This is a genomic window from Olleya aquimaris (assembly GCF_003259525.1).
In the GTDB taxonomy this organism is placed as follows: Bacteria; Bacteroidota; Bacteroidia; order Flavobacteriales; family Flavobacteriaceae; genus Olleya; species Olleya aquimaris.
Window position 1 is genome coordinate 230,686 of sequence record NZ_QLLO01000004.1, and the last position, 57,671, is coordinate 288,356.

Consider the following 57,671-nt stretch of genomic DNA (forward strand, 5'->3'; position numbering starts at 1 on the left):
GAAAAAACACCAGTTTTATTAGTTAATTCTAGTAAAGACGCTATTGCACATGCTAAACGTAATGGTCTAATTAAGTAGGCCTGCGTTAAGGATGGAAGTGGCATCCTTTTTTTGCTGCCATATATGGCAAAAAAAGATATAACGGACAGCCTGACCACGCCTTAAAGCGTGGTAACGCCAAAAAAAATTAAAATAAACCGTTTATTTCGGCATCAATCTTATTAATTATGGTCCCTAAGTCTTCTGGATTAGACACAAAGTCCATATTGTCTACGTCAATTATTAGTAGATTTCCTTTGTCGTAACCATGTATCCAAGCTTCGTAACGCTCGTTAAGTCGGCTTAAATAGTCAATGCTTATAGAGTTTTCGTAATCACGACCACGTTTATGGATTTGTGATACCAAGTTTGGGATAGAACTGCGTAGGTAAATAAGCAAGTCTGGTCCAGCAACAAATCCTTCCATTAAATCAAAAAGTGACTTGTAGTTTTCAAAATCACGATTAGTCATTAATCCCATTGCATGTAAGTTAGGTGCAAAAATATGTGCATCTTCATAAATGGTTCTGTCTTGGATAATATCTTTTCCGCTTTCGCGAATTTGAGCCACTTGTCTAAAACGACTATTTAAAAAGTACACTTGAAGGTTAAAGCTCCAACGCTCCATTTGGTTGTAAAAATCGTCTAAATACGGATTGTCCACAACATCTTCTAATTGTGCTTCCCATTTAAAATGTTTTGCTAATAATTTGGTAAGCGTTGTTTTTCCTGCGCCTATGTTTCCTGCTATGGCAACGTGCATAGTTAGTCTGTTTTAAGTTGGTATTGATAAAGCATTTTACGAGTGTAAATATAAAGGATTTGATTGGTTACAAAAAACTGACTTATTAACATATTTGGTAAATTAATGGGCAGAAATTGTTTGGTTTTACTATTATAAAAAATTAAACTCTTATCCTTTTTAATTACTAAGTTTTCATTAGCTGCTTTAATGCTTGAGTAACCTAAGTTTGGTAATTTATACACCACACTGCCAAAGTAATTATAGCAATACAAAAAGTTTTCTGTTAAAAGCCAACAATAGTTATAGTTACTGGTTAAATCTAATACCTTAGAAGCTACTGGAATGGTTTTGTAACGTGTGGTTTGTGTTTTGTAATCATATAATTCTAGGTACTGAAAGTCTTGATTAAATAACCACAGTGTACTATCAAATCCTGTGGTGATATGCGATATGTTTTTATAAGGTTGCGAAGTGTTAAAGTCTAGTTTTGTTATTTCGGCTAGTCGATTATCTAATATAATTACTGTATTTAAATTAGCATAAAACACATTGATTTTTAATGGGTTAAAAGTGTTTACAGATGTTATTTGTCCTAATTGGATGTTGCTGTAACTAAACGTTTCCTTGTCTTTAATTTTTATTAAAGCATTGTTTTTTAAGTAGTAGGTGTTTTCAAAATTGTTTTTAGCAACAAAAACATCTGCATTTAAGCTGTCTTGTTGTTGTAAAACTGGTGTAATTTCTACTTGAGCTACTAGCGTAAAGGATAAAAAATATAAGATGTAAACTATGGATTTCATACAGCAACAATGTACAAAAACTAAACCAAATGTGTAACAAATTAGACATTGAGTGGACTAATATTTTTATTAGTAAACATTTAACAACTATAAATTAAACTATTAGGTAATTTAGAGGTCTAATACAAGTACTTAAGCATTAATTAAATAACAACAATAATGAAATTAAAATCTATTTTAAAAAATGTAGCTATTGTATTAGTTGCAATTACTGCAACTAACACCTTAGCTCAAGATGGTTTTCAAGGTCAAGCTGTCTATATGTCCAAAACTACTGTAGATATGGATAATTTTGGCGGTCGTGAAATGAGCCCAGAACGTAAAAAAATGATCATGGAGCGTATGAAAAGCATGCTTGAAAAAACATACATTTTAGATTTTAATAAAACAGAATCCATCTACAAAGAGGACGAAGCATTAGAAGCTCCAGGAGGACGAGGAGGTTTTAGTATGGGAGGTATGTCTGCTGGACCAATTTATAAAAATGTAAAAGACAACAAATTAGTACAAGACCAAGAGTTTTTTGGAAAGCAATTTTTAATTAAAGATAGTCTACCAAAGTTGGAATGGAAAATGTCAGGCGAGTCTAAGCAAATAGGAAAATATACCTGTTTTAAGGCAACTGCAACTAAAAAAGTAGATGCTGCAGATTGGACTAATATGCGAAGAAGAGATAGAGACAGAGATAAAAAAGATGAAGATAAAGAAACTACAGAAGTAGAGAAAGATAGCACAAAAACTGATGCACCAAAAGATCCTTTTGAAGAGATAGAAATCCCAGAAGAAATTGAAGTAACCGCTTGGTATACTATGGACATTCCTGTAAATAATGGTCCTGGAGAATATTGGGGACTTCCTGGTTTAATATTAGAAGTTAATTCTGGTAGAACAACCATTTTATGTAGCAAGATTGTTATGAATCCTTCCGATAAAAATGATATTAAAGAACCTACAAAAGGTAAAGAAGTGTCTATGGAAGAATACCAAGACATTGTAAAAAAGAAAATGGAAGAAATGCGTGAAATGTTTAGATCTCGTGGAGGACGAGGTGGAGGACGTCGTAATTAATCTATTCTAAAAAAAACCAACCAAACACATCAGATGAAACACATTATTTCAGCACTACTCTTGTTAGTAGTAAGCACTTCTATTGCTCAAGTAAAATTTGAAGGCGTTGTAAAAGATAGCACAGGCGTAGGTTTAGAACTAGCCAATATTGTTGCTATAAACCAAGCAACTAAAACATTAGAGGCCTATGCAATTACTAATGATAAAGGTCGCTATAAATTGGATTTAGATGTTAACTCTACCTATACTATTCAAGTGAGTTATATTGGGATGAAACAAATTTCTGAAACCGTAGAAACCAAAGAAACTAACATCAGTAAAGACTATATTATGTCTTATGATAATAGTTTAGACGAAGTAGAAATAACCTATGAAATGCCAGTTACTATTAGTGGTGACACCATTACATACAATGCAGATTCCTTTAAAAACGGAACTGAACGAAAACTTGGTGATGTACTAGAAAAACTCCCAGGAGTTGAAGTAAATGACGAAGGAGAAGTTGAGGTTGAAGGTAAAAAGGTTGGAAAAGTCATGGTGGATGGTAAAGAGTTTTTTGATGGCGACACAAAACTAGCTACCAAAAACATACCTGCAAATGCTATTGATAAAGTACAAGTTTTAAAAAATTATTCTGAAGTTGGACAGCTTAGTGGTGTTACTAATAATCAGGATAATATTGCCATAAATATTAAGTTAAAAGAAGGAAAGAAAAACTTCTGGTTTGGTACTGTTACTGCTGGTGCAGGAGCTTCTAGTAACGGAGAACTGTATTTGGCGCAACCCAAATTGTTTTATTATAGTCCTAAAAAAAGCATCAATTTTATAGGTGATTTAAATAATATTGGAGAGTTAGCTTTGTCTCGTCGAGATATTTTTAACTTTTCTGGTGGTTTCCAAATGCCTAGTCAGCAAAGTGGTACTAATATTAGTTTAGGTAGCAATGATTTAGGTTTTAGACAACTTCAAAATAATCAAGCAAAAGACATTAATACTAAATTTGGAGCAGCAAATTTTAGCTACTCACCAAAAAGCACTTTAGATGTTAGTGGTTTTGCTATTTTTGCAAGCAGTAGGATAGAACTTCAAGAAAATAGTTCTGTATTTTATACCGATCAAACCTTAGGTATTCCTGACGAAAACACACAAAGTAATACCAAGCAAAAAAGTGATTTAGGGTTGTTTAAGTTTAGCACAAAATACAAGCCAAACCCTAATAACCAATTAGATTATGATATCCTTGGACGTACCTCTAAAGACGAGCAATTTAATGGTACTTTCTCTAATGTGGTTGGGTCAATTAATCAATTTGAAGATACCAATCCGTATAAAATAAATCAAAATTTGAATTATTATTACACGTTAGACGAGGATAATATTTTTGCGTTATCTGTTCAGCATTTATTACAAGATGAAGATCCTTTTTACAATGCTATTTTAGAAAACGATCCTAATTCTACAACAGATCCATTTGATGATACTGCAGAGGGTTTAGGATTAGATGGTACACAAGTTAATTATAATGTTAACCAAGAAAAACGTGTTAAGACAAATCAGATAGACGCTAAGCTTGATTATTGGAATATTCTAAACAAAAAGAGTGATATCAATTTTACTTTAGGTACTATTTTTAGTAACCAACAATTTGATTCTAATATATTTCAAGTGTTGGATGATGGATCTGAGTTGGATACCAACACTGTAATTCCAGATGTATCTGATGTTAATGATATAAAGTACACGTTTAGCGATGTGTATTTAGGTATGCATTACCGTTTTAAGACTGGTAAATTTACAATTAGCCCAGGATTGTCTGGTCATGCGTATAGTGTGGTAAATAACCAATTTGGCACAAAAACCACAGATAACTTTTTTAGATTATTACCAGATTTAAATGTGCGTGTGCAATTAAAAGGGACTGAAAATTTAAATTTATCCTACGGAATGCAAACACAATTTACAGATGTTAATCAGTTTGCAAAAGGGTTAGTTTTAAATAATTATAACTCTACGTTTATTGGAAATCCTAATTTAGAAAACTCGTTATCACATAACGTTAATTTAAGTTACTTTAGTTTTAATATGTTTAATTACACCAATGTGTTTGCATTTGTAAATTATTCTAAAAACATAGATAATATCAGAACACGTTCTATATTTCAACCAGGTTCTGTAATTAGAAGTAGTACACCGTTTAATTCAGATTTAGAAGATGAAAGTTTAAATGCAAGTGGACGTTTTCAAAGACGTTTTGGAAAGTTGCAAGCTAGTGTTAGAGGGGCTTTTGGGTATACTAAATTTAATCAGTTTATTAATAATCAAATTTCGGTTAACGAAAACTATAACCAAAGTTACACGACAGAATTACGTTCTAACTTTAGAGAAGCTCCTAATTTTGAACTGCGTTATACTTATGGTATAAATAATAGCGATCAAGGTAGTAGAAGAACAAAAATCTATACCAATGCTCCAGCAGTAGAGTTTGATGCTTTAATATTTAAAGCCTTTACCTTTAAAACAGATTATACGTATAGCAGACAAACCATTGATGGAAATAGTAATAGTTTTGGATTGTGGAATGCTAATTTAGCGTACAGAAAAAGTACCGACAGCAAATGGGAGTATGAGTTAAAAGCGACTAACTTATTGGATACATCCTCTAGATTGCAAAACAGTAATAGTGCCTTTTCAGTAAGTACTAGTGAGTATTTTATTCAACCTAGATTTGTAACATTCAGGTTTATATATAATTTATAATACTTTCAACATCAAAGAATTTAAATCCCTTTTAACTTAAGTTTGAAGGGATTTTTTTTTACCACTCATTAATACGGTTAGAGTCTAATTTTATAAAGATGAAGACCAAAATAGTAAATCCCCAAAGTCCAGAACCACCATAACTAAAAAAGGGTAGAGGTATACCAATGGTAGGAATTAAGCCCATAACCATACCAATATTTATCATAAAATGAAGAAACAAAATAGAGCCTACAGCATAACCATACATTCTACTAAACTGAGTCTTTTGTCGCTCTGCTAAAATTAGAATTCGAATTATTAAAAGTAAAAAAACAAGTACAGTAAAAAAACTTCCAACAAATCCCCATTCTTCTCCTACAGTACTAAAAATATAATCTGTTTCTTGTTCTGGCACAAAGTTTCCTGTGGTTCTGGTACCTTCTAAAAACCCTTTACCTTTAAATCCACCACTACTAATGGCTTTTTCAGATTCGTTAAGGTTGTAGGCTACTGTTTTTTTCATTTTTTCCAACTTAGCTGGATCATTTTCTAAACTTAGCCAAACCGTAATTCTGTCTTTTTGATGTTCTGGTAAAATCTTAGAATAAAAAAAACGCACACCAAATGCTAAAACCGTACTAAGTATTAAAACTGTAATAGGTTGTAGAATAGAAGGTCTTTTTTTTCTGGTAAAATAATATAAAGCGACTAGTGTTGCAGTGATTAATAAGGTGCTTGTTATTCCAAATTTTAATGAAAAAATGGATAAAGCTATTAGTAAAGCACCAACAATTAAATAAATATGTGGCAAGCCTTCTCTGTATAAAACAAAGAAAAAAGCACCATAAACCAATGCACTTCCTGCATCTGGTTGTAATAAAACCAACAAAGCTGGTATGGCTATTATTGCAAATGTTTTTAACTGATCGTTAAACTTTTTAATATCTGTATTTAAATCACTAACGTATTTAGCAACAGCCAATGCAGTAGCGACTTTAGCAAACTCACCTGGCTGAAGGGTAAAAGAGCCTATTGGATACCAAGAAGTAGCACCATTAATGTTTTTACCAAACACAAATAAACCAGCAAGTAAGAGTAGGGAAGCAAGGTATATAATACTGGAAAACCGTTCGTAAAACTTTCCGTTAATGGATAATATAAAGACTATCAATACAAACGAAAAAGCTATAAAAATTAACTGTTTACTATATAAGTTAGACAGGTTAAAGTATTCTATAGTTTCTCCGCCATAAGTGGCAGACAAAATATTTAACCATCCAAATCCAACTAAAATAAAAAATAGGATAATAGTTAACCAATCAAATTTATAATGTCTATCAGTTTGCCTCATTGGTTGGTATTGGTACAACTTGCAGTTGTGTTTCTCCGTTTATTTTAAATGGTTGACCAGAATAGGGTTTAGCATATTCGTTTTCTAAGCTATGCGTTAAAATCCATGTTTCTAAATCGGTTCTGGTAATGTGTCCTCTTAAATATTTTTCAATCATTAAACTAGCCATTTTACCAGCAAATCGACTTCCCCAATATCCATTTTCTACAAAAACAGCAATTGCAATTTTAGGATTATCTTTTGGTGCAAAAGCAACAAAAATAGAATGGTCAGTTAATTGGGTTTTAACACCATCAATTTTAACAAAATTTTCTGCAGTACCAGTTTTACCACAAATATCAATGCCTTCAACTTGTAAATTTTTAGCAGTTCCTTTATTATACACATCAAACATACCTTGTATAACTGGTTCAAAATGTTGTTTGTCTATGCTTGTATATCTTGGAGTTGTATATTTTTCATCTATAGGTTCTCCTTCTATTTCTTTTATAATATGTGGTGTGTAAAAATAACCTCTGTTTGCAATAGCTGCAACCATATTAGCCAACTGTATAGGTGTGGCTTCAACTTCTCCTTGACCAATAGCATTAGAAGTCATAAAAGTAGAACTCCATCGATTTTTACCATACCATTTGTCATAAAATTTACTGTCAGGTATACGTCCTTTTCTTCCAACCACAAGATCGTAGCCTAAATAATTTCCTAAACCAAAACTTTTTGCATGATTACTCCACGTGTCCATACCTTCTGTTGCAGTTGGATATTTTTCAATTATACGTCTGTAAACGTTTACAAAGTAAGCGTTACAGGATTCGTATATACCAATATTCATATTTACAGGACTTTTATGACTATGACAGCCATGAAGCTTTCGTCCATTGTAATAGTAACCTAATTTGCAAGAAAATTGTTCTGTGGTGTTAACTATACCTTCTTGAAGGCCAATTAAAGCATTGATTACTTTAAAAGGTGATCCAGGAGCATATTGTGCTTGTAGGCTTCTGTCAAAAGTAGGATTAGCAATAGAGTCGTTAAATAGTTTAGTAAAATTTTTAGAACGATCTCTTCCTACCAAAATATTAGGGTCGTAACTAGGACCTGAGACTAATGCCAGAATTTCGCCAGTATTTGGGTCTAAAGCAATAATTCCGCCTCGTTTATTAGTCATTAATAATTCACCATAAGCTTGCAATGTAGCGTCAATAGTTATTTTAATATCTTTTCCAGCTTCTGGTAACGTATCAAACTTTCCATCTTTATAAGGTCCAATATCTCTGTTATGTATATCCTTTTGTATAAACTTGATTCCTTTTTGTCCACGTAAAGTTTTTTCATAAGATGCTTCAACACCTTGTTTACCAATAAGGTCACCAGAAATATAATAATTATCGTTTTTAATGTTTCTATCATTAACTTCTCCAATATCGCCTAAGACATTAGCACCAATGGTGGTTTCGTATTTTCTTAAGCTACGTTTTTGTATGTAAAACCCTTTGTATTTACGCATTTTTTCTTGTAAAACAGCATAGTCTTCTTTAGATAAATGCGATACAAATACAAATGGTAATCTAGGAGAATAGTTGTAAGCTTTCTCGTATTTTTTTAAAAACGTTGGCTTGTCAATTTTTAATAAGTTGCAAAATTCTAAGGTGTCTAATGGTTCAACTTCATTTGGAATAATCATAACATCATAAGAAGGTTGGTTGGATACCAACAACTTTCCGTTTCTATCATATACAAATCCACGTTTTGGATAATCAAAGACTTTTCTAATGGCATTGTCTTCATAAAGATTTGTTGAAGCACCTTTATAAACCTGAAGGTACAGTAATCGTCCTGTAAAAACAATTCCTACGCTAACTACCAATAAAAGAAGTAAAAGTTTTCTCATTTAGATTTTGTACTAAAAATAGTTGTTATTAAGATACAGAGTATTATAGTGAATATACCTGAAAACAACGTGTTTTGTAACACAAAAAGTATCTTTGAAATGTTAAAAATTTCAAACAGAAAATATATAAAATGATGTATAAAGGTTAGTATTGAAATATAAGTTAGTTTTTGACCAAAATCGATATTACTAAACTTAAGTGCTTGATGCTCGTACACAGCACCAAAACTAAATTTTAATACTGCTGGTCTTACAAATGCTGCAACTAATGCTGCAGTAGCGTTTATACCACCAGAATCCATAAAAACATCAATGATTAAACCTAGTGAAAAACTAAGAAACAAAAATAAGATTCGGTTGTTTTTTACTGGATACAATACAATAAATAACAAATACACATAAGGGTTGATATAGCCCAAAAAATTAATGTTGCTAAACAATAATACCTGAAGTAAAATGAGTAAAATAAACCTTATGGTATGTATGGATAGTAGGTTATTCATTGCTGTTTAATAAAGCATCAATTTTGGGTTTGTCTTTATTTTCAATAATACTAACATGTTCTAAGTTAGTCATGTCATTAAATAGTTTGACATTAATTTCAAAGTAATTTTTAGTAACATCTAGTTTAAAATCTTCGACTTGTCCTACTAAAATTCCCTTTGGAAAAATAGCAGAACGACCAGAAGTAATTATGGTATCTCCTTTAACAAGTTTTGCGTTTTTTTGAATATCTGTTAATTGTACATATTGAGGTGATTTTCCATTCCAACTCAATGTTCCAAAATGATTCGTCTTTTTTAATTGCGCGCTTATTTTATTAGTGGTATTTAAAATAGAGATTACTGTAGCATAATTACTGTTTGTATTATCGATAATACCAATAATTCCTTTTGAAGAAATGACACCTAAATCGGTTTTAATACTATCCTTTTCACCTTTATTTATCGTTAAAAAGTTATTCTGAAGCGAATAGCTGTTTTTTATTACTAATGCTGGAGTAAATTTATATTGCACTTCAAAAGTAGTAGAGTCAATATAAGTTGTAGATGTGTCTGGCAAATTATGTAATAAAGCTCTTAACCTAGTGTTTTCTTCCTGTAGTTTTTTGTTTTCTTCTTTTAAATGAAAATAACTACTAACAGAGTTACTTAAATTGTAAATACCTCCTGTAATAGAATTGGCAGAATTAATAAATTTACTTTTGTGATACGAGTGTGATTGAATAGTAAAACTAATAGATATTACTAATAGCAACAAGAAAAACAAAGACGTTTTGTTTCTAAGTATAAAATTTACAATCTGTTGCATTTAGTTGTTGTTACTACTTTATCAATACACTTTTGTATTTAGGAATGTTTTTAAGTGTAATTCCTGTTCCTCTTACTACAGCACGTAATGGATCTTCTGCAATATAAACAGGTAAGTCTGTTTTTTGTGATAAACGTTTATCTAAACCACGTAACATGGATCCACCACCTGCAAGATAAATCCCAGTATTGTATATGTCTGCAGCTAATTCTGGAGGCGTTTGAGATAGAGTTTCCATAACAGCATCTTCAATACGTAGTATAGATTTATCTAATGCTTTGGCAATCTCTCTATAACTAATTTGAACCTGTTTAGGCTTACCAGTTAATAAATCTCTACCTTGTACACTCATGTCCTCTGGTGGAAGGTCTAAATCTTCGGTAGCAGCACCAATTTGTATTTTAATTTTCTCTGCAGTACGCTCTCCAACATATAAGTTGTGTTGTGTACGCATGTAATAAATAATATCGTTAGTAAAAACGTCACCTGCAATTTTTACAGACTTGTCACATACAATACCACCTAATGCTATAACTGCTATTTCAGTGGTACCACCACCTATATCTACAATCATGTTTCCTTTTGGTTGCATGATATCTACACCAATACCAATTGCAGCAGCCATAGGCTCATGGATTAAGTATACTTCTTTACCATTAACACGTTCTGCACTTTCTTTTACCGCTCGCATCTCTACTTCTGTAATCCCAGACGGAATACAAATTACCATACGTAAAGCAGGTGTAAATAATTTCTTTTTTAACGCTGGAATATTTTTGATAAACAGACTTATCATTTGCTCAGAAGCATCAAAATCTGCAATTACACCATCCTTTAACGGTCTAATGGTCTTAATGTTTTCATGGGTTTTACCTTGCATCATATTGGCTTCTTGTCCAACTGCAATTATTTTTCCGCTAATACGGTCGCGAGCAACTATAGAGGGCGCATCGACAACTACTTTGTCGTTATGTATTATTAATGTGTTGGCAGTACCTAAATCTATTGCGATTTCTTCTGTCAGGAAATCAAAAAATCCCATGTGTTATCTGTAATTATAAGGCGTTATTAAAAAGATGTTGTAAAAGTAATAAAAGTATGGTAATATAAGGATTTAATGCTTTATAAATTTTATTATCCTCACATAAATAATAGTTACGTTAAAAATTGAATTTTAGATGTTTTAGTAATTTAGGAAGCTGAGCTATTTAAAATAAAAAAAGCTTCAGATATTACACCGAAGCTTATTGCAAATATTTAGTAAATCCCTTTGAAAAAAGGGATTTGTTTAATGCTTAAAATGACGTGTTCCTGTCATAACCATTGAGATATTGTTATCATTACAATAATCTATACTTAATTGATCTTTAATAGAGCCTCCTGGTTGGATAACACTAGTGATACCTGCATTACCAGCAATCTCTACACAATCTGGAAACGGAAAAAACGCATCACTAGCCATTACACTTCCTTTTAAATCAAATTTAAAGGATTGCGCTTTATGTATAGCTTGGTTTAACGCATCAACACGACTAGTCTGTCCTGTGCCACTAGCACATAATTGTTTGTTTTTAACTAGAACTATGGTGTTAGATTTAGTGTGTTTGCAAATTTTTGAAGCAAAAATTAAATCTTCTAATTCTTGTGTTGAAGGCTTTGTAAGGGTTGCATACGTTAAATCTTCAATAGCATCTGTTTTATTATCTCTGTCTTGTACTAAAACTCCGTTTAAACAAGTTCTAACCGTAGTTTGTGCTAAAGCAGCATCTTTTAAAACTAAAAGTATTCTGTTTTTCTTTCCTTTTAAAATGGTTTCAGCTTCAGCTGAAAACGAAGGAGCTATTACCACCTCACAAAATAAATTATGAATATCTGTAGCACAAGCTGCATCAATTTCAACATTACTAATTAAAATTCCACCAAAAGCAGACACTGGATCACCTGCTAACGCATCTGTATAAGCTTGATGTACTGTATCGCGTTGTGCAAAACCACATGCATTATTATGTTTTAAAATAGCAAAGGTTGGTTTTTCGCCTTTAAATTCAGAAATTAAATTAACAGCAGCATCAACATCCAGAAGGTTGTTGTAGCTTAGGGCTTTACCATGTAATTTGGTAAACATCTCGTCAAAATCTCCAAAGAAAAATCCACGTTGATGCGGATTCTCTCCATAACGTAGTACTTGTCCTTTTGTTTCAGAAATTTTTAATGAAGCTATCTCATGATTGGCATTAAAATAATTGAAGATTGCCGAGTCGTAATGTGATGACACATTAAATGCTTTGGCAGCAAAACGTTTTCTGTCGTCTTCAGATAAGTTTCCTTTTTTGTCTGTAATTAGCTCTAAAAATTCAGCATAATCATCAACAGAAGACACACAAATAACATCTGCATAATTTTTAGCAGCAGCACGAATTAATGAAATACCACCTATGTCAATTTTTTCAATAATATCTTGGTTGGATGCTCCAGAAGCTACTGTTTTTTCAAACGGATATAAATCTACTATAACAACATCTATTTGAGGGATGTCAAAATCTTCCATTTCTTTAATATCTCCTTCATGATTTTGACGGTTTAAAATACCACCAAATACTTTTGGGTGTAATGTTTTGACACGACCACCTAATATTGAAGGGTAAGACGTTACGTCCTCTACAGGAACAACATTTATACCTAAGTTTTTAATAAAAGTTTCTGTGCCACCAGTAGAATAGATTGTAACACCTTGTTTGTTTAGCTCTTTAACAATAGGCTCTAAGCCATCTTTGCTAAATACCGAAATTAATGCAGATTTAATTGTTTTGTTGCTCATTATAGTTGTGTTAATAAGCAAGCAAATTTAAATAAAATGAATTTGTTTTAGTTGAAATTTGACTGTGTCTTTTCAACTAAAACAGGTAGTTATTAACATCTAAAGTAGTTTTGCAACTTTAGCGCAAACAAATTCTAAAAAGCGTTCATCAGCTTCTGTAAATGGATCAGGAGTGTTAGAGTCGATGTCTATTTGTCCTATGTTTTCACCATTTACAAAAATAGGAATGACTATTTCTGCTTTTACAGTAATGCTACAAGCAATATAATTGTCCTGTGCTGCAACATCTGGTACTACAAAATTTTGATTACTTACAGCTACTTGACCACAAATGCCTTTTCCAAATGGGATAATAGTATGATCTGTAGGTTCGCCAACATAGGGTCCCAGTTTTAATTCGTTTTTATCACCGTTTTTAAAATAAAAACCTACCCAGTTGTAATGTTCTATATTAGCTTCAAGTAATTGGCAAATCTGAAGTAATTTGTCGTCTGTGGACGATGCAGTATTAGAAACTATGGTTTCTATTTGAGGTTTTAAAGTTTCAAAAGTCATTTCTGTAAAAATTTTGGTAAAAGTATTTAAAAAGGCGTAATTTCAACCATTAAATAATCATAAAATATTGCTTAATTTTTGAAAGAATTAATTGTAAAATATAAGCCAGTTATTAAGTTTATACTAGTTTTTCTGTTAGTATATGGTGTTTTATCTTTTGCTTATAATTATTATTTAGATGTGTCTAAAGGCGGGACATATTATCCGGATTATGTTACCAATTTAGTCGCCAATCAATCTAAAGAATTACTTAATACTGTTGGATATAATACTAATATAGTTCCACATCCTAATGAACCTTCAATGAAATTGATTGTTAAAGGAAAATATTTAGCGCGTGTTATTGAGGGTTGTAACGGAACTAGTATTATTATTTTATTTATTTCTTTTATTATAGCATTTGCTGGTCGTTTTAAAATTACTTTCTTGTATATTTTATCCGGAAGTGTATTAATATATGCGGTCAATTTAATTAGAATTGTCATTTTATCTATTGGATTATATCATTACCCATGGCGAAAAGAAGAGTTGCATACCGTGATTTTCCCAGGTATTATCTACGGAATGGTATTTTTGTTATGGATGATTTGGGTGAATCGTTTTTCAAAACTGAATCAAAAAAATGAGTAAGTATTATAAATATATATGGATTGCTTTTCTATTTATTTTACTAGCATTAGTAAGGTGGTTTGAAAACGAATTGTTTTATGATCCCTATTTAGTGTTTTTTCAAAACGACTACCTGTATATTGATTCTCCAAGACAAGAAGTGTTTAAATTGGTAGTCTTTACAAGCTTAAGGTTTTTAATAAACACTATACTGTCACTTTTAATTTTATATCTTTTTTTTAAAGACAGAAGTGTGGTCAAGTTTGCAACGTTAATTTATATTATTTCGTTTGTAATTCTAATACTGCTGTATTTGTATTTTGTTTTAGACCCTAAACAAGAAAACTATTATTTGTTCTTTAATATTAGAAGGTTTTTGATACAGCCACTTCTTTTGTTATTATTACTTCCAGCGTTTTATTACCATAGGTTAACAAAACAAAATATTTAGTTTAAACTATTGATAATCAGATTTTAGTGTTTTTTATCGATAATTTTAACATTTTTTTGTTTTTAATCGATATTAACAACCATTTGTCTATTTAATTATTAGCTACTTCTTATTTGAAGTTACATTCGTATTGAAATTCAACCCTTTGCCCAAGGATAGAATTTGGCCCTCAAAATTAAATCTTAACCTATGAAGAAAAATACGCTATTTTTCAATGCGCTTTTTAGTGTCATGTTATGTTTGTCCTTTTCAGCTCACGCTCAAGAATCAGATTTTGATAACGATGGTATTATTGACAGATTAGATGTCGATGATGACAATGATGGAATAAGAGATGCAGTAGAATGTCCTCCTATTAGTGGAGCTGCAATAGCAAAGTCTGATAAAATTTCTTGGGAATTAAATCAATTTAAGGTCTTTACAATTGGTGGTAATACTAACGGTTTAGGTTATCAAGAATCAGGATTTCAAAAAGAGGTGTATGACAGAGGTCAACCTTTAACTGTTCTTAATGGTGCTTTAGATTACACTTTTACACAGACAACACCAGGAACAGCAACAACTACAGTAGGGACTTTTGCAAATGGAACCTTAGATTTTGAACACAATTACCTTTACAGAGCATACCAGATTCATCAATTTAGAACAACTACTGCTGGTGCATTTACTTCAGGAAACGGACCTTCAAATGGTTTATACGTATATCCAGAAGTAGGAAATCAAACGGGTGATTATTACACTGTAAATATCAACTTTACCCAACCAGTAGCATCTTTTAGTTTTGATTTTGTTGATATTTATGATACAAATACAGATCCTGCAGTAATGAATTATGAAGTTTATGCAGATGGTAACTTAGTAGCTTACTTTAGTAACACTTACATTGGTAACGATGCTATTGGAAATATAAATTTATACGATGCAAACGGTACATTAAGAGGTTCTCTGCAAGCAGGTCAAAATATTGAAAGTACAATAGGTTTTGTAACAAGTGACGCTGTTAGTCAAGTTTCAATCAGACATATTGCAGTATCTGGTGGTTTAGCAGCATCTACACATGATCCGCATGGTTTAGATAGTTTAGCGTATAGTTTTTTGTGTGAACTACAATTAGATATAGATGTTGATGATGATGGTATACCAGATAATGTTGAAGCACAGACTACTGCAGGATATTTAGCACCTAGTAATGTTGTAAATACATCTGGAGCAAATATTGGTTTATATACAAATTATGGTAGTGGATTTATACCTGTAAATACAGATGGTACTGATTTGCCAGATTATCTTGATACAGATACAGACAATGATGGTGTTTTAGATATTGAAGAAAACGGACATGCATCAAGTATCGTTAATGGTAGCGATACTGATGGTGATGGTTTAGATAATAATTTTGATGACAACTCTTCTTCTTACGATGTTAATGATGAAGTTACCACAGGTAATATTATAGATTTAGTAAACTCCTTTGGAGACATGGATAATGATGCAACAACAGGTGGTGATGTAGACTATAGGGATAATGCTACAGAAATTACAGCTTCAAGTACTATAGATTTTGATGGTGTTGATGACTACTTAATTGTTGAAAATTTAGAATTAGGAGGTCAACAAGAATTAACTTTAAGTGCTTGGATAAAATTAGATAATGGATTTAGTACCTCTGGAGATGTAGCAGGTCAAAATATGTTTAGAATATGGGTTGATAGTTCTAAAAAAGTTCATGGATATTTTATAGGAAGTTTAAGTAATACCTCTTATCAAATGACATCAAATTATACTTTACCAAATAATGAATGGCACCAAGTAACAATGACCTATTCTGGTTCTGCTGGTACACTTAAATTATATATTGATGGGAAATTGGATACACAAAGATCAGTGCCAATAGGTACTACTTCAATACACCCAACATTTACTAACCCAGATTTTACAATTGGAAGATTTGAAAGGTTTGGAAATAGTTACTTTTTTGGGTCAATTGACGAGGTTAGAGTTTTTAATAAAGCATTAACCGAAGACCAATTGCAAAGAATGGTATATCAAGAGATTGAAGAAAAATCTAATAAAGTCTCAGGGTCTGTTATTAATGACAAAGACATTATAGATATTAATACCAACGTAAAAATTGATTGGAGTAGTTTGATAGGATATTATCCAATGTCTCATGTTATGAATGGTATTGCTTCAGATTATTCATCTTACGGTAGGGATGCTAAATTAAAAAACATTAGAACCATTCAAGATCAAACAGCTCCTTTACCATATCAAACCTCTTCAAACGGTTCTTGGACCTCAGAAAGTACTTGGTTATATGGTGATGTTTGGGATATAGAAAACTTGCCTAATAACAATTGGTCTATTGTAAAAATCAATAATAATGTAACAACAACTAACTCACATACCAATTTAGGATTAATCATTAGTGCAAATAAAAAATTAACTGTAAATGGTAGTAATGCTATTGTTAATACCTGGTATTTAGAATTAGACGGTACTTTAGATTTACAAAACGAATCTCAATTAATACAAACTGAACATAGTGAACTAGAAGTTACTAGTGCTGGTAAAATTTTAAGACGCCAAGAAGGCTTAAATAATGTGTATAGATATAATTATTGGTCTTCTCCTGTTGGTGGTCAAAGTATAACATCAAATAACACTAGTTTTTCGTTAAATATGTTAAAAGAAGCTAATGGAAACATTCAGTTTACAAATGCTTATACACCACCTGCAACAACACCAGCGACAATTAGTACTTATTGGTTATATACTTTTAAAAATGGTGTGACCTACTATGATTGGGCATCAATCGATCAAAATTCTAGTATAGAACCAGGTGTTGGTTATACGCAAAAAGGAACTGGTGTTGGAACAACAGACTTTCAATATATTTTTGAAGGAAAACCTAATAACGGAGAGATTTTAATAAATGTCAATGATGCTGGAGGTACAGGCTCTGTTGGTGGTGTGTCTAAAACCGAATACTTAGTGGGTAATCCTTATCCTTCTGCTTTAGATATAAATGAGTTTATTTTAGATAATTCCACTGTAATAAACGGAGCAGTTTATTTATGGGAGCAATGGGCAGGAGATAGTCATGTTTTAAACCAATACCAGGGTGGTTATGCTACATTAAATTTAGCTGGTGGTGTTAGGGCTTATCAATTTTCAGGATTAAATGGTGCAAATAATGGGTCGCAAGATGGTGTAAAAACCCCAGAAAGATATATTCCAGTTGGTCAAGGTTTTATGACAGAAATCGTTGGAAATGGTACATTAAAATTTGAAAATGATCAAAGGGCTTTTAGGACCGAAGCTTCTGGTACATCTGTTTTTATGAGAACAAATGGTGTGTCAAATGAATCTCCTAATGCTAATAACCATTTAGAAAAAATAAGATTAGAATTTTCTACATCTAATAACTTAAATAGAGAATTGTTGCTAGTGTTTAGTAATAATACATCAGATGAAGAATTTGATTATGGTTATGATGCTAAAGTTACAGAGGAGTTTGCAAACGATTTTTTATCAACTTTAAATAATGATAAATATGCAATCCAAGCGTTTGGTCCAATTCAATCTGATAAACAATTAGATTTAGTTTTAAAAAGTGATGGTACTCAAACTTTTACTGTTAAATTAACAGAAGTTGAAAATATAGATGCTAACCAAGGTGTTTATTTATATGATAGCGTAATTGGTGTGTATCATGATTTAAGATCAGGTGCGTATAATTTTAGTGCGCCTGCAGGCGAAGATTTTAATAGATTTAAAATAGTTTTTGAGCCTAATGAAACATTATCTAATCAAGAGTTTGAAACTGTAAATGATATTTCAATTTTTATAAACAACTTTAAAAAACAATTGTTTGTAAAAGGATTAAATCAAGACATAAAAACTATTAATTTGATAAATGTATTAGGTCAAAATGTTATGCAATTATCTAATATAGATGCTTATCAAGCAAGCTCCGGAATTAGTCTTAATACTTTAAGTACGGGCGTTTATATAGTGGATGTAACTTTAAAAGATGGGAGAGTACTCTCTAAAAAAGTTACTGTTAATTAAGTTGGTTAATTAAAAAAAAAGCCTCAACATTTGTTGAGGCTTTTTATTATATATCAGTTATAATATTACATCATTCCTGGCATACCTCCACCCATTGGCATTCCGCCTCCAGCTGGTGCTTCTTCTTTAATATCTATTAGTGCACACTCTGTAGTTAATATCATTCCTGCAACAGATGCAGCATTTTCTAATGCAATTCTTGTTACTTTTTTAGGATCTATAATACCAGCTTTTAGCATGTCTACATAGGTTTCAGATTTAGCATCGTAACCAAAGTCTTTTTTACCTTCGCTAACTTTGTTTACTACAACACTACCTTCTCCACCTGCGTTTTCAACAATAGTTCGTAAAGGTGCTTCTATAGCTCGTGCAACAATTTGAATACCTGTTGTTTCGTCTAAATTTTCTGTGGTAATTTTTTCTAAAACAGATTTAGCTCTCACTAATGCAACTCCACCACCTGCAACAATACCTTCTTCTACTGCAGCACGTGTAGCATGTAATGCGTCATCAACACGGTCTTTCTTTTCTTTCATTTCTACTTCACTAGCAGCACCTACATACAATACAGCAACTCCACCTGCTAATTTAGCAAGACGTTCTTGTAATTTTTCTTTATCGTAGTCGCTTGTTGTAGATTCTATTTGAGCTTTAATTTGATTCACTCTATTTTTAATCAACACTTTGTCTCCAGCACCATTTACAACAGTTGTATTGTCTTTGTCAATAGTGATGCGTTCTGCTGTACCAAGCATATCTAACGTAGTGTTTTCTAGAGTAAATCCTCTTTCTTCAGAAATCACTGTACCACCAGTTAAAATAGCGATGTCTTCTAACATAGCCTTTCTACGATCTCCAAATCCTGGTGCTTTAACAGCAGCAATTTTAAGAGAACCACGTAGTTTATTAACAACTAATGTTGCTAAAGCTTCACCATCTACATCTTCTGCTATAATTAATAATGGTTTTCCTGATTGTGCAACTGGTTCTAAAACTGGTAGTAAATCCTTCATTGTTGATACTTTTTTATCATACAATAACACATAAGGATTTTCTAAATCAGTAATCATTTTATCACTGTTAGTCACAAAATATGGCGATAAATATCCTCTGTCAAATTGCATACCTTCAACTATATCTACATAGGTTTCAGTTCCTTTTGCTTCTTCAACAGTTATAACACCTTCTTTACCAACTTTTCCAAACGCTTTAGCAATTAAATCTCCAATAACATCATCGTTATTTGCAGAAATAGAAGCTACTTGTTTTATTTTTTCAGAAGAATCTCCAACCTCTTTAGATTGTTTTCCTAAGTCAGCAACAATAGCTTCTACTGCTTTATCTATACCGCGTTTTAAATCCATTGGATTAGCACCAGCAGCAACGTTTTTTAATCCTTCTTTTACAATTGCTTGTGCTAATACGGTAGCTGTAGTTGTACCATCACCTGCTAAATCGTTAGTTTTTGATGCTACTTCTTTTACCATTTGTGCACCCATGTTTTCGTGTGCATCTTCTAATTCAATTTCTTTTGCAACGCTTACACCATCTTTAGTTACAATTGGTGCACCAAAAGAACGACTAATAATAACGTTTCTTCCTTTTGGTCCTAAGGTTACTTTTACTGCATTTGCTAAAGCGTCAACACCACGTTTTAATCCGTCACGTGCATCTATATCAAATTTTATATCTTTTGCCATAATGAAAATTTTTATTAAAATTTTAAATTTCAATATTCAAATCCTAAATTCCAATAAGGAATTAAGAGGCTTCAATTGAAAGTTTTGGAATTTGTTTTATTTATTTATTAGAATTTGGCAATTAAATTATTGCCATTATATCTTCTTCACGCATCATTAAATACTCTTTACCATCTAATTTAATTTCAGATCCTGAGTATTTTCCGTAAAGAACAGTGTCACCAACTTTTACAGTTAACGGTTCGTCTTTTTTCCCGTTACCTACTGCTACTATGGTTCCTTTGTGTTGTTTTTCTTGTGCTGTATCTGGGATATATAAACCAGAAGCTGTTTGTGTTTCGGCAGGTAGTGGCTCTACTAGCACACGGTCTGCAAGTGGTTTAATGTTTAATTTACTCATTGTATAAATGTTTTAATTAATTAGAATATTTGTGATTGTTACTAAGCCAAAAATGTGCCAATACAAAACAACTGACAAACTTGCAGAAACAAAAAATGCCAACTGTATCAGTTGGCATTAATGTGTTTTATATAAAAATATACTAGTTAGCTGAATCTATAACTTTAGTACCTTCGTCTACTGCAGGAGTAGTTGCTGGAACAGGAGTTTCGATATCATCTAACTGAATTTTAGATTCTGTAGTAACACCTTTTTTATTAATTCCTAAACTTGAAGCTAAAATTAACGCTAATAAGATAGTTGCTAATGTCCAAGTACTTTTATCTAAAAAGTCTGTTGTTTTTTTAACACCACCTAATTGTTGTGTTCCACCTCCTCCAAAAGAAGATGATAATCCTCCACCTTTTGGGTTTTGAACCATGATTACGACTACTAGTAAAAATGCTACTATTACGATTAGGACTAAAAAGATTGCAAATGTGCTCATTATAATATTGTATTTATTCTTGTAATTTTTCTATTGCTTTAATTTGGTCTGCAAAGAAACCACTTTTTTCTGGATATTTCAAACTTAAAATTTTATAAGATTGAATGGCTTTTTTATAGTTTTTTTGCTCCACATAAATTCGGGCTAATGTTTCTGTCATCAACGCTTCTGGTTGAATCATTTGAGCATTAGCTATGTTGTGTGTTGAGGTAGTTGATTTTTTAGCTTCAAGCTTTGGATTGCTGGATATAAACTGATCTATTAACTCAAACTTTTTAGAACGGTCTAAAGTTGCTTTTTTAGTTTCCTCTTCTGTTTTTTCTGAAACATGATTAGGCGTTTCTCTTTGTATGGGCTTAAATCTTGTCAAGCTTAACCACTCGTTAAAACTATGGGTTTCTGATTTGTCAAATTGTAAAGGTTTGCCTAAATTTAAAATAGATTTAGCGTCTTTAGTGTTGGTGTTAGTCGAGTCTGATTGTACATCTTCAATAGCTTCATTTGTATCTAAATTGAAGCTTGCTATTTGTTGTTTTTCTATTTTAGGTTGAAACAATTCTGGATTTATAGTTTCTCTGGTAGCTTCAATCTGTTGTTTTAAAGCATCGTCAATTCTAACACTTTTATTAACTGAAATATCTTCTACAACAACATCTAAATCGTTAATATAAGCAGTGTTTTGTTTGATATATTCAGATATTTCGTTTTGATTAAACGTATCTGAAGTAATAAAATCAAACAAAATACTTCTATCTGTAGTGTAAGCAGCAGTTGTTTTTAATGCTTGGTTGTATTTAAAACTGTCTTTATTTTTTAAACCTTTAAGGTGTATGGCTCTAGCAGATTGAAAATAAGGAAACTCCACCAAAATATCATCCAATGCATTAGTTTGAGTATCACCAATTAAATGTGGATTTTGAAGTAAAGTTGTAAATTCTGTACTATTCATACATTTCTTATTATTTAATTGGTTTTTACCAATTAGCTAAAGAGGCATTAAAAATATCTTGTGTTAAGCGTTCAAAAATTTCTTCAAAAGCGGTTGTTTTGGTCGAGCCTGATAATAACTCGCTACCAGCATAATCATAAAAAAATGAGAATGATCTTTCAAAGTCGTTTTCATCATCTTTTTTATTATAAAATCTTACGTTAACACTTATGGTTAGTCTGTTTTGTGCAGCAGTACTGTTTGCAGTTGCTGTGGTTGGAGAAATACGATATTCTGTAATTTCTCCCTCGTAAACCAAGTCGCCATTAGAAGTCACTAAACTTAAATTAGTTTGATTTTGTATTAAATCTTCTAAAGCTATTTTAAAATCTCGTTCTAGTCCAGGTTCTACTAAAGCTGCATTATTCTGAAAATAATTAACTTGAAACGTATCGACATTACCAAGGTCTTGAACACCTGTAAATGAGTAAGCTCCACATCCTAATACTGTTGAAGCGATAATGATTAGTAAACTGTATTTTAAATATTTCATTGATGTTTTTTAACTTGATAACGACAATTTACAAATCAAATTGCTTAATTTTTCTATACAATGTACGTTCGCTAATCCCTAATTCTTCAGCAGCTAGTTTACGTTTACCGTTATGACGCTCTAAAGATTTTTTGATTAATTCTAATTCTTTATCATGTAAAGACAAGGTTTCTTCTTCTTCAATCTCTTCTGCAAAATGGTATTTGTCCTTTGTGTTTTCAACGTCTGGTTGAGAGGTGTTAGAAGCATTATCAGAAATGGATAATATTTCTAAATCTTGGATTTGTTCATCAAACTCTGCCTTATCTTCATCTTCGCCATAAATTTTCTGTATCAAAGTTTCGTTATTTTTCTGAACATCTTTGGCATTGCCAGCTTTCATTAGTTCCATGGTTAGCTTCTTTAAATCATTTAAATCAGCTTTCATATCAAACAGCACTTTGTACAATATTTCACGTTCGCTACTAAAATCGCTTTCGGATTTAGTGGTTTTAATAACAGCGGGAAGATTAGAGCTTCCTGAGGGTAAATAACTATTTAATGTGGCAGCGCTTATAGTTCTATTTTGCTCTAAAACCGAAATCTGTTCTGCGACATTACGTAATTGTCTAATGTTTCCGCTCCAGCGGTATTTTAGTAATAACTGGATAGCATCATCAGTTAATTTAATAGTTGGCATTTTATATTTTAATGCAAAGTCACTAGCAAATTTTCTGAATAGAATATGAATGTCTTCTTGGCGTTCTCGTAAAGGTGGAAGGTTAATATCTACAGTGCTTAAACGGTAATATAAATCTTCTCTAAATTTTTCTTTTTTAATAGCTTCAAACATGTTAACGTTTGTAGCAGCTACTATACGTACGTTGGTTTTTTGTACTTTACTTGACCCTACTTTAATAAACTCGCCATTTTCTAAAACACGTAATAAGCGGACTTGAGTTGTTAACGGTAGTTCTCCCACTTCATCTAAAAAAATAGTCCCACCATCTGCTACTTCAAAATATCCACTTCGGGTTGCTGTAGCACCTGTAAAAGCACCTTTTTCGTGTCCAAAAAGCTCACTGTCTATGGTGCCTTCTGGAATTGCTCCACAGTTAACTGCAATGTATTTTCCGTGTTTACGATGTGATAATTGGTGAATTATTTTAGGAATACTCTCCTTACCAACACCACTTTCTCCTGTTACCAACACAGATATATCTGTAGGAGCTACTTGGATTGCTTTTTCTATAGCACGATTTAAACTTGGGCTATTTCCAATTATTCCAAAGCGTTGTTTTATGGATTGAACCGATTCCATTTTAAAATTTAATTGTTTTTAGTTGACGTAATTAAAAGTTTCTTCTTGTACTAAATCTACTCCGTCTAAAGAGAAAGTGCCATTTCTACTTACTATTCTATTATCGGCATCGTAAGTCATCATAAAAGTAACCGTACTTCCGTCTGCAGACACAGAACTCCAATTGTTGGTGCTGTGAAACTGTACAATTGCTGGACCAGCTTCAGAATCGTAATCATCATCTAATATGGTTAACCAATATTGGTCACTAAATCCATCTTTTAGTGGGTTTGTTAATCCATCAAAACCATAGGTTGTATTATTGTTATTTTGACCAGAGGATACTACAGTTACACAATTTCCATTAGCATCATAAGTTAAATTCTCTACTTGGATACTTGCACCAGCTTCAAAAGATTCTTTTTTAATTAATCGCCCTGAAGCATCAGTAGTATACACTGTAGATATTGGGTTGCCTGCTTCTGTTTTTGTAATAGTATTTCCTGAGCTGGTAAAGTCATAAACATAATCTTCAGCATCATCTTCAAAATCGTCATAAACAATTTGAGAAATTGTATTTCCTGAAGAGTAGAATACGTCTGTTTGGTTTATTTGCGTTGTGCCTTCAAAGTTTTTGGCACCAATAATTTTACCATTACCATCTCTTGTAATAGTACCAGTTGCCATAATAGGAATTCCAAAAGCAATAGTCTCTACATCTAATGATGATACTTTGTTATTAGCATTAAATATAAAATCTGTGTTGATGGTTATTGGTCCTAAAAAAGGGATTTCGGTATCCACATCAAAGGTGTAATTGTCTAGTTGTAATGGGTTTGTTCCATCACCACCTGGATTTCCATCACCTGGATTAGTTATTCCATCTGTTCCGGGAAAAAAACCTTCTAGAGGTTCGTTTTCGCAAGCAGTAAATACACTTAATGATAATACTGCAATTAATAATTTTTTCATGATACTATATTTAATTCGTTATGTCTAAAATTAGTTGTTGTTTGATAGTCCAATTGCTTCACCAATTAGTGTAGCTTTAGTACAATCTGTTACATTAACATTTACAAAATCACCAACTTTATAGTCTGCTTTTGGAAACACGCAAACAATGTTATGTTGTGTGCGTCCTGACCATTGTTGGTTAGATTTTTTAGATTCTTTTTCTATTAATACTTCAACAGTTGTATTTAAAAACTGACGTGTTCTGTACTCGCTATGTTTAAGCTGAAGCGCAATAATCTCGCTTAAGCGTCTGCTTTTAGTTGCTTCTGGAATATCGTCTTCAAATTTACGTTCAGCTAAAGTCCCTGGACGTTCAGAATACGTAAACATGTAACCAAAATTATACTTTACATATTCCATTAAACTTAATGTGTCTTGATGGTCTTGTTCAGTTTCGGTTGGAAAACCAGCAATCATATCCTGGCTAATAGCACAACCAGGAATTATTTTTTTAATGTTATCTATTAAGGTAAAATATTCTTCTCTAGTATGTAGGCGATTCATCGCTTTTAAAATTCGGTTACTACCGCTTTGTACAGGTAAATGTATATGATTACAAATATTATCATATTTAGCCATAGTTTCTATCACTTCCAGATGCATGTCCTGTGGGTTAGACGTGCTAAAGCGAATACGCATTTTAGGTTGTGCTTTAGCACATAACTCTAAAAGTTTAGCAAAATCTGTAGCAGTTGCTTTTTCAAAATCTGATGCTTTTTCAAAATCTTTTTTTAATCCTCCACCATACCACAGGTAACTATCTACGTTTTGACCCAAAAGCGTAATTTCTTTGTAGCCTTTAGCCCATAAGTCATTAATTTCTTCAATAATACTTTGTGGATCACGACTACGCTCGCGTCCTCTAGTAAACGGAACCACGCAAAACGTACACATATTATCACATCCTCTAGTAATAGATACAAATGCTGTTACTCCGTTACTATTTAGTCGTACAGGAGAGATGTCTCCATAGGTTTCTTCTTTGGATAAAATGACGTTTATAGCATCTCGACCTTCATCAACTTCAGCAATTAAATTAGGTAAGTCTTTATAAGCATCTGGTCCAACCACTAGGTCTACAATTTTTTCTTCTTCAAGAAACTTGCTTTTTAAGCGTTCTGCCATACACCCTAAAACACCTACTTTCATTTTAGGATTAATTCGTTTTACAGCATTGTATTTTTCTAAACGCTTTCTAACGGTTTGTTCTGCTTTATCACGTATTGAGCAAGTATTAACCAATACTAAATCGGCTTCCTCAAGATGTTGAGTGGTATTAAAACCTTCGTTTTGAAGAATGGATGCAACAATTTCGCTATCACTAAAATTCATAGAGCACCCATAACTTTCAATAAAAAGTTTTTTAGTGTTTTCCTTTTTTTGAGGAATTACTAATGTTTCCCCTTGTTTAGTTTCGTCTATTGTCTTTTCCATAAATATATCGAAATCGCTCGCATTCAATAAGCACGCAAAGATAGGATTATTTTAAAATTATGACAATCTGACAGACTTAAAATTTTAGCTAAAACTTATAAAATTAGGAAGATAAATTTTTTTTGATATACCTTTGCACTCACAAAAACCGAAGAATGGCGAAGAATTTAGTAATAGTTGAGTCACCTGCAAAAGCAAAAACAATTGAAAAATTTTTAGGAAAAGACTTTAAAGTCGAGTCCAGTTTTGGTCATATTGCAGACTTACCCTCTAAGGAATTAGGTGTAGATGTAGATGGCGATTTTGATCCAAAATATGAAGTGTCTTCAGATAAAAAAGCACTAGTTAAAAAATTAAAAGACCTTGCAAAAAAAGCCGAAATGGTTTGGTTAGCAAGTGATGAAGATAGAGAGGGAGAAGCAATTGCTTGGCATTTAGCAGAGTCGTTAAAACTAGATAAAGATAAGACTAAACGTATTGTTTTTCATGAAATTACTAAATCTGCAATCCAAAAGGCAATAGAAAACCCAAGACAAATAGATTACGATTTAGTAGACGCACAACAAGCAAGACGTGTGTTAGATAGAATTGTAGGTTATGAGCTATCACCAGTATTATGGCGTAAGGTTAAAGGTGGTTTGTCTGCAGGACGTGTACAATCGGTTTCTGTTAGATTAATTGTAGAGCGTGAACGCGAAATACAAGATTTTAAACCAGAAGCCTCTTATAGGATAGATGCAGAGTTTTCTAATGAAGCTGGACAGACGTTTAAGGCAAAACTTCCTAAAACATTTTCTACTAAAAAAGAAGCACAAGACTTTTTAGAAAGTAATGCCAATGCTACGTTTAAAGTTGCAGACTTAACTAAAAAGCCAGCAAAAAAATCTCCAGCTGCTCCATTTACAACATCAACGCTTCAACAAGAAGCTTCACGTAAATTATACTTTTCGGTAAGTAAAACCATGACTATGGCTCAACGATTATATGAGGCAGGATTGATTACTTATATGAGAACAGATAGTGTTAACTTATCTGACGAAGCAAGAAAAGGAGCCGAAAAAGAAATAGTTGCTGCATATGGTAAAGAATATGCAAAAGAGCGAAATTTTAAAGGAAAATCTAAAGGAGCACAAGAAGCACACGAAGCTATTAGACCTACAGATTTTACAAGACACACTGTAGATATAGATTACGACCAAGCACGATTATATGATTTAATATGGAAGCGCGCCATAGCCTCTCAAATGAGTGAAGCACAATTAGAGCGTACCAATGTTAAAATTGAAGCTAATACACATAATGAAACCTTTACATCTAATGGAGAGGTCATTAAGTTTGATGGATTTTTAAAAGTTTACTTAGAAGGTACAGATGACGAAGATTTAGAGCAAGAAGGCATGCTTCCTGCAATGAAAACTAACGAAACGTTATTAAATAAGTACATTACTGCTACAGAACGATACAGTCGTGCACCATATAGATATACTGAAGCTTCATTAGTTAAAAAGTTAGAAGAACTTGGTATTGGTAGACCATCTACTTATGCACCTACTATTTCAACTATTCAAAATAGAAATTATGTTGAAAAAGGAACCATTGAAGGTGTAGAAAGAAACTATACACAGTTAGTTCTTGAAGAAGGTAATATAAAAGATAATACCCTTACAGAAAAAGTAGGTTCTGATAAAGGTAAGTTAGTACCAACAGATATTGGGATGATTGTTACAGACTTTTTAGTCAATCATTTTGAAAGCATATTAGATTACAACTTTACAGCAAAAGTAGAAAACCAATTTGACGATATTGCAGAAGGTAAAGAGGACTGGAAAAAGATGATGAAATCCTTCTACAAGAAGTTTCACCCAGTAGTAGAAGATGTAAAAGAAAATGCAGATCGCGAATCTGGAGAACGAATATTAGGTAAAGACCCAAAAACAGGAAAGCAAGTAAGTGTGCGTTTAGGTAAATTTGGACCTATGGTGCAAATGGGGACAGTTGACGATGAAGAAAAACCAACCTTTGCTAGTTTAGGACCAGATCAACAATTAGGTAGTATTACTTATGAAGAGGCAATGGACCTATTTAAACTACCACGTACTTTGGGTAAATATGAAGACGAAGTTGTAGAAGTTAATAACGGACGATTTGGACCTTATGTTAAATATGGTAAAAAGTTTGTCTCATTAGCACCTGGACAAGATCCTTTAAATATAGAAATTGAAGATGCAATTGAGTTAATTAAAGAAAAAGAAATTGCAGATGCGCCAATATATAACTATAAAGGACATGGTGTTACTAAAGGTAAAGGTCGTTTTGGACCATTTATAAAGTGGAATGACCTATTTATTAATGTCAATAAAAAATACGATTGGGATAATTTATCAGATGCTGATATTGAAGAGTTAATAGATGCTAAAATCCAAAAAGAAATAGATAAAGTTGTCCATAACTGGGAAGATGAAGGTATTCGTGTAGAAAAAGCACGTTGGGGAAGACATAATATCTTAAAAGGAAAAATTAAGATAGAATTACCCAAAACGGTAGATGCTGCAGCGTTAACCTTAGAAGAAGTTAAGGATATTATAGAAAAAAAGGCACCTAAAAAGAAAGCGCCTGCAAAAAAGAAAAAAGCAACCAAGAAAAAAACGACAGCTAAAAAGAAATAGAATCAAATGAATTTTAATTTTTTGTCTCCAGTTTCAGATACCGTATTAGCACATAATCAATTATTATCACCTTTATGTCTAGGTAGAAAAATTAAAATTCATTCTATACAAGAAGGGATTCCAGAATTAGATGACATAAAAATTGTCATACTCGGCGTTTTAGAAAACAGAAACGATGTTAATTATATAGGTGAAGATTTCAATTTAAATGAAATCAGAAAATCTTTATACACTTTATTTCCTGGTAGTTGGTCCACTACAATTGCAGATATTGGTGATATAGAAAAAGGGGAAACTGTAGAAGATACTTATTTTGCACTAAAAGAAACCTTAACTATTCTTATTCAAAAACGAATTATACCAATAGTAATTGGTGGTAGTCAAGACTTAACTTACGCAAATTATCGTGCATATGATAGTTTGATGCCAATGGTTAATATTGTTAATGTGGATAAGGCTTTTGATTTAGGAGATTCTTCCAAACCAATAAAAAACAACAGTTTTGTCGGAAAAATCATTTTAGACCAACCTTATAATTTATTTAATTATTCCACAATAGGTTATCAAACTTACTTTAATAGCCAAGAGGAAATCGATTTAATGGAGCGTTTATATTTTGAATCTTATAGATTAGGAGAGGTATCAAACGATATTACGCTTGTTGAACCAGTTATGAGAGATGCCAATATCGTAACATTAGATTTAGGAGTTTTAAAAGCAGCAGAAGTAAGTTTAAAACAAAAAGTGTCACCTAACGGTCTAGATGGAAAAGAAATTTGTGCAGTAGCAAGATATGCAGGAATAAGTAATAAAGTGACTTCCTTTGGTATTTATGAATATAAACCGTCTCATGATGATGAAATTACCTCAATGTTAATCTCACAGATGATTTGGTACTTTATAGAAGGTGTTAATTGTAGGGTAAAGGATGATGATTTTTCAAACGACAAGAATCATCAAAAATATATCACTTTGGCCGATTCTCATGAATTAATATTTTATAAAAGTACAAAAACAGGACGCTGGTGGATAGAAATACCATTTTTAGCAAATGTTAATAATAAATTAAAAAAGCATACGTTATTACCTTGCACGCATCAAGATTATTTAGATGCTTGTAACGATAAAATACCAGAAAGGTGGTATAAAGCGTATCAAAAGAACAATGTTTAAGGGTCATAGACGAACAGATAAACGACCTTTTATATCGTTAAAATGTAAATTTTTTACGATGAAATGTAAAATTTTTACGTTAAAAAGTTGTTTTTTAGAAAATATATAAATATGTTTACGCTCTCAAAAATAGTTAGAGTATTAAATTAACCTCGAGTTTTACAATGAATATGAAGAAGTTTGTATTATTAACAGCGGTTTTCGCACTATTAGTAAGTTGTGGATCAAAAGATAAAGGACAACTAGTAGGTGCCAAAGGAAAAAAATGGCATCCAGAAAAACCATATGGTATGACATTAGTACCAGGCGGAGCATTTATTATGGGTAAAGCAGACGATGATCTTGCAGGTATCCAAGATGCGCCAGCTAAAACAGTGACAGTAGCTTCCTTCTATATGGACGAAACAGAAATCACAAATAGTGAGTATCGTCAGTTTGTAGAATGGGTTAGAGATTCAACCATCCGTACAAAATTAGCAATTCTTGCAGATGAGGTGGGTATGACTGCTGAAGATGGTGGTATCGGAGAATATGCATTTAAAGATGCAGATACTACAGATATGTCTGCTTACGAAAAGTACATGATTGATAATTATAGTGGTTTAGGTGAAACAGGTTACGAAGGTAGAAAACTTAACTATGATGTTGATTTAATATTTGATACAGAAGATTATCCAGACGAATATTATGTAGAGGTAATGGATACTATGTATTTACCATTAGAAGAATCTTACAACGGTCAACGTACTTGGGATGTTACTAAATTTAAGTTCCAATATACTTACATGGATATTGCTAAAGCAGCAAAAAACAAAAACTTACGTCGTAAAGATGTAATTATTAAAGAAGAAGTAGAAATCTATCCAGATACTACAGCTTGGATTAGAGATTTTGCTTACTCTTATAACGAGCCAATGCATAACGACTATTTCTGGCATGACGCTTATAGCGATTACCCAGTAGTTGGTGTGTCATGGCAACAAGCAAAAGCATTTTGTGAGTGGAGAACTAAATACCACAACGATTACAGAAGATCAAGAAAAATACATAACGTAGGTCGTTACAGATTACCATCAGAAGCGCAGTGGGAATATGCTGCAAGAGGTGGTCTTCAAGCTGCAACTTTCCCTTGGGGAGGACCGTATGCTAAAAACGATAGAGGATGCTTTATGGCAAACTTTAAACCATTACGTGGTGACTATGCAGCAGATCAATCTTTATATACTGTAGAGGCTGATGCTTACGAGCCAAATGACTTTAACTTATATAATATGGCAGGAAACGTTTCAGAATGGGTAGACTCTTCTTACGATCCAGCATCATATGAATATGCTTCAACTATTAATCCTAGCGTTAATGATCCTAACAACAAACGTAAAGTAGTACGTGGAGGTTCATGGAAAGATGTTGCTTATTTTCTTCAAGTTAGCTCAAGAGATTATGAGTATGCAGATTCTGCAAGAAGTTACATAGGTTTCAGAACTGTTCAAGATTATATGGGAACAGATATAACTGCTAACGCAAGAAAATAAAATTAAAACTAAATAATAATCATTAACCTACTTAAGTAATTAAACTTAACAACTAAAACTCAGAAATTATGGCACAAAAAGGAAAAATCACAGTAACTAATATGATCTACGGATTAGGAGCAGCAATCGTAATTATTGGAGCTTTATTCAAAATTCAGCACTGGCCTTACGGTTCTTTAATCTTAACTATTGGTATGATTGTAGAAGCGCTTGTATTTACATATTCGGCTTTTGAAAGACAACAATCAGATTTAGACTGGTCTTTAGTATATCCAGAATTAGCTGGAGGACAATCTTTAGGTAAAAAAGGAAAAGAAGATCCAAAAGAAGCTGAAGGATTATTATCTAAAAAATTAGATAACTTATTAAAAGAAGCTAAAATTGATGGCGAATTAATGGCTAGCTTAGGCGAAAGCATTAAAAACTTTGAAGGTGCTGCTAAAGGTATTGCACCAACAGTAGATTCTATGGCTGCAACAAAAAAATATGGCGAAGAAATGTCATTAGCTGCTGCACAAATGGAGTCTTTAAATAGTCTTTACAAAGTACAAATGGAAAGCGCTAGTCGTCAAGCATCTATTAATGAAGAAGCTGTAGAAAATGCTACTAAATTAAAAGAGCAAATGCAATCTTTAGCATCTAACTTATCTTCATTAAATGGAGTTTACGGTGGAATGTTATCTGCAATGAACAAAAACTAATTAGGTTTAGTATAATTAATAACTTAAAACTAATTAGAAATGGCAGGAGGAAAACAGTCCGCAAGACAAAAAATGATTAACTTGATGTACTTAGTATTTATTGCGATGATTGCAATGAATATGTCAAAAGAAGTATTATCAGCATTCGGTTTAATGAATGCAAAGTTAATAGACAATAACCAATCAGCAGACGTGCGTAATGCTCAATTTATGCAAGGATTAGCTGATAAGGTAGAAGAACAACCAGCAAAATATGCACCTTTAAAAGCAGATGCAGACCAAATTACAGCTTTAGGAAACGATTTAAGTACATACTTAGAAGACCTAAAAGGTAAAATGACAGCAACTGTTAAAGATCCAAGTAACTATGAGACTATGGATGGTACAGACTGGTTAGACCAATATTTCTTTAATGGTGATAAAATCACTCCAAAAGGACAAGAATTTTTAGGAAAAATTGCAGATTATAGAAACGGAGTAAAAGCTGTATTAGCAGACAATCCAGATCTTAAAGATATCGTTGCTGATGTAGAAAAGAAATTTGCTACAGATAAAGTAACCAACAATGATGGTAAAAAATTAGAGTGGTTAGACTATCACTATAAAGGATTCCCATTAGTAGCATCAATGACTAAGATGACTCAATTACAGTCAGACATTAAGACTACTGAAGCAGAGATGTTATCATCTATGTTAGCAGGAAAGCTTAAAGTAGAAGCATCTTTAACAAATTTTGAAGCTATTGTTGTTGCAGATAAAACAGCATTCTTTAACGGAGAGCAGTTTTCAGGAAAAATCATCTTAGGTAAAAACGATAAAACATTACGTGCTGATAAAGTAATCGTAAATGGACAAGAGTTACCAGAAGATGCTATGCAAGCTGGTCAAACTTTATTAAAGTTCCCTGCTGGAAGAGTTGGAGAGCAAAAAATTAAAGGAGAATTTCAATTCAAAGAAGGAGATTCAATCATTACTTTACCATTTGAAAGTTCTTACGCGGTAATACCTAAACCAAACGCTGCAACAATTTCTGCAGATAAAATGAATGTAGTGTATAGAGGTGTACCAAACCCAATGACTATTTCATTTGCAGGTGTACCAGATAATAAAGTACAAGCATCTGCAACAGGTTTATCACCAAAAGGTGGTGGAAAATATATCATGACTCCTGGTACAGGAAAAGAAGTAACAATTAATGTTACAGGTACATTACCTGATGGAACTAAAGTGTCTGATAATGCTAAATTTAGAATTAAAGACATTCCAAAACCATTTGGAGAAATTGCAGGTAGAGCTGAAGGATCGTTACCACGTAACAACATAGAAATTGGTACTATCAAAGCTGTATTTGATGATTTTGATTTTGATTTACCATTAACAGTAACGTCATTTAAATTTAAAGTTCCTGGACAAGCAACAGTTAATGTGTCAGGAAACAAATTAAATGGTCAAGCTAAAGCTGCTTTAAGAAAAGCTAGACGTGGTGATGCTGTTCAGATATTTGATATCAAATCTAAGCCAAGCGGAGCTAATGTTAGAATTAAGCCTGCAAGCCCAATTTCAATAGAAGTTGCTAACTAATCAAAATTATTTGATTAAATAAATATTAAAATAAATTTCAGATGAATTATAAATCTTTATTAGCAGTCGTATTTGGTGTAGCGTTTACCGCTCAAATCAATGCGCAATCTAATATTCTAAATGCAAAATCTCCAGAAGAGATTGGTGTTAGAACAGAAGAACAAAAAGCATTAGATAACGATAAACCTCTAGAATACGGTTACGTTGATGATAGAGATATTATGTTTGCTAAAATGACTTGGGAAAAAGTAGTTTTAGACGAGCGTGTAAACTTTCCGTTATATTATCCAGTAGACACTAATAATATTGGAAGTGAAAGACGTTCTTTATTTGATGTACTAACTAAAGCTATCGATGATGGTAAAATAGAAAACGTGTACAACGATTCTTATTTTACAGGAAGACGTACTAAAAAAGAGTTAGAACAAATTAGAACTGCTGTAGATACTATGGATATTGGATACGATCAGTTAAATGCTGATGGATATGTAGATCCAGAATATATTACAACAACTACTATTTCTTCTTATGATGTTTCTGCATACCTAATTAAAGGATTATGGTATTTTGACAAGCGTCAAGGAGAGCTTAAATACAGACTTTTAGGATTAGCTCCTGCTGCTCCAGATGTTAACTATGTTAACTCAGATGACGAAGCCAACAAAGAGCCAATTCCATTATTTTGGATTTTCTATCCTGATGCTAGAGATGTATTACATGAAGCAAAAGCATTTAACTCAAAAAATAGTGCAATGCCATTTTCTTTTGATCACCTATTAAACTCAAGACGTTTTAATGGTATTATCTATAAAGAAGAAAATGTATTTGGAGACCGTAAGGTTGAAGAATATATAGCAGAAAATGCATTAATGCAATTAATGGAGTCTGAAAGAATTAAAGAAAAAATTAGAAACTTCGAACTAGACATGTGGTCTTACTAAAAGTAACTAATTAATCATATCAAAACGCGTACTGAAAAGTACGCGTTTTTTGTTTGTTACAGTTATAATTTGTCAAACGGACTACAATAAGAATCCACTAATTAGTTTTATTTTTGCGACATGGAAGTAGACTACATTATCGTTGGTTGTGGATTAGCAGGAATATCTTTTGCCGAAATACTAAAAGCAAACAACAAATCTTTTGTTGTTTTTGATGATAATTCTCAACAGTCATCAATAGTTGCTGGTGGTTTATACAATCCTGTGACTTTAAAACGCTTCACACCAGTTTGGAAAAGTCAGGAACAATTAGACCTAGCTTTACCGGTTTACCAAACTATTGAAAAAGACTTAGGGATTCAGTTAGATTATAAAATTGCTGTAAAACGTAGGTTTACTTCTACAGAAGAGCAAAACGAGTGGTTTGCAAGATCAGATAGACCAGGTTTAAAACCTTTTATAAATACAACTTTATCTGAAAATAATAACCCAAAAATTAAAGCTGATTTTAAATTAGGGGAAGTTTTACAAACTGGACGTATAGACACAAAGTTGTTGATTGAAAAATACAGACAAGCATTATCTAACAAAAAGTTAATCATCACAGAACAGTTTAAATATGATAAACTAATAATAAATGCTAATGGTGTCGACTACAAAAATATTAGTGCAAAACACATGGTGTTTGCTGAAGGCTTTGGTGTAAAAAATAATCCATTTTTTAATCATTTGCCATTACAAGGTTCTAAGGGACAATTATTAACTATTCATGCGCCAGACTTAAAATTAGACTATGTTTTAAAGTCTAGTGTGTTTATCATCCCTTTAGGCAATGATTTGTATCGTATCGGAGCAACCTACGAGCAAAATGATAAAAATAACTCCATTACACAAGAAGCAAAACAAACGCTCTTAGATAAGCTTAAAACATTTACAGATTTTAATTTTGAAGTAGTCAATCACGTTGCAGGAGTTAGACCAACTGTAAAAGACAGAAAACCATTGGTAGGGCAGCATCATACCCATAAAAACCTTCACATCTTAAATGGAATGGGTTCTAGAGGTGTCATGATAGCTCCTTATATAGCAAATCAACTCTTTAATTGTATTGAAAATAATACTCCTCTAGATATAGAAATTGATTGTTCTAGATTTAATTATTTGTTTTGAGCTTCAGATAACTTATTTTTTGAAGCTATAGATTTATCATAACTCATAAAAATATTAATCCAAATATTTCTTGAAAGTCTTATAATCACAGGGTAAAAGACAATCATAGTTGCAATAATGGCAATAAAAGCAGTATTTAAACTAGTTTTTAAAAACAAAAAACTAATTACAAAAGCAGCAACTGCAAACGCAATTCCAACGCCATAACTTACATACATAGAACCATAAAAAAAAGATGGTTCAATTTTATATTTGGTATGACAATTACTACAACGCTCATGCATACTAAATAATTTGCTTAAATGATACGGATTGGGATGAGTATACATAGATTCTTCATGACATTTAGGGCATTTTCCAGTAAAAATCCCATATAATTTTGAGCCTTTTTTAAACATAATAATTGTGTACTTTTGCAATTCGAAAAAACCAATGTTTTGAAGTTGTTACTTCAAATACAAAATTAAGTTTTATTCGGTCAATAGTAAGTAACAAAAGTCACAAATAGATGCTAAATATTCATAATTTATCAATTTCATTTCAAGGAGAATACCTGTTTGAAGATATTACTTTCAAATTAGGTCATGGAGATAGGGTTGGACTAATTGGTAAAAATGGAGCAGGTAAGTCTACTATGCTTAAGATTTTGTCTAAAGAAATGGAGCCAGATACTGGTCAAATTGCTGCTGACAAAGAATTAAAAATTGGCTTTTTAAAACAAGATATCGATTTTACTTTTGGACGTACTGTATTAGAGGAATCTTACCAGGCATTTACAGAAATCAAAGCTTTAGAAGCAAAATTAGAATCCATTAATTCTCAATTGGCAGAGCGTACCGATTACGAAAGCGAAGCGTATCATGATTTAATGGTAGAATTAAATGACATCCAACATCAATACGAAATAATTGGAGGTTATAATTATCAAGGTGAAACCGAAAAAATTCTACAAGGGTTAGGGTTTAAACGCGATGATTTTAATAAACTAACAGATACATTTTCTGGTGGATGGCGTATGCGTATAGAGTTAGCAAAATTATTATTACAAAATAATGATGTTTTATTACTAGATGAGCCTACCAACCACTTAGATATTGAGTCAATTATTTGGTTAGAAGGTTTCCTAAAAAATTATCCTGGAGCAGTAGCTATAGTATCACACGATAAAATGTTTTTAGATAATGTTACTAATCGTACTATTGAGATTTCTTTAGGAAGAATTTATGACTATCCAAAACCATATACCAAGTACTTAGTGCTTCGTGAAGAAATTAGAACACAACAATTAGCGTCTCAAAAAAATCAACAAAAACAAATAGAACAAACAGAAAAATTAATTGAAAAGTTTCGTGCTAAAGCTAGTAAAGCTACTATGGCGCAATCTTTAATTAAAAAACTGGATAAGATTGATAGAATAGAGGTGGACGAGGATGATAATAGTGTGATGACCTTAAACTTTCCAGTTTCTATCACACCAGGAAAAGTCGTAGTAGAAGCCGAAAATATTTCAAAAAGTTATGGTGATAACCACGTTTTAAGCCATGTTAATTTAATGGTGGAGCGTGATATTAAAACAGCTTTTGTTGGACAAAATGGTCAAGGTAAATCAACTTTAGCAAAAATTATTGTAGGCGAATTAAAACATGAAGGCAAATTAAAACTAGGACATAATGTACAAATCGGTTACTTTGCTCAGAATCAAGCCGAATATTTAGACGGAAGCAAGACCGTTTTAGACACCATGATTGATGCTGCAAATGAAACCAACAGAAGCAAAGTACGTGACATTTTAGGGTCTTTTTTATTTAGAGGTGAAGAAGTAGATAAATACGTGAGAGTCTTGTCAGGTGGCGAGCGTAACCGTTTAGCATTAGCAAAACTAATGTTGCAACCGTTTAATGTATTGGTAATGGATGAGCCCACTAACCACTTAGATATAAAATCAAAAAATGTTTTAAAAGAAGCGTTGCAACGCTTTGAAGGAACATTAATTTTAGTATCGCATGATAGAGATTTTTTACAAGGGTTAACCAACACTGTTTTTGAATTTAAAGATGGAAATATCAAAGAATATTTAGGAGATATAGATTTTTACTTAGAACAACGCAACGTTCAAAATTTAAGAGAAGTCGAAAAGCGTACAGTGGTTAAAGCTGAAGCTAAAACAACACCTAAACAATCTTATGAAGACCAAAAGAAACTAAAGTCTTTAAATAATAAACTAAGTAACTGCGAGTCTAAAATCAGTCAACTTGAAAAAGAAATTAAAGAGATTGATGTCGAATTAGCTACTAATTACGATCAAACAGTCGCAAAACCAAACTTTTTTGACCAATATCAGGCAAAAAAAGCTAAATTAGAAAAACTAATGCAGGACTGGGAAACTATTACTTTAGAACTGGAACAATTTTCATAACTAGTTTTTAGCTTTTTTTTAACGTTTAGCCTATAAACTAAAGTCTAATTTTGCAGTCTTACTATCAAAACCAATTACATGCGCAAAATTATACTAGCCATTATAGGAGTTTTACTTATAATAGCCTCTTTTTTATTTGCTAAAAAGCTTATTGCAGATAAAAACAAACCAAAACCAGTAGCTGCTAAAGTCATTAAAACTGTCTTTATAGATACGGTTCAAAATTCAACTATTCCTATTGTTATTCCTGCACAAGGTAACTTAACAGCTAAACAGCGTGTAGAGTTATACGCAGAGGTGCAAGGTGTTTTTAGACCAGGAAGCAAATTGTTTAAAGCGGGTCAAACCTACAGACAAGGTCAAACCTTAATTCGTGTTGATGCTTCAGAGTATTATGCAAGTGTGCAATCTGCAAAAAGCAATTTGTATAATTCTATTGCTGCAATTATGCCAGATTTACGATTGGATTTTTCGGATATATTTCAAAAATGGCAATCGTATTTAAATGGTTTCGACTTAAATAAAACTACGCCAAAGTTACCAGAAATGACCTCAGATAAAGAAAACTATTTTATTACTGGACGTGGTATTGTAACCAATTACTATAATGTTAAAAATTTAGAACAACGCTTAGCAAAGTATTCAATAACTGCTCCGTTTTCAGGAATTTTAACAGAAGCTTTGGTAACAGAAGGGTCTTTAATTAGAAATGGTCAAAAGTTAGGAGAATTTATTAATCCTTCTGTTTATGAAATGGAGGTAGCAATCAGTAAATCTTTTGCTAATATTTTAAAAGTAGGAGAAAGTGTTAGCTTGACCAATCTTGATAAAACTGAATCTTATACAGGAACTGTATCACGTGTTAATGGTAGTATAGATGCTGCAACACAAACCATAACAGTTTTTATAGAGGTAAAAGACAGTAACCTTAAAGAAGGCATGTATCTAGAAGCTAATTTAGATGCTAAGCAAATTGAAAATGCTATAGAAATAGACCGAAATTTATTACTAGAGGACCAACAAATTTTTGTTGTTAAAGACAGTGTATTGGACATGATTCCTGCAAAACCTATTCATTTTTCAGATACAAAGGTGGTTTTAAAAGATGTACCAAACGGAACCGTTATTTTAAAACGAGCAGTTCCAGGTGCATATGCTGGGATGTTAGTAAAACCATTTACAGAAAACGTTCAAGCTAAAGACTCGATTAAGTAATGAGAAAAATAATTGCTTATTTTATCAAATATCATGTAGCTGTAAATGTATTTATTATTGCATTTATTGCATTTGGTATCCTTGGAGTTATGTCGCTTAAATCGTCATTTTTTCCTTTAGTAGAATCCAAAATAATTAATATTAACATTACCTATCCAGGTGCTTCTCCTCAAGAAATTGAAGAAGGTATTGTTCTTCAAATAGAAGACAACTTAAAGGGTTTAAAGGGTATTGATCGTGTCACATCAGTGTCTAGGGAAAATAGCGGAACCATAACAGTTGAAATCGAAAAAGGTGAAAACCTAGATTTCATGTTATTAGAAGTTAAAAATGCTGTAGATCGTGTACCTTCCTTTCCCTCAGGAATGGAGCCTTTAGTGGTGTCTAAACGAGAGGAAGTACGTCAAACCATATCTTTTGCTTTAAGCGGAAAAGACATTCCGTTAGCAACACTAAAGCAATTGGGTCGTCAAGTCGAAAACGATTTACGAGCAATTGATGGGATTTCTCAAATTGAAGTATCAGGTTATCCTGCAGAAGAAATAGAAATTGCAGTAAACGAAAATAGTTTATTGGCCTATAATTTAACCTTTACAGATGTTGCCAATGCAGTAAGCACTTCAAATATTTTGGTTACTGGTGGAAATATTAAAACTGATGCAGAAGAATATTTAATTAGAGCCAATAATAAGCAATATTATGGTGACGAATTATCCAACATTATTGTTAAAGCGTCTCCAGACGGTAAAGTTGTACGCTTAAAAGATGTAGCTATTATCAGAGATCGTTTTTCTGAAACACCAAATGCTACCTATTTTAATCAGCAACTATCTATAGATATTACAGTAACAAGTACTAATAATGAGGACTTAATTACTTCTGCAGATAAAGTAAAAGAATATATCGAATCTTATAACCAAAAGTACAGTAATGTGCAATTAGACGTGGTTAGAGATTTATCTATTACACTAAACCAACGTACTAAACTGTTAACAGAAAATGCTATAGTTGGGATGCTTTTAGTGCTTATATTTCTGTCTATATTTTTAAATACTAGATTGGCTTTTTGGGTAGCTTTTGGGTTGCCAATTTCGTTTTTAGGGATGTTTATTTTTGCAGGTCAGTTTGATGTGACCATAAACGTATTATCGTTATTTGGGATGATAATCGTTATTGGAATTTTAGTAGATGACGGAATTGTTATTGCAGAAAATATCTATCAACATTACGAGAAAGGCAAAACTCCAAAGCAAGCAGCTATAGATGGTACTATGGAAGTAATTCCGCCAGTAGTTTCGGCTATTATTACAACAGTATTAGCCTTTTCATTATTCTTGTTTTTAGATAGTCGTATTGGTGAGTTTTTTGGAGAAGTTTCTGTAATAGTTATTCTAACTTTAGCAGTATCGCTTATTGAAGCCCTAATTATTTTACCTGCGCATTTGGCGCACTCTAAAGCATTAAAACCTCAGGTTCAAGAAGAAAACCCTTCTAAAATGAAGCAGTTTTTTGCTAAAATGAGAGGTATAAATAAAGCTGGAGACCGCTTTATGTCTTTTTTAAGAGATAAAGTATATGCACCAACTTTAGACTTTGTTCTTCAATTTAAAATGCTCTCGTTAGGAATTTTTGTTGCTCTGTTAATTTTAACTTTTGGTTCAATTGGTGGTGGTATCATAGGTGTAACACTGTTTCCAAGTATTGCTAGTGATACCGTTTCTATAGAATTAGCAATGCCTAATGGAACCAATGTAAAGGTTACAGATTCTATCATTTCTATGATTGAAGAAAAGTCTTTTATTGTTAATCAAGAGCTAACAGACAAGTATCTAAAAGGAACAGACAAACAACTTTTTGAAAACACCATTTTAAGTATTAACAGTAGTTCTAATGCTACATTAAGAATAAACATGCTTCCTGGAGAAGAACGTCCAGATGCCATAAAAGCCTCAATGGTTGCTAACCGATTAAGAGAGTTGGTAGGACCAGTTATTGGTACAGAACGTTTAATTTTTGGGTCCGGAGGAAACTTTGGTGGTAGTCCAGTATCTGTGTCTTTATTAAGTAATAATATTGAAGAATTAAAAGCTTCTAAAAAAGAATTAAAAGATTATTTGGAAACTAATCCGCTACTAAAAGATGTTGCAGATAATGATCCTGCTGGAATCAAAGAAATTAGATTAGAACTTAAAGAAAGCGCCTATTTACTAGGTTTAGATTTAAGAACTGTCATGACTCAAGTTCGTGCTGGATTTTTTGGTGCGCAAGCTCAACGTTTTCAACGTGGACAGGATGAAATTAGAGTTTGGGTACGTTACGATTCTGCAAACAGAAACTCGATTAACGATTTAGACGATATGCGTATAGTAACACCAACTGGACAGCGTGTTACACTTAAAGATATTGCAACTTATACTATAGAACGTGGTGATGTAGCTATTAACCATTTAGAGGGTCAGCGTGAGATACAGGTCTCTGCAGATTTAAAAGATCCAAGTACTAGTAACACTGATATTTTAGATGATATTCGTAATAATTTCATTCCGCAATTACAGTCTAAATATCCAACAATTACTGCTTCTTTTGAAGGTCAAAATCGTGAAGCAAGTAAGCTTTCCTCTTCATTAGCAAAAGCAGGTATCCCAATATTACTGCTTATTTACATTGTTATTGCTTTTACTTTTAGAAGTTATAGTCAGCCTATATTGTTACTACTGTTAGTGCCTTTTAGTTTAACAGCAGTAGCTTGGGGACACTGGTTATTAGGTTTTCCTGTTAATATATTATCATTATTAGGTATCATCGCATTAATAGGCATCATGGTTAATGATGGACTAGTTTTAATTGGGAAATTCAACAGCAATTTAAGAGAAGGCATGTCATTTGACCTGGCATTATCTGAAGCTGGAAAATCACGTTTCAGAGCTATTTTCTTAACGTCTTTAACAACAGTTGCAGGATTAGCACCTTTGCTATTAGAAAAAAGTAGACAAGCTCAATTTTTAAAGCCTATGGCGATTTCTATTTCTTTCGGAATTGCTTATGCAACCATTTTAACCTTATTGGTATTGCCATTATTTTTATCGTTTAGCAATAGTATTAAACAAAAAGGAAAATGGTTATATACAGGTAATGATGTGACTAAAGAAGAAGTAGAACGTGCAATAAAAGAACAACATGAAGAAAACCAGCATTAAAAACAGTCTACTAATTGCAATGTTGTCTTGTGTTACATTAATACAAGCACAACAATTATTAACGCAGGAGGAAGCTGTGCAGTTAGCTTTAGAAAATAACTACGGAATTAAAATTGCTAAAAACACAGTTGAAGTAGCAGAAAATAATACCAGTATTTTAAACTCTGGGTTTTTACCAACGTTAACAGGAAATGCAGGTGCAACCTACAATATTGATAATACTGAAGCCGAATTTTCTAACGGAAATACAACCGTTTTAAATGGAGCAGAAAGTAATAGATATAATGCTTCTTTAAACTTAAATTATACCATTTTTGATGGTTTAGGTAGACGTTATAATTATAAGCGACTAAAAGAACAATATCAATTATCTCAGTTACAAGCTCGAGAAACCATTGAAAACACTATAGTTCAACTGTTTACTGTTTACTATAATGTTGCACAGTTATCAGAAAACAAATTAGCTTTAGAGCAAACATTGGTTGTGTCTAAAGACAGACTTCAACGTGCCCAATATCAATTTGAATATGGTCAAAACACTAAGTTAGGTGTTTTAAATGCTGAAGTAGATATTAACAACGATAGTATTAATATTATCAATGCCAATCAGCAATTAAAAAATGCAAAGCGCGATTTAAACGTGGTATTAGGTAATACATTTACTAATGATTTTAATGTAGATACCACTATTAATTTTGCGCTTCAATTTCAAAAAGACAGCTTATTTGAAAAAGCTAAACAACGCAATGTGGCATTGCTTCAAACCGAAAAAAATATAGCTATAAGTCAGTTGGATATTAAGTCAGGAAAATCTGCTTATTTGCCTACTATTGGCTTAACTGGGACATACGGTTGGAACGAGAATAATAACAATGCTGCATCCTTTGTTGCTGTGTCAACTAATACAGGTTTATCTGGAGGCTTAAACTTATCTTGGAATTTATTTGATGGCGGAAACACCTTAACTAGAGTAAAAAATGCTAAGGTTAACTTAGAGACCCAACAGCTTCAGAAAGAAAATATTTTAATAGGAATAGAACGTGATTTTAATAACGCTTGGGACGATTATCAAAATAAGCTAAATATCTATAACATTCAGGAAAATAATATTTTGACATCACAAAGCAATTTTGAGCGTACACAAGAGCAGTTTAAAATAGGTCAAGTTAATTCAATCGAGTTTAGACAAGCACAGCTAAATTTATTAAATGCAGAATTAAGCCGAAATCAAGCAAAATATCAAGCTAAATTAGCCGAGCTACAGCTTCTTCAATTAAGTGGCGAATTGCTAAACGTAGATTTTTAAGCTCTGATTATCAGGCATGTAATTAGTCGATAATTGTAGAATGATTTATTATAAATAACTCGTTTAATCGATAAAAAACCTCTTTTCAGCATCAAAATGTTAAATTTTTAAGCAGTTAATCGAAACAATTTGTTTTTAACCCTATATAAGGTTAGTTTTATTGTCTATTAGACCCCAAATCTAAAAACCTTATGAAAACCTTTAAACTAACTTTAGTTTTTTTACTATTTGCATGTTTATCATTTGCAAATGTTTCAAACTCAGAAAAACAAGCCTTAATAGCGCTTTACAATCAAACCAATGGAGCCCAATGGACAAACTCTTGGGATTTGGATGCTTCAATAGATACTTGGCATGGTGTAACCATCATTGATTCTAAAGTGGTAAGTTTAAATTTGTCCTTCAATAACTTACAAGGTCAAATACCATCAGAGATTGGACAGTTGTCCAATTTGCAAGTTTTAAATTTAAGCTTTAACAAGTTAAACGGAAAATTACCAGAGTCTATCTCTAAATTACAAGAATTATATTCTCTTCAATTATTTTTAAATAGATTAGAAGGACATATACCAAATTGGATAGGAAGCTTAAGTAACCTAGAATTTTTAGCATTACATAGTAATAAATTTACTGGTAAAATTCCTGAAGAAATTTCAAACTTAAAAAACTTAAAAAAATTAGAATTAGGAAGTAACTTTTTAGAAGGAAATATACCTTATTCAATTAAAAATTTAAAAAACCTACAAATATTAAGTCTTATTGATAACCAATTAGATGGCGAAATTCCTGAAAGTATAGTAGAATTAACTAATCTAGAAGAATTAGTGTTATCAAGTAATAACTTAACAGGATCATTACCATTCGAGTTATCTCAATTATCTAAACTAACTCTTTTAATGGTTAGTGACAATCAACTAAATAACGATTATGTAACTGTAGTTGATGATGCACCAACAAAAGTGACTTTGTTTTTAGAAGACGAAGAAATGGCAAGTAAAAACTAAAGTTTTATTAAAAATAGATATAAAATAGTCAACCTTTGGTTGGCTATTTTTATTTTTGGTAAAAAGTAAAATATGTTCGAACATTATTTTCAGTGTCCTTACTGTTGGGAAACCATCTCTATGCTATTAGATCCAAGTGTGTCTAAACAAACTTATGTAGAGGATTGTGAAGTGTGTTGTAACCCAATTCAAGTCTCACCACAATTTAATGACTCAGAACTTGTTGGTTTTGATGCAATTAATATAGAACAATAAAAATTTGTAAAATATGCTTGCAATATGTAAAAAGCATTGTATATTTGCAGTCCTAAATGTTTTTGTCGGCATTATGAACCGAAAGTTAAAAGCTAAGTAAAACATTTAAAATACAAATCGCGGGATAGAGCAGTAGGTAGCTCGTCGGGCTCATAACCCGAAGGTCACTGGTTCGAGTCCAGTTCCCGCTACTAAAAAAAGCTTCACTTTTTGTGAAGCTTTTTATTTATATACGTTTTTTGTCACGATCATTTTCTTTTTCTTCAATCTTAGGAATTATAGCGCGTTGCTGATTAAAAAACTGTTGTTGCATAGCTTCCATACGCTGTCTAATACTTTCTATGTCTGGGAAATCTGTTGTCATTTTATTTGAAAAAAACGAGTCAGAAAAAAACTGATTCATTATAGAATCTTGATCTTTAAAGCTAGAAAATTCAGAGAATCCAAAATTAGAAAAATGTTGTTTCATTCTAGATTGCATAGCGCTGTATATGCTATCAACTTCCATGCTATTAAATGACTTTAGGTTACCAGAACTAGAAGACCAACTGTAGATAGAGTCATATCTAATCACATTACCGTTTTCATCTACTTCTTTATTAACTTTCCAACTTACTTTAGGTTTCACTGTATCCTGAGGTGTTTCAGTTTTTGCAAAGTCTTGTTTTAACGTGTCATTATCTTGACCATTACAACTAGTAGCTAAAATTGCTACTAATGAAAATAAGATTAGTTTTTTCATTTTTTTACAATTTTAAGTTTTACTAAATAACAAATAACAAAAAAAATGCCAGTTGGTTTTTAACTTACATTTTGTCAGATATTTTATTTTTGCAAAATGATGGACAATTTTAAAAACGAATATTTTGGAATAGGCATCCAAAACGGAAAAACTCCAGAAAATTTGGGTGTACTGTGGCGATCGGCTCAAAATTTGGGTGCAAGTTTTATTTTCACCATTGGTAACAGATATGCAAAACAAGCTTGCGATACACACAATGCTGTAAAAGCTATGCCATACTATCATTATAACAATTTTGAAGACTTTTACAACCATTTACCAAAGGGGACCCGATTAGTTGGTGTCGAGTTAACAGAGCAAGCTATTCCGTTAGAAACGTTTAATCATCCCAGAAGATGTGTATATTTATTAGGTGCAGAAGATCATGGATTATCAAAAGCTGCAATAGAAAAATCACATTTTTTGGTTAAATTTAAATCTCAATTAAGCTTAAATGTATCTGTTGCTGGAAGTATTGTGATGTATGATAGAGGAATTAACAAACCAAGGTCGTAACTTTGCATTGTATTAAATAAGTTAAAATGAAACATAAAGCAGGTTTTGTAAATATTATAGGTAACCCTAATGTGGGTAAATCAACACTTATGAATGCGTTTGTAGGTGAAAAACTATCTATAATCACTTCTAAAGCGCAAACAACTAGACACAGAATTTTAGGTATTGTAAATGGTGAAGATTTTCAAGTTATTTTAAGCGATACTCCTGGAATTATAAAACCAGCTTATCAGCTGCAAGCCTCAATGATGGATTTTGTAAAATCCGCTTTTGACGATGCGGACGTTTTAATTTATATGGTTGAGATTGGCGAAAAAGAATTAAAAGACGAAGCCTTTTTTAAAAAAATAACCAACGCTAAAATACCTGTTTTACTTCTGCTTAATAAAATTGATAAATCCAATCAAGAACAGTTAGAAGAACAAGTGCAGCTGTGGGCAGAAAAAGTACCAAATGCAGAGATTATTGCAATTTCCGCTTTAGAAGGCTTTAATGTAAAAGAAGTGTTTGATAAAATTATAGAACTACTTCCAGAGTCGCCAGCATACTACCCAAAAGACCAATTAACAGATAAACCAGAACGTTTTTTTATAAACGAAACCATCCGTGAAAAAATATTAATGCACTACAAAAAAGAAATTCCTTATGCTGTAGAGATTGATACTGAAGAGTTTTTTGAAGAAGAAAATATCATTCGTGTACGTTCTGTTATTATGGTAGAGCGCGACACCCAAAAAGGAATCATTATAGGTCATAAAGGTGCTGCTTTAAAACGTGTAGGTGTTGAAGCTAGAAAAGATTTAGAAAAATTCTTTGGCAAGCAAATTCATTTAGAATTATATGTAAAAGTGAATAAAAACTGGAGAAGTAATCAGCGACAGTTAAAACGTTTTGGTTATAACCAATAGATGTTATTCATCTAATACTTTACTCATAAAGGTATATAAATCGGTCATTTCTTTTTGATTTGAAGACTTGCTTATTCGACCAGAAAAGTACAATACAAACCAAATAATAACCATCAATACCATTCCCCAAAGTTGTAATTGGTAGTCTTCTTCTAAAGCATAGTTTGAGTAAGCCCAAACACAAAACCCAATAAATAAGCTTGCAACCGCAAAGTGTAAAAACATAAATAAAGTCCAAACAGTTGGATTTGGTCCAAACAAGCCATAAAGCTGACTTTTATTTTGATCTATTTCATTAATTTCTAAATGCAATTGTGGCGACCAAAAATGTTGCTCTGCTTTAGGTAATTTAATAAATACATGGTCATCAACTCTAGAGACGATATACTGATTTTGATTATGTTTTTTGTCTTCAAAAGCTTCTAAAACAGTGGTGTGGCTTTTATTTAATGTAATTTTAAATCGAGGACGTAGTACAATATCATTTAAATTCTCAGTCATAATTAACTCATAATGAATGTAAAATACTATTTTTTCTCAAACTAAACACTACCTTTGCATTCGCTTACAGGATATGTAATGCAGATAAAACAAAAGATATGAGTAATATAGTTGCAATAGTAGGAAGACCAAACGTAGGTAAATCAACTTTTTTTAATAGACTAATCCAACGTCGTGAAGCCATAGTAGATGCTGTTAGCGGTGTGACTAGAGATAGGCACTACGGAAAAAGTGATTGGAATGGAAAAGAATTTTCGTTAATCGATACAGGTGGTTATGTTAAAGGAAGTGATGACATTTTTGAAGCAGAAATCGATAAGCAAGTAGAATTAGCTATAGATGAAGCTGATGCTATTATCTTTATGGTTAATGTAGAAGATGGTGTTACAGGAATGGATGAAGATGTGGCTAGATTACTTCGTAAGGTTACAAAGCCAGTCTTTTTAGTAGTTAATAAAGTAGATAATGGTAAACGTGCTGAAGATGCTGTCGAGTTTTACAGCTTAGGATTAGGAGAATACTATACCATAGCTAGTATTAATGGTAGCGGAACAGGAGATTTATTAGATGCATTAGTAGACGCATTACCAGAAGTTGAAGAACAAGAAGAAGAGGAAGTGCTACCGCGTTTTGCTGTTGTAGGTCGTCCAAATGCAGGGAAATCATCTTTTATAAACGCTTTAATTGGTGAAGATAGATATATAGTAACAGATATAGCTGGTACAACCAGAGATGCGATAGATACAAAATACAACCGTTTTGGTTTTGAATTTAATTTGGTAGATACTGCTGGAATACGTAAAAAATCTAAAGTCAAAGAAGACTTAGAGTTTTATTCTGTTATGCGTAGCGTAAGAGCTATAGAGCATAGTGATGTTTGTTTGCTTGTTGTTGATGCTAATAGAGGCTTTGATGGACAAGTTCAAAATATTTTTTGGTTAGCAGAACGCAACAGGAAAGGGATTGTTATTTTAGTTAATAAATGGGATTTAGTAGAAAAAGATCACAAATCTACTAACGAATTTGAAAAACACATTCGTAAGCAAATAGAACCTTTTACAGATGTACCTATTGTTTTTATTTCTGCTTTAACTAAACAACGTATTTTTAAAGCTATAGAAACTGCTGTTGAGGTTTATAAGAATAGATCTAAACGTATAAAAACTAGTGAGCTTAATGAAACTTTGCTACCAATTATAGATAATTATCCACCACCAGCTTACAAAGGTAAATTTGTAAAAATTAAATACATCATGCAATTGCCAACACCACAACCACAATTTGCTTTTTTCTGTAATTTACCACAATATGTACGTGATCCTTACAAGCGTTATTTAGAAAATAAACTTCGTGAAATCTACGATTTTACTGGTGTGCCAGTAAGTGTATATATGCGTAAAAAATAAATGTAGTCAATAATTTAAGTAATAGTATTTAACACTATAAACTAGATTATTAAGATTTATTTATCATTAAAAGGTGATAAAAATGGGTACATTTACAGTTAGTTAAATGTCACATGAATTTTAAAAATACATTATTTTTTTATTGCCTCTTTGGTTGCAGTATAGCTGCTTTAGCTCAGGATAATCCGCCATCCATTACAGCTACAGGATCCAATCAATATTGTCCAGGAGAGTCAATTCCTATTGCAAATAGTGTGTCTATTACAGATCCTGATGTTGGAGACAACACCTTGGATGTGATAGTGATTCAAATTTCACAAGGTTATAATTCTGGTCAGGACCTTTTGGTTTTAACTGGTGCACATCCCAGTATTTCAAGTACTTGGAATGAGTCTCAAGGTCAATTAACTTTAACTGGACCTGCTACTTTTACAGAATTTGAAACAGCTATAGAATCTGTCACTTATCAAACCAGTCAAATTCTTTTTTTAAATGAAAAATATTTTTCCATAAATATTGGTAATGCCAATTATTTACCTTCTACTGGCCATTATTACTTTTATGTAGAAAACGTTGGTATTTCTTGGACTCAAGCAGTAGCAGATGCAAGTGCTACTACTTATTATGGATTACAAGGGTATTTAGCGACCTTAACCTCATCTCAAGAATCGCAAATTGCAGGAGAACAAAGTATAGGAACTGGATGGATTGGTGCATCTGATGAAGAAACAGAGGGTGTATGGAAGTGGGTTACAGGACCAGAAGCTGGTACAACTTTTTGGATTGGAGATTTTACAGGTGGACCCGCTAATGGTGCATTTAGTTTTTGGAATATTAACGAGCCTAACGATTTTGGTGGCAACGAAGATTATGCGCATATCACAGATCCAAGTATAGGTTTTCCTGGTTCTTGGAACGATCTACCTGTTTTAGGATCTACTGAAGCTGGAAACCCATACGAACCTAAAGGGTATATAGTAGAGTTTGGTGGTATGCCAGGAGATCCAGTGGTGAATTTGTCAACTAGTACCATAATATATACACCAAGAATTTTATCTTTTAATAATAATTCTGGTTGTGCTAATGAGCCAATTGAATTATCCGTCACTTCCAATGCAGATAACGTCTTTTGGTTTGAAGATCAAACATCAACAACAGTATTAAGTGAAGGATTAACTTATAGTCCAACAGTTTCAGAAATTACAACATTTTGGGTTGCACCTGTGTTTAGTGGTTGTAATAACGCTGGAATAAGAAGTCCAGTTATAGCATCTGTAATACCTACACCACAAGCTAATGATATCACAATTTCACAATGTGACGATACTTTAATTAGTGATGGTGTCACTGTATTTAATTTAAATTCTTATTCAGCAAATTTTGCAGGTGAAGCCATTTTTGACAGGCAGATCAATTATTATCTTGATGCTGGATTAACACAGTCTATTAATGGAAATAACTATACCAATATAACCAACCCACAAACGGTTTTTGCAGAAATTATTTTTACAGATAATGGCTGTTCTGATGTTGCGGAAATTACATTGGAGGTTAATTCTAGTTTGGTTAACAATGTTTCCATTGAAGCTTGTGATTATTCTATTATAGATGGTATTACCACTTTTACATTATCTGATGCAGATAGTGATATTTTGTTAGGTTTACCTGATGGATTAAACACCGCATTTTTTGCTACATTTAATGAGGCTTTGACAGGTCAAAACCCTTTGCCAAACACATATGAAAACACCATTCCTTTTAATCAAACTATTTATACAAGAGTAACGGAAGATAACAGTTGTTATGGTATAGCAGAAGTAGAATTAATTGTTAACCCTATTTTACCAATAGACAGCAATGAGGTTGTTTATTATTGTTCAAACCAATTTCCAAATACTATCACTTTATCTACTCAGGTTTTGGATCCAAATTACAGTTTTATTTGGTCTACAGGAGCTACAACTTCAGCAATTGAAGTAAACCAAGAAGGGGCATTTACTGTGGAGATAATTAACAACAATACTCTTTGCTCACAGACTAAAGTATTTACTGTCTTAAATTCTGATGTTGCAACAATAGATTCGGTTAATGTTATTGATGTATCTCAAAATAATTCTATTACAATTAATGTTAGTGGAGAAGGTACTTACCAATATGCTTTAGATTTTAGTGGACCCTATCAAATGTCTAATGTATTTTACAATATTGAAGCTGGAGAATACACTGTTTATATTAAAGACACAAAAAACGATTGTGGCATCGTGTCTATTAATGTGTATGTATTAGGATATCCCAATTTTTTCACTCCTAATGATGATAACATAAACGATACTTGGCAGATTAAAGGAGTACCCTCAAATTTTCAAGCTGCTTTTAGGGTTAACATTTACGACCGTTATGGTAAGTTGCTTTATACTATGGACAATCCTAATGATAGTTGGGATGGAAAATTTAATGGTATAAAATTACCAACTTCAGATTATTGGTTTACAGCGTTTCTTGCTAGAGGAAAATACTTTACAGGTCATTTTACTTTAAAAACTAATTAAATTAAAAAAAGAAAATACAGTTGATTCCCTTAATTAATGCCATTTCACTTTTATTGAATCCAACACTTGTAGAACACCTTTAAAATAAGCACTTTGTTTAAATGATGGAATTAAGGTATTTTCAATTAAATCATGACAAATAGTATCTGTTAATATTTTTTCAGTGCCTAATCCAGTAGCAAAAGCAACTTGTCTATCCTTTGTAGAAATCAAAATCAGTAATCCATTATTTTTTTCGGCTTGACCAACGCCAAGAGTTTGACCAATTGTTGTAGCATACATTAAAGCATTGTTATTGTTTGGAATAGAGTCTATAACATAAACACAGATTTGGTTTGTGCTAATGTTTTCATAATCAATAATGACTTTTGAAATAGAATCTTTTTCTTTTGCAGAAAACAAATTAGCATAATCTTGCACTACATCTTGATTTATAAGTGTATCATTTTGTTTCTCTTTTTTACATGAAATAAGTGAAACAAAGACAAATAAAAGTAAAAGAAAACGCATTAAAATATATTTAGTTTTTATGTAGAGTTTTTGGATGTCTAAGCACTGTAAACCGAGACTGAACACTGCAAACTAACAGTTTACCAACCTCCAGAAGCACCTCCACCTCCAAAACCGCCTCCACCGAAGCCACCACCAAAACCACCTCCTCCAAAGCCACCTCCAGAAGAACCACCAAATCCACCAGAGCCACTTCTATAGCCTCCTCGACCAGAATTGCTTAGTATAATTGCTTCAATAATGTCTCGAGTAGTATTGCGTCCTCCACCAAAACTATCAGTGCCATTTCCACCTCTACGGTTTTTTGAAATAGAAATTAATATAATGATAAATACAATAATCAAAAAGAATATAACTCCGACAGGAAATCCTTGAGATTGACTTTGTCGTGTTCCTTGGTATTCGCCTAATAAGGTGTCTATAATAGCATCTACACCATTATTTAAACCGCCAAAATAGTCGTTTTGTTTAAAATAGGGTATGATATCGTACTCAATAATTCTAGAGCACATGACATCTGTTAATAAATGTTCTACACCTTCACCAGTGCTAATGTTTATTTTTCTATCATCTTTAGCTAGTAAAATAAAAACACCATTATCTTTTTTTGCACTACCACCAATTCCCCATTGTTCTCCCCATTGTGCGCCTAAATAGTTAATATATTCACCTTCAGTAGAAGGTATTATAGCTATAACTATTTGTGTTGAGGTCGTGTCAGAGTATTTTACAAGTTTGTTTTCTAAAGCCTGTTTTTGGCTTTTGGTAAGTAAGCCCAAATAATCGTAAACCGCATCAGGATTAGCTTTAGTAGGCTTTTCAGGTATTTTATATTGTGCAGATACTTGACCAAAGGATAATAACGCTATTAAAACAACAAGTTGTATTAACCCTTTTTTAAGTAGAATTCTTGACTGATTTCTGAAGACGGAAAACTGCTTACTAATCATCATCCTTTAGAAATGGTATTAGAGAGTTCATTGGTGTTAAAGTCATCTACTGGAAAATGCGCTTTTAACTGTTGGCCAGCATGTAAAACACCTTCAACTAAGCCTTGTTTAAAAGCACCATTTTTAAAATGTGATTCAATAATGGATTTGGTCTCATCCCAAAAGTTATTAGGGACTACTTTATTAATACATTCATCACCATAAATACTAAACTTATGGTCATTAACTGCAACATAAATTAAAACACCATTACTGTCTCTAGTGTTATGCATTTTTAAAATAGAAAACACTTGCAAAGCTCTTTCTTCAAGATGTCCTTTACAAGTGTCTTCTATATGTATTCTAATTTCTCCGGACGTATGGTCTTCTGCTACACGTATAGCTTCAATAATTTCTTGCTCTTCTTTAGCTGTTAAAAAAGATTCTACGTCAGGACTTACCATAGATTAGTCAAATTTAAATTCAAAATCCGGAACATTTTCAGAGCCTGGATTAGCTTTGTATCTCGGCATTTCTTTAAAGCCAAACCAACCTGCTAAAATCTTGTTTGGGAATTTGGTTGTAAAAATATCGTACTTATTTACTGCCTCATTATATCTGTCTCTAGCAATATTAATTCTGTTTTCTGTGCCTTCTTGTTGCTTAATAAAATCTCTAAACTGATCTGTGGTTTTCAGTTCTGGATAGCGCTCAAAAGAGGCAATAAGTCTACTAAACGATCCACTTAACTGACTTTGAGCTTTTTGAAACATCTCAAGTTTTTCAGGCGTTAAATCGTTAACATCAATATTTACAGAGGTTGCTTTAGAACGTGCTTCAATCACTTCGTTTAATGTTTTTCTTTCAAAATCTGCAGACCCTTGTACTGTTTTGATAACGCTAGTGTATAAATCGTTACGTCTTTGGTAGGTGCTCTCTACATTAGACCATGCTGTTTTAGCATCTGCTTCTAATGTTACAGCTTCATTATTAATGCCTACAGCCCAAGAATATAATGCAAAAACAATAATTCCAATAATAATTATAGGCACAAGTAATTTTTTCATAATAGTTGGTTTTAAAGTTGTTCTTTTAGTTTTATTAATTGATGTTTAACTCCTTCTAATTTTTTTATTATTTCAAAATTATCTAAGGTTTTCTTTTTTTCTTCTTTTAAATGAATTTTTGCACCTTCCAACGTAAATCCACGTTCTTTTACCAAATGGTAAATTAGTTGTAAATTTTTGACATCATCTGGTGTAAACTTACGATTGCCTTTAGCAGTTTTTTTGGGTTGAAGCACATCAAATTCTTTCTCCCAAAATCTAATTAAAGAGGTGTTAACACTAAAGGCTTTGGCTACTTCTCCAATGGTGTAATATCGTTTTTCTGGAAGGTCAATAATCATTAATCTAAAGATTGATTTTCTAAAGAAGCACGTTCTAGTAATTTGTTAAATTCTTCTGGTGTTAAACTTCCGTAATAGAAATTAATAGGATTGATTCTGTCACCATCTTTAAAGATTTCGTAATGTAAATGTGGTGCTTCAGATCGTCCTGTACTACCAACAAAGCCTATTAAATCACCACGTTTTACTCGCTGATTTTTTTGGACATTGTATTTGTACAAATGTGCGTACAAAGACACATATCCATATCCATGATTTATTCTTATGTGATTACCGTAACCAGCAGAATTGCTATCTGCACGCTCTACAATACCATCTCCAGAAGCATAAACTGGTGTGCCTCTTGGTGCAGTAAAATCCATTCCCCAATGCATTTTTCTAAGTTTGGTAAATGGGTCAGATCGCATACCGTAACCAGAAGCCATTCTAGTAAGGTCTTTATTGCTAACAGGTTGTATGGCTGGAATAGCCATTAATAATTTTTCTTTTTCTTCGGCTAAAACAGCAATCTCATCTAAAGATTTAGATTGTACAACAATACGCTTTAGTAGTTTGTCAATGCGTTTATTGCTGTTTATAATTAATTCAGAATTATCGTAACCATCTAGTTTTTTGTACCTATTTACTCCACCAAAACCTGCTTTACGTTGTTCTTCAGGTATTGGGTTAGCTTCAAAATATAAGCGGTAAATAGCATTATCACGATCTTCAATATTTGCTAAAACGGTTTCTGCTTCTTCCATTTTTTTATTGAGCAAATCAAATTGTAATTCTAAATTAGAAAGCTCACGTTTTAATGCTTTTTCTTTTGGAGACTCAAAGTATTGACCACCAATAAAAACAAATAAAAATCCAAATAAGGCAGACGCTAAAATAAATAAAGAAATATACTTAAATGTACGTCTTTTTCTTCGCTCAATTTTCTTATAAGAGAGCGTTTCAGAATCATAATAATATTTTACCTTACTCATTATCTAATTTATACTATTTTTGCAGTTGTTAAAGCTGAATTTTTCAGCAATTAAAATAGTAACGTATAACAAATATATAAATTGTTTTATTAAGCTTTAAGCTAATGTAAACAAGATTATTAACATAGTAGCATGAACTCTCAAGACATACGCGCAACATTCCTTAAGTTTTTTGAAGATAAAAAACACAGTATTGTGCCTTCTGCACCAATGGTGCTAAAGGATGATCCAACTTTAATGTTTGTAAATTCTGGGATGGCTCCTTTTAAAGAGTTTTTTTTAGGGAATGCACAACCAAAAAACAACCGTATCGCAGATACGCAAAAATGTTTGAGGGTTTCTGGTAAACATAACGATTTAGAAGAAGTAGGTTACGATACCTATCACCATACATTATTTGAAATGTTAGGAAATTGGTCCTTTGGTGATTACTTTAAAAAAGAAGCAATTGCTTGGGCATGGGAGCTATTAACAGAAGTCTATAAAATTGATAAAGATATTTTATACGTCACTGTTTTTGAAGGTAGTGATGATGCAGATAACCTAAAAATGGATACAGAAGCTTATGATATTTGGAAACAATTTATAAGCGAAGACCGTATTTTAAAAGGAAATAAAAAAGATAATTTTTGGGAAATGGGAGAGCAAGGACCGTGTGGACCTTGTAGCGAAATCCATGTGGATATTCGTACTCCAGAAGAAAAAGCTAAAGTAGATGGTAAGTCTTTGGTAAACGAAGATCATCCTCAAGTGGTTGAAATCTGGAATCTGGTTTTTATGCAATACAACCGTAAAGCAGATGGAAGTTTAGAAGGTTTACCAAACAAGCATATTGACACAGGAATGGGTTTTGAGCGCTTGTGTATGGTCCTACAAAATGTAACATCTAATTACGATACAGATGTTTTTACACCAATAATTAGAGAGATAGAAACCATTACTGGGAAAGATTATAATAAAAACGAAAAAGTAGATATTGCTATTCGTGTAATCTCTGATCATGTACGTGCAGTCGCATTTTCTATTGCAGACGGACAATTGCCAAGTAATACTGGTGCTGGTTATGTTATTCGTCGTATTTTAAGACGCGCAGTACGTTATGGTTTTACTTTTTTAGATAAAAAAGAACCATTTATTTACCGTTTGGTCAATGTGTTGACAGAAAAAATGGGTAAAGCATTCCCAGAACTTAAAGCGCAAAAACAATTAATTGAGAACGTTATAAAAGAAGAGGAAGCTTCGTTTTTACGCACTTTAGATCAAGGGTTAGCTATTTTAGATCGTATAGTCGATAACGCTACAGATAAGCAAGTATCTGGATCTAAAGTATTCGAGTTAAAAGATACTTATGGTTTTCCAGAGGATTTAACAGACTTAATTTTACGCGAGAAAGGATTTACATACAATAAAGAAGAATATAATAAACGTCTTAAAGAGCAACAAGACAGAGGTCGTGAAGCTTCAGAATTAAAGTCGGACGATTGGACGGTGTTAATTAAAGACGACGAACAAGAGTTTATAGGCTACGACCAATTAGAAGCTAAAGTTAAAATTACAAAATATCGTAAAGTGGTTTCTAAAAAAGATGGAACCATGTATCAATTGGTGTTTAATTTAACGCCATTTTATGCAGAAGGTGGTGGGCAAGTAGGTGATAAAGGGTATATCCAAGCTAGTAATGGGGATGTGTCTTACATTGTTGACACAAAAAAGGAGAATAATATAATTATTCATTTAACAAAAGAGTTACCACGTGATGTTAATCAGACTTTTATTGCTAAAGTAGATG

The 57,671-nt window shown here is 32.3% G+C and carries 50 protein-coding genes and 1 tRNA gene (2 of these 51 only partly in view); 25 read left to right on the forward strand and 26 right to left on the reverse strand.

Features of this window, described 5'->3' with window-relative positions:
• Positions 1 to 78 carry the end of an App1 family protein gene (locus tag LY08_RS07460; RefSeq protein WP_111659823.1) on the forward strand. It extends 927 nt beyond the left edge of the window, so 78 of the gene's 1,005 nt are visible here — the last part of the coding sequence; its start codon lies beyond the left edge, outside the window; the stop codon is at positions 76 to 78.
• A 109-nt stretch (positions 79 to 187) separates the two neighbouring features.
• On the opposite strand, the gene LY08_RS07465 is transcribed toward LY08_RS07460, so the two are convergent.
• Together LY08_RS07465 and LY08_RS07470 are read right to left on the reverse strand one after the other, a co-directional pair.
• Positions 188 to 802, reverse strand: a complete 615-nt coding sequence (locus LY08_RS07465) for a deoxynucleoside kinase (protein ID WP_111659824.1) — start codon at positions 800 to 802, stop codon at positions 188 to 190.
• Positions 803 to 804: 2 nt separating this feature from the next.
• Positions 805 to 1,584, reverse strand: coding sequence for a hypothetical protein (locus LY08_RS07470; protein ID WP_111659825.1), 780 nt, complete (start codon positions 1,582 to 1,584; stop codon positions 805 to 807).
• A 159-nt stretch (positions 1,585 to 1,743) separates the two neighbouring features.
• On the opposite strand from LY08_RS07470, the gene LY08_RS07475 reads away from it, so the two are divergent.
• Together LY08_RS07475 and LY08_RS07480 are read left to right on the forward strand one after the other, a co-directional pair.
• The gene (locus LY08_RS07475; protein ID WP_111659826.1) at positions 1,744 to 2,652 is read left to right on the forward strand and encodes a GLPGLI family protein; all 909 of its coding nucleotides are present in this window, start codon (positions 1,744 to 1,746) and stop codon (positions 2,650 to 2,652) included.
• A gap of 33 nt (positions 2,653 to 2,685) precedes the next feature.
• Positions 2,686 to 5,409: a TonB-dependent receptor gene (locus LY08_RS07480; RefSeq protein WP_111659827.1), complete on the forward strand. Its 2,724-nt coding sequence runs from the start codon at positions 2,686 to 2,688 to the stop codon at positions 5,407 to 5,409.
• 58 nt (positions 5,410 to 5,467) lie between these two features.
• Here LY08_RS07480 and rodA read toward each other — a convergent pair whose 3' ends face one another.
• The 7 genes from rodA to LY08_RS07515 all read right to left on the reverse strand — a co-directional run bounded on the left by rodA (position 5,468) and on the right by LY08_RS07515 (position 13,317).
• Positions 5,468 to 6,742, reverse strand: coding sequence for a rod shape-determining protein RodA (gene rodA, locus LY08_RS07485; protein ID WP_111659828.1), 1,275 nt, complete (start codon positions 6,740 to 6,742; stop codon positions 5,468 to 5,470).
• Positions 6,729 to 8,633: a penicillin-binding protein 2 gene (gene mrdA, locus LY08_RS07490; protein WP_111659829.1), complete on the reverse strand. Its 1,905-nt coding sequence runs from the start codon at positions 8,631 to 8,633 to the stop codon at positions 6,729 to 6,731. Before mrdA ends, rodA begins: the two co-directional genes overlap by 14 nt.
• On the reverse strand, positions 8,630 to 9,136 hold the full coding sequence (locus tag LY08_RS07495) for a rod shape-determining protein MreD (RefSeq protein WP_111659830.1): 507 nt from the start codon (positions 9,134 to 9,136) through the stop codon (positions 8,630 to 8,632). The genes mrdA and LY08_RS07495 overlap by 4 nt, the downstream gene beginning before the upstream one ends.
• Positions 9,129 to 9,944: a rod shape-determining protein MreC gene (gene mreC / locus LY08_RS07500; protein WP_111659831.1), complete on the reverse strand. Its 816-nt coding sequence runs from the start codon at positions 9,942 to 9,944 to the stop codon at positions 9,129 to 9,131. The genes LY08_RS07495 and mreC overlap by 8 nt, the downstream gene beginning before the upstream one ends.
• A gap of 13 nt (positions 9,945 to 9,957) precedes the next feature.
• On the reverse strand, positions 9,958 to 10,986 hold the full coding sequence (locus tag LY08_RS07505) for a rod shape-determining protein (RefSeq protein WP_028283484.1): 1,029 nt from the start codon (positions 10,984 to 10,986) through the stop codon (positions 9,958 to 9,960).
• A gap of 246 nt (positions 10,987 to 11,232) precedes the next feature.
• A complete protein-coding gene (gene purH, locus LY08_RS07510) occupies positions 11,233 to 12,762 on the reverse strand; it encodes a bifunctional phosphoribosylaminoimidazolecarboxamide formyltransferase/IMP cyclohydrolase (protein WP_111659832.1) in 1,530 nt (509 codons plus the stop codon).
• A gap of 99 nt (positions 12,763 to 12,861) precedes the next feature.
• Positions 12,862 to 13,317 carry a GAF domain-containing protein gene (locus tag LY08_RS07515; RefSeq protein WP_111659833.1) on the reverse strand — a complete coding sequence of 152 codons (456 nt, stop codon included), beginning with the start codon at positions 13,315 to 13,317 and terminating at the stop codon, positions 12,862 to 12,864.
• Positions 13,318 to 13,395: 78 nt separating this feature from the next.
• Here LY08_RS07515 and xrtF point away from each other — a divergent pair, with 78 nt between their 5' ends.
• From xrtF to LY08_RS07530, 3 genes are all read left to right on the forward strand, one after another.
• Complete coding sequence (gene xrtF, locus LY08_RS07520; RefSeq protein ID WP_111659834.1) at positions 13,396 to 13,947, forward strand: exosortase family protein XrtF; 552 nt, start codon at positions 13,396 to 13,398, stop codon at positions 13,945 to 13,947.
• Positions 13,940 to 14,377 (forward strand): exosortase F system-associated membrane protein, encoded by a 438-nt coding sequence (locus LY08_RS07525; RefSeq protein ID WP_111659835.1) that lies wholly within the window; start codon positions 13,940 to 13,942, stop codon positions 14,375 to 14,377. Before xrtF ends, LY08_RS07525 begins: the two co-directional genes overlap by 8 nt.
• Positions 14,378 to 14,566: 189 nt before the next feature.
• A complete protein-coding gene (locus LY08_RS07530; RefSeq protein ID WP_111659836.1) occupies positions 14,567 to 18,451 on the forward strand; it encodes a LamG-like jellyroll fold domain-containing protein in 3,885 nt (1,294 codons plus the stop codon).
• A 65-nt stretch (positions 18,452 to 18,516) separates the two neighbouring features.
• Here LY08_RS07530 and groL read toward each other — a convergent pair whose 3' ends face one another.
• The 8 genes from groL to miaB form a co-directional block, all read right to left on the reverse strand.
• The gene (gene groL, locus LY08_RS07535; RefSeq protein WP_111659837.1) at positions 18,517 to 20,151 is read right to left on the reverse strand and encodes a chaperonin GroEL; all 1,635 of its coding nucleotides are present in this window, start codon (positions 20,149 to 20,151) and stop codon (positions 18,517 to 18,519) included.
• A 121-nt stretch (positions 20,152 to 20,272) separates the two neighbouring features.
• The gene (locus tag LY08_RS07540) at positions 20,273 to 20,551 is read right to left on the reverse strand and encodes a co-chaperone GroES (protein ID WP_111659838.1); all 279 of its coding nucleotides are present in this window, start codon (positions 20,549 to 20,551) and stop codon (positions 20,273 to 20,275) included.
• A 142-nt stretch (positions 20,552 to 20,693) separates the two neighbouring features.
• On the reverse strand, positions 20,694 to 21,038 hold the full coding sequence (secG, locus tag LY08_RS07545) for a preprotein translocase subunit SecG (protein ID WP_111659839.1): 345 nt from the start codon (positions 21,036 to 21,038) through the stop codon (positions 20,694 to 20,696).
• 13 nt (positions 21,039 to 21,051) lie between these two features.
• Entirely contained in the window at positions 21,052 to 21,987 is a 936-nt protein-coding gene (locus LY08_RS07550) for a hypothetical protein (RefSeq protein WP_111659840.1), read from the reverse strand.
• A gap of 25 nt (positions 21,988 to 22,012) precedes the next feature.
• Entirely contained in the window at positions 22,013 to 22,519 is a 507-nt protein-coding gene (locus tag LY08_RS07555) for an LptE family protein (protein ID WP_111659841.1), read from the reverse strand.
• Positions 22,520 to 22,547: 28 nt separating this feature from the next.
• Positions 22,548 to 23,819 carry a sigma-54 interaction domain-containing protein gene (locus LY08_RS07560; RefSeq protein ID WP_111659842.1) on the reverse strand — a complete coding sequence of 424 codons (1,272 nt, stop codon included), beginning with the start codon at positions 23,817 to 23,819 and terminating at the stop codon, positions 22,548 to 22,550.
• An 18-nt stretch (positions 23,820 to 23,837) separates the two neighbouring features.
• Entirely contained in the window at positions 23,838 to 24,770 is a 933-nt protein-coding gene (locus LY08_RS07565; RefSeq protein WP_111659843.1) for a hypothetical protein, read from the reverse strand.
• 30 nt (positions 24,771 to 24,800) lie between these two features.
• Positions 24,801 to 26,246: a tRNA (N6-isopentenyl adenosine(37)-C2)-methylthiotransferase MiaB gene (miaB, locus tag LY08_RS07570; protein WP_111659844.1), complete on the reverse strand. Its 1,446-nt coding sequence runs from the start codon at positions 26,244 to 26,246 to the stop codon at positions 24,801 to 24,803.
• A gap of 155 nt (positions 26,247 to 26,401) precedes the next feature.
• Here miaB and topA point away from each other — a divergent pair, with 155 nt between their 5' ends.
• From topA to LY08_RS07605, 7 genes are all read left to right on the forward strand, one after another.
• On the forward strand, positions 26,402 to 28,912 hold the full coding sequence (topA, locus tag LY08_RS07575; protein ID WP_111659845.1) for a type I DNA topoisomerase: 2,511 nt from the start codon (positions 26,402 to 26,404) through the stop codon (positions 28,910 to 28,912).
• A 6-nt stretch (positions 28,913 to 28,918) separates the two neighbouring features.
• Positions 28,919 to 30,085, forward strand: coding sequence for a formimidoylglutamase (locus LY08_RS07580; protein ID WP_111659846.1), 1,167 nt, complete (start codon positions 28,919 to 28,921; stop codon positions 30,083 to 30,085).
• A gap of 170 nt (positions 30,086 to 30,255) precedes the next feature.
• Entirely contained in the window at positions 30,256 to 31,617 is a 1,362-nt protein-coding gene (porK, locus tag LY08_RS07585; protein WP_449406734.1) for a type IX secretion system lipoprotein PorK/GldK, read from the forward strand.
• A 68-nt stretch (positions 31,618 to 31,685) separates the two neighbouring features.
• On the forward strand, positions 31,686 to 32,318 hold the full coding sequence (gene porL / locus LY08_RS07590; RefSeq protein WP_111659848.1) for a type IX secretion system motor protein PorL/GldL: 633 nt from the start codon (positions 31,686 to 31,688) through the stop codon (positions 32,316 to 32,318).
• Between the two features lie 39 nt (positions 32,319 to 32,357).
• Positions 32,358 to 33,899: a type IX secretion system motor protein PorM/GldM gene (gene porM / locus LY08_RS07595; RefSeq protein ID WP_111659849.1), complete on the forward strand. Its 1,542-nt coding sequence runs from the start codon at positions 32,358 to 32,360 to the stop codon at positions 33,897 to 33,899.
• Between the two features lie 41 nt (positions 33,900 to 33,940).
• Positions 33,941 to 34,840 carry a type IX secretion system ring subunit PorN/GldN gene (gene porN, locus LY08_RS07600; protein ID WP_111659850.1) on the forward strand — a complete coding sequence of 300 codons (900 nt, stop codon included), beginning with the start codon at positions 33,941 to 33,943 and terminating at the stop codon, positions 34,838 to 34,840.
• A gap of 120 nt (positions 34,841 to 34,960) precedes the next feature.
• Positions 34,961 to 36,010 carry an NAD(P)/FAD-dependent oxidoreductase gene (locus tag LY08_RS07605; RefSeq protein WP_111659851.1) on the forward strand — a complete coding sequence of 350 codons (1,050 nt, stop codon included), beginning with the start codon at positions 34,961 to 34,963 and terminating at the stop codon, positions 36,008 to 36,010.
• Here LY08_RS07605 and LY08_RS07610 read toward each other — a convergent pair.
• A complete protein-coding gene (locus LY08_RS07610) occupies positions 35,998 to 36,408 on the reverse strand; it encodes a DUF983 domain-containing protein (RefSeq protein ID WP_111659852.1) in 411 nt (136 codons plus the stop codon). The two genes, LY08_RS07605 and LY08_RS07610, sit on opposite strands and share 13 nt — an antisense overlap.
• Before the next feature lie 110 nt (positions 36,409 to 36,518).
• Here LY08_RS07610 and LY08_RS07615 point away from each other — a divergent pair, with 110 nt between their 5' ends.
• From LY08_RS07615 to LY08_RS07645, 7 genes are all read left to right on the forward strand, one after another.
• Positions 36,519 to 38,426 carry an ABC-F family ATP-binding cassette domain-containing protein gene (locus tag LY08_RS07615; protein ID WP_111659853.1) on the forward strand — a complete coding sequence of 636 codons (1,908 nt, stop codon included), beginning with the start codon at positions 36,519 to 36,521 and terminating at the stop codon, positions 38,424 to 38,426.
• 78 nt (positions 38,427 to 38,504) lie between these two features.
• On the forward strand, positions 38,505 to 39,641 hold the full coding sequence (locus tag LY08_RS07620) for an efflux RND transporter periplasmic adaptor subunit (RefSeq protein WP_111659854.1): 1,137 nt from the start codon (positions 38,505 to 38,507) through the stop codon (positions 39,639 to 39,641).
• On the forward strand, positions 39,641 to 42,838 hold the full coding sequence (locus LY08_RS07625) for an efflux RND transporter permease subunit (RefSeq protein WP_111659855.1): 3,198 nt from the start codon (positions 39,641 to 39,643) through the stop codon (positions 42,836 to 42,838). Before LY08_RS07620 ends, LY08_RS07625 begins: the two co-directional genes overlap by 1 nt.
• Entirely contained in the window at positions 42,819 to 44,144 is a 1,326-nt protein-coding gene (locus LY08_RS07630) for a TolC family protein (RefSeq protein ID WP_111659856.1), read from the forward strand. Before LY08_RS07625 ends, LY08_RS07630 begins: the two co-directional genes overlap by 20 nt.
• Before the next feature lie 191 nt (positions 44,145 to 44,335).
• On the forward strand, positions 44,336 to 45,148 hold the full coding sequence (locus tag LY08_RS07635; RefSeq protein WP_111659857.1) for a leucine-rich repeat domain-containing protein: 813 nt from the start codon (positions 44,336 to 44,338) through the stop codon (positions 45,146 to 45,148).
• A 72-nt stretch (positions 45,149 to 45,220) separates the two neighbouring features.
• Positions 45,221 to 45,403, forward strand: coding sequence for a CPXCG motif-containing cysteine-rich protein (locus LY08_RS07640; protein WP_111659858.1), 183 nt, complete (start codon positions 45,221 to 45,223; stop codon positions 45,401 to 45,403).
• A 118-nt stretch (positions 45,404 to 45,521) separates the two neighbouring features.
• Positions 45,522 to 45,594: transfer RNA gene (locus tag LY08_RS07645), tRNA-Met, on the forward strand.
• 35 nt (positions 45,595 to 45,629) lie between these two features.
• Here LY08_RS07645 and LY08_RS07650 read toward each other — a convergent pair.
• Entirely contained in the window at positions 45,630 to 46,145 is a 516-nt protein-coding gene (locus LY08_RS07650) for a hypothetical protein (protein WP_111659859.1), read from the reverse strand.
• 96 nt (positions 46,146 to 46,241) lie between these two features.
• Here LY08_RS07650 and LY08_RS07655 point away from each other — a divergent pair, with 96 nt between their 5' ends.
• Both LY08_RS07655 and era read left to right on the forward strand, forming a co-directional pair.
• Complete coding sequence (locus tag LY08_RS07655; RefSeq protein ID WP_111659860.1) at positions 46,242 to 46,700, forward strand: RNA methyltransferase; 459 nt, start codon at positions 46,242 to 46,244, stop codon at positions 46,698 to 46,700.
• Positions 46,701 to 46,726: 26 nt separating this feature from the next.
• The gene (gene era / locus LY08_RS07660; RefSeq protein ID WP_111659861.1) at positions 46,727 to 47,608 is read left to right on the forward strand and encodes a GTPase Era; all 882 of its coding nucleotides are present in this window, start codon (positions 46,727 to 46,729) and stop codon (positions 47,606 to 47,608) included.
• Positions 47,609 to 47,611: 3 nt separating this feature from the next.
• On the opposite strand, the gene LY08_RS07665 is transcribed toward era, so the two are convergent.
• Positions 47,612 to 48,109: a GTP-binding protein gene (locus LY08_RS07665; protein ID WP_111659862.1), complete on the reverse strand. Its 498-nt coding sequence runs from the start codon at positions 48,107 to 48,109 to the stop codon at positions 47,612 to 47,614.
• Between the two features lie 98 nt (positions 48,110 to 48,207).
• On the opposite strand from LY08_RS07665, the gene der reads away from it, so the two are divergent.
• Positions 48,208 to 49,515, forward strand: coding sequence for a ribosome biogenesis GTPase Der (der, locus tag LY08_RS07670; protein ID WP_111659863.1), 1,308 nt, complete (start codon positions 48,208 to 48,210; stop codon positions 49,513 to 49,515).
• A 113-nt stretch (positions 49,516 to 49,628) separates the two neighbouring features.
• On the forward strand, positions 49,629 to 52,064 hold the full coding sequence (locus tag LY08_RS07675) for a T9SS type B sorting domain-containing protein (RefSeq protein WP_111659864.1): 2,436 nt from the start codon (positions 49,629 to 49,631) through the stop codon (positions 52,062 to 52,064).
• 33 nt (positions 52,065 to 52,097) lie between these two features.
• Here the strand turns inward: LY08_RS07675 and LY08_RS07680 are convergent, their stop codons facing one another.
• From LY08_RS07680 to LY08_RS07705, 6 genes are all read right to left on the reverse strand, one after another.
• Complete coding sequence (locus LY08_RS07680; protein ID WP_111659865.1) at positions 52,098 to 52,574, reverse strand: TPM domain-containing protein; 477 nt, start codon at positions 52,572 to 52,574, stop codon at positions 52,098 to 52,100.
• 80 nt (positions 52,575 to 52,654) lie between these two features.
• A complete protein-coding gene (locus tag LY08_RS07685) occupies positions 52,655 to 53,527 on the reverse strand; it encodes a TPM domain-containing protein (RefSeq protein WP_111659866.1) in 873 nt (290 codons plus the stop codon).
• Entirely contained in the window at positions 53,524 to 53,967 is a 444-nt protein-coding gene (locus LY08_RS07690) for a TPM domain-containing protein (RefSeq protein WP_111659867.1), read from the reverse strand. Before LY08_RS07690 ends, LY08_RS07685 begins: the two co-directional genes overlap by 4 nt.
• A gap of 3 nt (positions 53,968 to 53,970) precedes the next feature.
• On the reverse strand, positions 53,971 to 54,570 hold the full coding sequence (locus tag LY08_RS07695; protein WP_111659868.1) for a LemA family protein: 600 nt from the start codon (positions 54,568 to 54,570) through the stop codon (positions 53,971 to 53,973).
• A gap of 11 nt (positions 54,571 to 54,581) precedes the next feature.
• Positions 54,582 to 54,911, reverse strand: coding sequence for a MerR family transcriptional regulator (locus LY08_RS07700; RefSeq protein WP_111659869.1), 330 nt, complete (start codon positions 54,909 to 54,911; stop codon positions 54,582 to 54,584).
• Complete coding sequence (locus LY08_RS07705) at positions 54,911 to 55,882, reverse strand: M23 family metallopeptidase (protein ID WP_111659870.1); 972 nt, start codon at positions 55,880 to 55,882, stop codon at positions 54,911 to 54,913. Before LY08_RS07705 ends, LY08_RS07700 begins: the two co-directional genes overlap by 1 nt.
• Positions 55,883 to 56,014: 132 nt before the next feature.
• Between LY08_RS07705 and alaS the strand changes: the two genes are divergently transcribed.
• Positions 56,015 to 57,671: the 5' portion of an alanine--tRNA ligase gene (gene alaS / locus LY08_RS07710; RefSeq protein ID WP_111659871.1), read on the forward strand. Its footprint extends 959 nt past the window's final position; only the first 1,657 of its 2,616 coding nucleotides appear in the window; it begins with the start codon at positions 56,015 to 56,017; its stop codon lies beyond the right edge, outside the window.

Bases quoted from the DNA above. Each gene is read 5' to 3' on its own strand.
- miaB (WP_111659844.1), bottom strand. From the start codon at position 26,246: ATGGAAAAGACAATAGACGAAACTAAACAAGGGGAAACATTAGTAATT.
- LY08_RS07655 (WP_111659860.1), top strand. From the start codon at position 46,242: ATGATGGACAATTTTAAAAACGAATATTTTGGAATAGGCATCCAAAAC.
- LY08_RS07465 (WP_111659824.1), bottom strand. From the start codon at position 802: ATGCACGTTGCCATAGCAGGAAACATAGGCGCAGGAAAAACAACGCTT.
- LY08_RS07630 (WP_111659856.1), top strand. From the start codon at position 42,819: ATGAAGAAAACCAGCATTAAAAACAGTCTACTAATTGCAATGTTGTCT.
- LY08_RS07635 (WP_111659857.1), top strand. From the start codon at position 44,336: ATGAAAACCTTTAAACTAACTTTAGTTTTTTTACTATTTGCATGTTTA.
- LY08_RS07530 (WP_111659836.1), top strand. From the start codon at position 14,567: ATGAAGAAAAATACGCTATTTTTCAATGCGCTTTTTAGTGTCATGTTA.
- LY08_RS07675 (WP_111659864.1), top strand. From the start codon at position 49,629: ATGAATTTTAAAAATACATTATTTTTTTATTGCCTCTTTGGTTGCAGT.
- LY08_RS07540 (WP_111659838.1), bottom strand. From the start codon at position 20,551: ATGAGTAAATTAAACATTAAACCACTTGCAGACCGTGTGCTAGTAGAG.
- LY08_RS07620 (WP_111659854.1), top strand. From the start codon at position 38,505: ATGCGCAAAATTATACTAGCCATTATAGGAGTTTTACTTATAATAGCC.
- purH (WP_111659832.1), bottom strand. From the start codon at position 12,762: ATGAGCAACAAAACAATTAAATCTGCATTAATTTCGGTATTTAGCAAA.
- era (WP_111659861.1), top strand. From the start codon at position 46,727: ATGAAACATAAAGCAGGTTTTGTAAATATTATAGGTAACCCTAATGTG.
- porL (WP_111659848.1), top strand. From the start codon at position 31,686: ATGGCACAAAAAGGAAAAATCACAGTAACTAATATGATCTACGGATTA.
- LY08_RS07550 (WP_111659840.1), bottom strand. From the start codon at position 21,987: ATGAATAGTACAGAATTTACAACTTTACTTCAAAATCCACATTTAATT.
- LY08_RS07565 (WP_111659843.1), bottom strand. From the start codon at position 24,770: ATGAAAAAATTATTAATTGCAGTATTATCATTAAGTGTATTTACTGCT.
- LY08_RS07515 (WP_111659833.1), bottom strand. From the start codon at position 13,317: ATGACTTTTGAAACTTTAAAACCTCAAATAGAAACCATAGTTTCTAAT.
- topA (WP_111659845.1), top strand. From the start codon at position 26,402: ATGGCGAAGAATTTAGTAATAGTTGAGTCACCTGCAAAAGCAAAAACA.
- groL (WP_111659837.1), bottom strand. From the start codon at position 20,151: ATGGCAAAAGATATAAAATTTGATATAGATGCACGTGACGGATTAAAA.
- porM (WP_111659849.1), top strand. From the start codon at position 32,358: ATGGCAGGAGGAAAACAGTCCGCAAGACAAAAAATGATTAACTTGATG.
- mreC (WP_111659831.1), bottom strand. From the start codon at position 9,944: ATGCAACAGATTGTAAATTTTATACTTAGAAACAAAACGTCTTTGTTT.
- LY08_RS07700 (WP_111659869.1), bottom strand. From the start codon at position 54,911: ATGATTATTGACCTTCCAGAAAAACGATATTACACCATTGGAGAAGTA.
- mrdA (WP_111659829.1), bottom strand. From the start codon at position 8,633: ATGAGAAAACTTTTACTTCTTTTATTGGTAGTTAGCGTAGGAATTGTT.
- LY08_RS07650 (WP_111659859.1), bottom strand. From the start codon at position 46,145: ATGAAAAAACTAATCTTATTTTCATTAGTAGCAATTTTAGCTACTAGT.
- porK (WP_449406734.1), top strand. From the start codon at position 30,256: ATGAAGAAGTTTGTATTATTAACAGCGGTTTTCGCACTATTAGTAAGT.
- LY08_RS07580 (WP_111659846.1), top strand. From the start codon at position 28,919: ATGAATTTTAATTTTTTGTCTCCAGTTTCAGATACCGTATTAGCACAT.
- LY08_RS07495 (WP_111659830.1), bottom strand. From the start codon at position 9,136: ATGAATAACCTACTATCCATACATACCATAAGGTTTATTTTACTCATT.
- LY08_RS07505 (WP_028283484.1), bottom strand. From the start codon at position 10,986: ATGGGATTTTTTGATTTCCTGACAGAAGAAATCGCAATAGATTTAGGT.
- LY08_RS07680 (WP_111659865.1), bottom strand. From the start codon at position 52,574: ATGCGTTTTCTTTTACTTTTATTTGTCTTTGTTTCACTTATTTCATGT.
- LY08_RS07705 (WP_111659870.1), bottom strand. From the start codon at position 55,882: ATGAGTAAGGTAAAATATTATTATGATTCTGAAACGCTCTCTTATAAG.
- LY08_RS07525 (WP_111659835.1), top strand. From the start codon at position 13,940: ATGAGTAAGTATTATAAATATATATGGATTGCTTTTCTATTTATTTTA.
- LY08_RS07470 (WP_111659825.1), bottom strand. From the start codon at position 1,584: ATGAAATCCATAGTTTACATCTTATATTTTTTATCCTTTACGCTAGTA.
- LY08_RS07665 (WP_111659862.1), bottom strand. From the start codon at position 48,109: ATGACTGAGAATTTAAATGATATTGTACTACGTCCTCGATTTAAAATT.
- LY08_RS07605 (WP_111659851.1), top strand. From the start codon at position 34,961: ATGGAAGTAGACTACATTATCGTTGGTTGTGGATTAGCAGGAATATCT.
- rodA (WP_111659828.1), bottom strand. From the start codon at position 6,742: ATGAGGCAAACTGATAGACATTATAAATTTGATTGGTTAACTATTATC.
- LY08_RS07480 (WP_111659827.1), top strand. From the start codon at position 2,686: ATGAAACACATTATTTCAGCACTACTCTTGTTAGTAGTAAGCACTTCT.
- secG (WP_111659839.1), bottom strand. From the start codon at position 21,038: ATGAGCACATTTGCAATCTTTTTAGTCCTAATCGTAATAGTAGCATTT.
- LY08_RS07640 (WP_111659858.1), top strand. From the start codon at position 45,221: ATGTTCGAACATTATTTTCAGTGTCCTTACTGTTGGGAAACCATCTCT.
- LY08_RS07610 (WP_111659852.1), bottom strand. From the start codon at position 36,408: ATGTTTAAAAAAGGCTCAAAATTATATGGGATTTTTACTGGAAAATGC.
- LY08_RS07690 (WP_111659867.1), bottom strand. From the start codon at position 53,967: ATGGTAAGTCCTGACGTAGAATCTTTTTTAACAGCTAAAGAAGAGCAA.
- LY08_RS07625 (WP_111659855.1), top strand. From the start codon at position 39,641: ATGAGAAAAATAATTGCTTATTTTATCAAATATCATGTAGCTGTAAAT.
- der (WP_111659863.1), top strand. From the start codon at position 48,208: ATGAGTAATATAGTTGCAATAGTAGGAAGACCAAACGTAGGTAAATCA.
- LY08_RS07615 (WP_111659853.1), top strand. From the start codon at position 36,519: ATGCTAAATATTCATAATTTATCAATTTCATTTCAAGGAGAATACCTG.
- LY08_RS07685 (WP_111659866.1), bottom strand. From the start codon at position 53,527: ATGATGATTAGTAAGCAGTTTTCCGTCTTCAGAAATCAGTCAAGAATT.
- LY08_RS07555 (WP_111659841.1), bottom strand. From the start codon at position 22,519: ATGAAATATTTAAAATACAGTTTACTAATCATTATCGCTTCAACAGTA.
- LY08_RS07560 (WP_111659842.1), bottom strand. From the start codon at position 23,819: ATGGAATCGGTTCAATCCATAAAACAACGCTTTGGAATAATTGGAAAT.
- LY08_RS07695 (WP_111659868.1), bottom strand. From the start codon at position 54,570: ATGAAAAAATTACTTGTGCCTATAATTATTATTGGAATTATTGTTTTT.
- LY08_RS07475 (WP_111659826.1), top strand. From the start codon at position 1,744: ATGAAATTAAAATCTATTTTAAAAAATGTAGCTATTGTATTAGTTGCA.
- porN (WP_111659850.1), top strand. From the start codon at position 33,941: ATGAATTATAAATCTTTATTAGCAGTCGTATTTGGTGTAGCGTTTACC.